The 46,656-nt window shown below is 40.0% G+C and carries 40 protein-coding genes and 1 pseudogene; 5 read left to right on the forward strand and 36 right to left on the reverse strand.

The window, feature by feature from the left end:
* Positions 1 to 226 precede the first annotated feature (226 nt).
* The 4 genes from HT719_RS05945 (at position 227) to tpx (ending at position 3,668) form a co-directional block, all read left to right on the forward strand.
* Complete coding sequence (locus HT719_RS05945) at positions 227 to 949, forward strand: metal ABC transporter ATP-binding protein (RefSeq protein WP_172928546.1); 723 nt, start codon at positions 227 to 229, stop codon at positions 947 to 949.
* Positions 946 to 1,794 (forward strand): metal ABC transporter permease, encoded by an 849-nt coding sequence (locus HT719_RS05950; RefSeq protein ID WP_172928547.1) that lies wholly within the window; start codon positions 946 to 948, stop codon positions 1,792 to 1,794. The genes HT719_RS05945 and HT719_RS05950 overlap by 4 nt, the downstream gene beginning before the upstream one ends.
* A 31-nt stretch (positions 1,795 to 1,825) precedes the next feature.
* Complete coding sequence (gene psaA / locus HT719_RS05955) at positions 1,826 to 2,755, forward strand: metal ABC transporter substrate-binding lipoprotein/adhesin PsaA (protein ID WP_172928549.1); 930 nt, start codon at positions 1,826 to 1,828, stop codon at positions 2,753 to 2,755.
* A gap of 421 nt (positions 2,756 to 3,176) precedes the next feature.
* The gene (gene tpx / locus HT719_RS05960; RefSeq protein WP_033686889.1) at positions 3,177 to 3,668 is read left to right on the forward strand and encodes a thiol peroxidase; all 492 of its coding nucleotides are present in this window, start codon (positions 3,177 to 3,179) and stop codon (positions 3,666 to 3,668) included.
* 95 nt (positions 3,669 to 3,763) lie between these two features.
* On the opposite strand, the gene HT719_RS05965 is transcribed toward tpx, so the two are convergent.
* From HT719_RS05965 to pbp2b, 16 genes are all read right to left on the reverse strand, one after another.
* Positions 3,764 to 6,472 (reverse strand): FtsX-like permease family protein, encoded by a 2,709-nt coding sequence (locus HT719_RS05965; RefSeq protein WP_172928551.1) that lies wholly within the window; start codon positions 6,470 to 6,472, stop codon positions 3,764 to 3,766.
* 1 nt (position 6,473) lies between these two features.
* Positions 6,474 to 7,175: an ABC transporter ATP-binding protein gene (locus HT719_RS05970; RefSeq protein WP_119947765.1), complete on the reverse strand. Its 702-nt coding sequence runs from the start codon at positions 7,173 to 7,175 to the stop codon at positions 6,474 to 6,476.
* Positions 7,176 to 7,285: 110 nt separating this feature from the next.
* Entirely contained in the window at positions 7,286 to 7,978 is a 693-nt protein-coding gene (locus HT719_RS05975) for a phosphoglycerate mutase (RefSeq protein WP_000240129.1), read from the reverse strand.
* 145 nt (positions 7,979 to 8,123) lie between these two features.
* Positions 8,124 to 10,916, reverse strand: coding sequence for an isoleucine--tRNA ligase (gene ileS, locus HT719_RS05980; protein ID WP_172928553.1), 2,793 nt, complete (start codon positions 10,914 to 10,916; stop codon positions 8,124 to 8,126).
* A 253-nt stretch (positions 10,917 to 11,169) separates the two neighbouring features.
* The gene (locus HT719_RS05985) at positions 11,170 to 12,051 is read right to left on the reverse strand and encodes a DivIVA domain-containing protein (protein WP_345790028.1); all 882 of its coding nucleotides are present in this window, start codon (positions 12,049 to 12,051) and stop codon (positions 11,170 to 11,172) included.
* 8 nt (positions 12,052 to 12,059) lie between these two features.
* Positions 12,060 to 12,845: an RNA-binding protein gene (locus HT719_RS05990; protein WP_001032411.1), complete on the reverse strand. Its 786-nt coding sequence runs from the start codon at positions 12,843 to 12,845 to the stop codon at positions 12,060 to 12,062.
* Complete coding sequence (locus HT719_RS05995) at positions 12,842 to 13,105, reverse strand: YggT family protein (protein WP_000576513.1); 264 nt, start codon at positions 13,103 to 13,105, stop codon at positions 12,842 to 12,844. The genes HT719_RS05990 and HT719_RS05995 overlap by 4 nt, the downstream gene beginning before the upstream one ends.
* A complete protein-coding gene (locus HT719_RS06000; protein ID WP_000053381.1) occupies positions 13,105 to 13,644 on the reverse strand; it encodes a cell division protein SepF in 540 nt (179 codons plus the stop codon). The genes HT719_RS05995 and HT719_RS06000 overlap by 1 nt, the downstream gene beginning before the upstream one ends.
* A 9-nt stretch (positions 13,645 to 13,653) precedes the next feature.
* On the reverse strand, positions 13,654 to 14,325 hold the full coding sequence (locus tag HT719_RS06005; RefSeq protein WP_172928555.1) for a YggS family pyridoxal phosphate-dependent enzyme: 672 nt from the start codon (positions 14,323 to 14,325) through the stop codon (positions 13,654 to 13,656).
* Between the two features lie 4 nt (positions 14,326 to 14,329).
* The gene (gene ftsZ / locus HT719_RS06010) at positions 14,330 to 15,589 is read right to left on the reverse strand and encodes a cell division protein FtsZ (protein ID WP_172928557.1); all 1,260 of its coding nucleotides are present in this window, start codon (positions 15,587 to 15,589) and stop codon (positions 14,330 to 14,332) included.
* A gap of 16 nt (positions 15,590 to 15,605) precedes the next feature.
* Positions 15,606 to 16,979, reverse strand: coding sequence for a cell division protein FtsA (gene ftsA, locus HT719_RS06015; RefSeq protein ID WP_000090402.1), 1,374 nt, complete (start codon positions 16,977 to 16,979; stop codon positions 15,606 to 15,608).
* A gap of 218 nt (positions 16,980 to 17,197) precedes the next feature.
* Positions 17,198 to 17,902 (reverse strand): TIGR02206 family membrane protein, encoded by a 705-nt coding sequence (locus HT719_RS06020; RefSeq protein WP_172928559.1) that lies wholly within the window; start codon positions 17,900 to 17,902, stop codon positions 17,198 to 17,200.
* A 94-nt stretch (positions 17,903 to 17,996) separates the two neighbouring features.
* Positions 17,997 to 19,370, reverse strand: a complete 1,374-nt coding sequence (gene murF, locus HT719_RS06025; protein ID WP_172928560.1) for a UDP-N-acetylmuramoyl-tripeptide--D-alanyl-D-alanine ligase — start codon at positions 19,368 to 19,370, stop codon at positions 17,997 to 17,999.
* A gap of 85 nt (positions 19,371 to 19,455) precedes the next feature.
* Entirely contained in the window at positions 19,456 to 20,499 is a 1,044-nt protein-coding gene (locus HT719_RS06030) for a D-alanine--D-alanine ligase (RefSeq protein WP_172928561.1), read from the reverse strand.
* Between the two features lie 176 nt (positions 20,500 to 20,675).
* Positions 20,676 to 21,272, reverse strand: coding sequence for a recombination mediator RecR (gene recR / locus HT719_RS06035; protein ID WP_000966762.1), 597 nt, complete (start codon positions 21,270 to 21,272; stop codon positions 20,676 to 20,678).
* A gap of 10 nt (positions 21,273 to 21,282) precedes the next feature.
* Positions 21,283 to 23,340, reverse strand: coding sequence for a penicillin-binding protein 2B (gene pbp2b, locus HT719_RS06040; RefSeq protein WP_172928562.1), 2,058 nt, complete (start codon positions 23,338 to 23,340; stop codon positions 21,283 to 21,285).
* 303 nt (positions 23,341 to 23,643) lie between these two features.
* Between pbp2b and HT719_RS06045 the strand changes: the two genes are divergently transcribed.
* Positions 23,644 to 24,495 (forward strand): MurR/RpiR family transcriptional regulator, encoded by an 852-nt coding sequence (locus tag HT719_RS06045; protein WP_000360337.1) that lies wholly within the window; start codon positions 23,644 to 23,646, stop codon positions 24,493 to 24,495.
* Between the two features lie 61 nt (positions 24,496 to 24,556).
* Here HT719_RS06045 and HT719_RS06050 read toward each other — a convergent pair whose 3' ends face one another.
* The 20 genes and pseudogenes from HT719_RS06050 to HT719_RS06140 all read right to left on the reverse strand — a co-directional run bounded on the left by HT719_RS06050 (position 24,557) and on the right by HT719_RS06140 (position 46,518).
* A complete protein-coding gene (locus HT719_RS06050; protein ID WP_000384968.1) occupies positions 24,557 to 24,907 on the reverse strand; it encodes a type II toxin-antitoxin system RelE/ParE family toxin in 351 nt (116 codons plus the stop codon).
* Positions 24,897 to 25,184, reverse strand: coding sequence for a hypothetical protein (locus tag HT719_RS06055; RefSeq protein ID WP_172928563.1), 288 nt, complete (start codon positions 25,182 to 25,184; stop codon positions 24,897 to 24,899). The genes HT719_RS06050 and HT719_RS06055 overlap by 11 nt, the downstream gene beginning before the upstream one ends.
* Before the next feature lie 96 nt (positions 25,185 to 25,280).
* Complete coding sequence (locus HT719_RS06060; RefSeq protein ID WP_000150277.1) at positions 25,281 to 26,165, reverse strand: ROK family protein; 885 nt, start codon at positions 26,163 to 26,165, stop codon at positions 25,281 to 25,283.
* 17 nt (positions 26,166 to 26,182) lie between these two features.
* Positions 26,183 to 27,100 (reverse strand): dihydrodipicolinate synthase family protein, encoded by a 918-nt coding sequence (locus HT719_RS06065; protein ID WP_001281495.1) that lies wholly within the window; start codon positions 27,098 to 27,100, stop codon positions 26,183 to 26,185.
* A gap of 169 nt (positions 27,101 to 27,269) precedes the next feature.
* A complete protein-coding gene (locus tag HT719_RS06070; protein WP_000057480.1) occupies positions 27,270 to 27,914 on the reverse strand; it encodes a YesL family protein in 645 nt (214 codons plus the stop codon).
* A gap of 82 nt (positions 27,915 to 27,996) precedes the next feature.
* Positions 27,997 to 28,191: a hypothetical protein gene (locus HT719_RS11605; RefSeq protein ID WP_001810112.1), complete on the reverse strand. Its 195-nt coding sequence runs from the start codon at positions 28,189 to 28,191 to the stop codon at positions 27,997 to 27,999.
* Positions 28,192 to 28,224: 33 nt separating this feature from the next.
* A complete protein-coding gene (locus HT719_RS06075) occupies positions 28,225 to 28,569 on the reverse strand; it encodes a hypothetical protein (RefSeq protein WP_025170608.1) in 345 nt (114 codons plus the stop codon).
* 326 nt (positions 28,570 to 28,895) lie between these two features.
* Positions 28,896 to 29,348, reverse strand: a complete 453-nt coding sequence (locus HT719_RS06080; RefSeq protein WP_138701056.1) for a YhcH/YjgK/YiaL family protein — start codon at positions 29,346 to 29,348, stop codon at positions 28,896 to 28,898.
* Positions 29,349 to 29,575: 227 nt separating this feature from the next.
* The gene (locus HT719_RS06085; protein WP_001192006.1) at positions 29,576 to 30,415 is read right to left on the reverse strand and encodes a carbohydrate ABC transporter permease; all 840 of its coding nucleotides are present in this window, start codon (positions 30,413 to 30,415) and stop codon (positions 29,576 to 29,578) included.
* A 15-nt stretch (positions 30,416 to 30,430) separates the two neighbouring features.
* Entirely contained in the window at positions 30,431 to 31,297 is an 867-nt protein-coding gene (locus HT719_RS06090) for a sugar ABC transporter permease (RefSeq protein WP_161802645.1), read from the reverse strand.
* Between the two features lie 250 nt (positions 31,298 to 31,547).
* On the reverse strand, positions 31,548 to 32,876 hold the full coding sequence (locus HT719_RS06095; RefSeq protein ID WP_000672129.1) for an ABC transporter substrate-binding protein: 1,329 nt from the start codon (positions 32,874 to 32,876) through the stop codon (positions 31,548 to 31,550).
* Between the two features lie 123 nt (positions 32,877 to 32,999).
* Positions 33,000 to 34,517 carry a PTS transporter subunit EIIC gene (locus tag HT719_RS06100; protein WP_044012217.1) on the reverse strand — a complete coding sequence of 506 codons (1,518 nt, stop codon included), beginning with the start codon at positions 34,515 to 34,517 and terminating at the stop codon, positions 33,000 to 33,002.
* Positions 34,518 to 34,536: 19 nt separating this feature from the next.
* Positions 34,537 to 35,235, reverse strand: coding sequence for an N-acetylmannosamine-6-phosphate 2-epimerase (locus HT719_RS06105; protein WP_172928564.1), 699 nt, complete (start codon positions 35,233 to 35,235; stop codon positions 34,537 to 34,539).
* Positions 35,236 to 35,414: 179 nt separating this feature from the next.
* Positions 35,415 to 36,518, reverse strand: coding sequence for a Gfo/Idh/MocA family oxidoreductase (locus HT719_RS06110; protein ID WP_172928565.1), 1,104 nt, complete (start codon positions 36,516 to 36,518; stop codon positions 35,415 to 35,417).
* 231 nt (positions 36,519 to 36,749) lie between these two features.
* The gene (locus HT719_RS06115; protein WP_000730466.1) at positions 36,750 to 37,583 is read right to left on the reverse strand and encodes a carbohydrate ABC transporter permease; all 834 of its coding nucleotides are present in this window, start codon (positions 37,581 to 37,583) and stop codon (positions 36,750 to 36,752) included.
* Positions 37,583 to 38,467 (reverse strand): sugar ABC transporter permease, encoded by an 885-nt coding sequence (locus HT719_RS06120; RefSeq protein WP_000237984.1) that lies wholly within the window; start codon positions 38,465 to 38,467, stop codon positions 37,583 to 37,585. Before HT719_RS06120 ends, HT719_RS06115 begins: the two co-directional genes overlap by 1 nt.
* Positions 38,468 to 38,545: 78 nt before the next feature.
* On the reverse strand, positions 38,546 to 39,883 hold the full coding sequence (locus HT719_RS06125; protein WP_119919381.1) for a sugar ABC transporter substrate-binding protein: 1,338 nt from the start codon (positions 39,881 to 39,883) through the stop codon (positions 38,546 to 38,548).
* An 18-nt stretch (positions 39,884 to 39,901) separates the two neighbouring features.
* Positions 39,902 to 40,354, reverse strand: a complete 453-nt coding sequence (locus HT719_RS06130; RefSeq protein WP_172928566.1) for a YhcH/YjgK/YiaL family protein — start codon at positions 40,352 to 40,354, stop codon at positions 39,902 to 39,904.
* 1,289 nt (positions 40,355 to 41,643) lie between these two features.
* Positions 41,644 to 42,618, reverse strand: a pseudogene (locus tag HT719_RS06135) (Rpn family recombination-promoting nuclease/putative transposase).
* Between the two features lie 288 nt (positions 42,619 to 42,906).
* Positions 42,907 to 46,518 (reverse strand): trypsin-like peptidase domain-containing protein, encoded by a 3,612-nt coding sequence (locus HT719_RS06140; RefSeq protein WP_172928568.1) that lies wholly within the window; start codon positions 46,516 to 46,518, stop codon positions 42,907 to 42,909.
* Positions 46,519 to 46,656 lie beyond the last annotated feature (138 nt).

Below are 46,656 nucleotides of genomic sequence, written 5' to 3' on the forward strand. Positions count from 1 at the left end.
TTAGCCTTGGCTTGTCAGCTTAACAGCTCCAAGCCTCTTATCAAATGAAATCGAGGGCTAACTATCAGCTAGTTAAAACATCTATTTTTTAGGAGGCCTGGGTGGCTAACTTCATTATAGAACTTTCAGTAAAGATTTTTTAATGACTTATTTTAATTTTTTTAAAAATTAACTTGACTTAATTTTTTTTTTAAGGTATATTAAGAGACAGGAGGAATACAAGTTTATGATACATATCGAAAACCTCAGTGTCTCCTACAAAGAAACGTTGGCACTTAAGGATATTTCACTAGTGCTCCATGGACCAACAATTACCGGTATCATTGGCCCAAACGGCGCTGGGAAATCAACACTATTAAAAGGTATGCTGGGAATTATCCCACATCAAGGTCAGGCATTTCTCGATGACAAGGAAGTTAAAAAATCCTTACACCGAATTGCCTATGTCGAACAAAAAATCAATATCGACTACAACTTTCCCATCAAGGTCAAGGAATGCGTCTCGTTAGGACTCTTTCCCTCTATCCCTCTCTTTCGAAGTTTAAAGGCTAAACATTGGAAGAAAGTGAAAGAAGCCCTTGAAATCGTCGGTCTAGCTGACTACGCTGAACGGCAAATCAGTCAACTGTCTGGAGGTCAATTCCAGCGGGTCTTGATTGCCAGATGTTTGGTACAGGAAGCCGACTATATCCTCTTGGATGAACCCTTTGTTGGGATTGACTCTGTCAGTGAGGAAATCATCATGAATACGCTGAGAGATCTGAAAAAAGCTGGGAAGACGGTTCTCATCGTCCACCACGACCTCAGCAAGGTTCCCCACTACTTCGATCAAGTCTTGCTTGTCAATCGAGAAGTGATTGCCTTTGGTCCAACCAAAGAAACCTTTACCGAAACCAATCTCAAAGAAGCTTACGGTAATCGACTCTTTTTAAATGGAGGTGACCTATGATTGCAGAATTTATCGATGGATTGCAAAAATTCCATTTCCTACAAAATGCCTTGATAACAGCTATTGTCGTCGGGGTCGTAGCTGGAGCTGTAGGATGTTTCATCATTCTACGCGGGATGTCACTCATGGGAGATGCCATTTCACATGCTGTCTTACCAGGTGTAGCCCTCTCCTTCATCTTGGGCCTTGACTTCTTTATCGGAGCCATTGTCTTTGGACTGCTAGCTGCCATCATCATTACCTACATCAAGGGAAACTCGATTATCAAAAGCGATACCGCCATCGGCATTACCTTTTCTTCTTTCTTAGCCCTCGGTATCATCTTGATTAGTGTCGCTAAAAGTTCAACTGACCTTTTCCATATCCTTTTTGGTAATATCCTAGCCGTCCAAGATACGGATATGTTTATTACTATGGGTGTTGGGGCAGTCATTCTCTTGTTAATCTGGATTTTCTTCAAGCAACTCTTGATAACTTCCTTTGATGAACTCTTGGCTAAAGCCATGGGAATGCCTGTCAATTTCTATCACTACCTTCTCATGGCACTCTTGACTCTCGTGTCTGTGACAGCCATGCAAAGTGTCGGAACTATCCTGATTGTAGCCATGCTGATTACCCCAGCTGCAACTGCTTATCTGTATGCTAATAGCCTGAAAAGCATGATTTTCCTTTCCTCAACCTTTGGAGCGATAGCTTCAGTTTTGGGGCTCTTTATCGGCTATAGCTTTAACGTTGCGGCAGGTTCTAGTATCGTGCTCACAGCTGCTAGTTTCTTTCTCATTAGTTTCTTTATCGCTCCAAAACAACGATATTTGAAACTAAAAAATAAACATTTGTTAAAATAAGGGGCAAAGCCCTAATAAATTGGAGGATCTAATGAAAAAATTAGGTACATTACTCGTTCTCTTTCTTTCCGTTATTGCTCTTGTAGCATGTGCTAGCGGAAAAAAAGATACAGCTTCTGGTCAAAAACTAAAAGTTGTTGCTACAAACTCAATCATCGCTGATATTACTAAAAATATTGCTGGTGACAAGATTGATCTTCACAGTATCGTTCCTGTCGGTCAAGACCCACATGAGTACGAACCACTTCCTGAAGACGTGCAGAAAACTTCTGAAGCAGACCTCATTTTCTATAACGGTATCAACCTTGAAACAGGTGGCAATGCTTGGTTTACCAAATTGGTAGAAAATGCCAAGAAAACTGAAAACAAAGACTACTTTGCAGTCAGCGAAGGGGTTGAAGTCATCTACCTTGAAGGTCAAAACGAAAAAGGGAAAGAAGACCCACACGCTTGGCTTAACCTTGAAAACGGTATGATCTTTGCTAAAAATATCGCAAAACAATTGAGTGCTAAAGACCCTAGCAACAAGGAATTTTACGAAAAAAATCTCAAAGAATATACTGATAAGCTTGATAAACTTGATAAAGAAGCCAAAGAGAAATTTAACAACATCCCTGCTGAGAAAAAACTGATCGTGACCAGCGAAGGGTGCTTCAAGTACTTCTCTAAAGCCTACGGTGTCCCAAGTGCTTATATCTGGGAAATCAATACTGAAGAAGAAGGAACTCCTGACCAAATCAAGACCTTGGTTGAAAAACTACGCCAAACAAAGGTCCCATCTCTCTTTGTAGAATCAAGTGTGGATGACCGTCCAATGAAAACTGTATCTCAAGACACTAATATCCCTATCTATGCTCAAATCTTTACTGACTCTATCGCTGAAGAAGGTAAAGAAGGAGATAGCTACTACAATATGATGAAATACAACCTTGATAAGATTGCTGAAGGATTGGCAAAATAATCTAGATATTAGTTTATCTATTACTAGGTTCTTGTCTCTCTTTACATTACTTCTAATATTAGCTTTGTTAGTTCTATCTCTAGCTACAAAACAGCGTTTATAAGAATAAAGATTTCTTAAATCAGTACGAACGAAGTGAGTTTTTACCAGATATTTCTCACTGTAGTGGTATCCTAGATAAGAACTTTGATCTTATCTAGGACGGAATTTTTGAGCCCTAGGGCTCAAAAATTAGGGATGAAGTTCCGAAGGAAGTTGCTCCCGTCCGCACTACCTTCGAGAAATATCAAATAGATAAAAAATCTGAAAAACGTCATTCTCACATGAGCTGGCGTTTTTTCTATGCCCACATTTCCGGTCAAATCATTGGAAAATTCCGACTGTTTCAGCTAAAATGGAAGAAAAAAGATTGGAGTATCTTATGGTAACTTTTCTCGGAAATCCTGTGAGCTTTACAGGTAAACAACTACAAGTCGGCGACAAGGCGCTTGATTTTTCTCTCACTACAACAGACCTTTCTAAAAAATCTCTGGCTGATTTTGATGGCAAGAAAAAAGTCTTGAGTGTCGTGCCTTCTATCGATACAGGCATCTGCTCAACTCAAACGCGTCGTTTCAACCAAGAACTGGCTGGACTGGATAATACGGTTGTCTTGACTGTTTCAATGGACCTGCCTTTTGCCCAAAAACGTTGGTGCGGTGCTGAAGGCATTGAAAATGCCATCATGCTCTCAGACTATTTCGACCATTCCTTTGGACGTGACTATGCCCTCTTGATCAACGAATGGCACCTATTAGCACGCGCGGTCTTTGTCCTCGATACTGACAATACGATTCGCTACGTTGAATACGTGGATAATATCAACTCTGAACCAAACTTCGAAGCCGCAATTGCAGCTGCTAAAGCCCTATAGAAAAAATCCTCTGTCACAAAGAGTTTCCTGCTCTTTGAAACGGAGGATTTTTATTTACGAGTAAATACAAGTTCAATCAGCTAAAAACAACTACCTTACTCTACAGATTTCAAGGCTTCAAGCATATCAACCTTTCTCAGATGATAATTGACAAAGAAACCAAGCAAGGCCAAAATGATGCTTACTGCTGCCACTGGAATTACATAGACTTCCCAGCCTACCTGCGGATAAAAGAGAATAGTCGCAGGCGAAATCATTTGAATCAAAAATTGGTGTAAATAGAAACCAGATACCAAACCAAGTACGATTCCCACAAGGGACAGCACAATCGTCTCACGATAAATGTAGAGGGTAACTTCATTATTATGAAAACCGAGAACCTTGATAGTGGAGAGTTCACGGATTCTCTCAGCCACGTTGATATTGGTCAGATTGTAGAGGATAACAATAGCCAACAGAACCGATACGATGACCAAGATGGTCATGGTCTGATTGAGTGAGCTGGCGACGGAGTCAAAGAGGCGAATGGCTGAAGCATTTTGAACAACACTGGACACCGCAGCTTGATTCATAAGTAAGCCTGCCTGACTTTCGATACTAGACGCACTGGTATCCCTTAGCGAGACCAGATAAGTATTGGCTTGGGGTAGCTGTCCGTAAATTTGCTCATAGCTAGCCTGACTCATATAAATAAAGTGACCAACGTAGTTCTCAGTAATAGCAGCGACCTTTAGTTCCTTACCTTCAATTTCTAGAGTCTGCCCAACCTTGACATCTGCCAGCTGGGCAAGTTTAGCTGTAATAACGACGCCATCTTTTAATGTCAGCTCCTGCTGATGATTTTGCAGATAAATAAAGGGAGTCAAATCTTCCTTATCAGTCATCATAAGGGTAATAGTTTGAAGACCAGCCTTGCCTTTGAAATCCTTGTCTAGCGTTTTAGAATAGTTTTTCTGGTAGGCTTGAATATCCTGCCCTTTCAACACTTCTTCTAGATTTGCCTTGTCCTGATTGGTCGCACTAGGATTTTCAGAAACAATCATCTGATACTGTTGGATTTGTTGAAACTGTCTGGACGGAACTCCTGCTACAGAGGATTGGATTCCCAAACCTGCAAAGAGCAGGGCTACAGAACCTGCCACACCAAAGATCGTCATCAACATCCGTTGCTTATAACGGAAGATATTGCGGGCTGTTACCTTATGGGTAAAACTGAGATGGCGCCAGATAAAACCGATGCGCTCTAGTAAGATTTTAGCTCCTTTGACAGGAGGTTTAGGTAGTAAAAGCTGGGCTGCTTCGGCATGAAGTTCCCTCCAAGCCACCAGATAGGCTGGTAACACACTCGCCAACCAACTCAAGACAAGAGCTAGTAAGCTATAGGTCCAATAGAACTGAATCTGGGTTTCTCCCACCACCATGCCTTTTGTAATGACACTTGAAATCACACTAGCTAGTAAATAATGGCCAAGTATACTACCTAGAGCTGTTCCGACAGTCCCAGCTACTAGACCATAGAGGAGAAATTTAGCGATAATATCCTTGCTGCGATAGCCCAAGGCCTTAAAAATCCCAGCATGAGTTCGTTCTTCATCCACAAAACGAGTCATGGTTGTAAAGGTCACCATGGCTGCTACGGCATAAAGCACTACAGGAAAGATATTGCCCACTGCCCGAATACTGGCTGAAGCATTGCTGTACATGAGGTAGCCTTGACCGCCAGGCATGGTTTGCCGATTATAGACTTGATACTTGGGCTCAGCTAAATCATCCAAGACTTGCTGATGTTTTTCTAATTTTTCCTTTTCTTGGGCTAGATTTTGTTCGGCCTGCTTTAGCCTATCCTCTTCCTTGCTCAATTCCTGCTTGGCTTGGGTAAATTGAGCACTAGCCTGGTCTCTTTGAACTTGAGGAAGCAAGGCTAGTTGACTTTCCTGAGTCTGTAAACGAGCTTGAGCAGCTGCTAAACGACGCTTACCTTCCTGCAAATTAGTCTCAGCCTTATTAAGGGTCTCTTGCCCCTTATCGAGAGACTCTTGTCCTTCTTTTTTCAAGAGTTGCAGACGTGCCTTACCATTATCTGACAAAGCTTGTTCAAGGTCTTCCTGATGTTGCTTGGATTTTTCTTCATAAGCTGCTGAAAAAGCATTTAAACCTGACAAATCTTGATATTTTAAGCGTGCTATATTGTAGACTTTCTGATCAAACTGACTAGGTAAAATGACCCCATAGGCTGTCAGAGTCCCACTTCCACTTCCTGCGTAGCCCATATCTCGCTGGGAGAGGATTTCAGCCGAATCCACAAAACCAGTAATGGTATAAGTATGGTCTTTTAAAGAGGAATGACCCTCTTCTTTTTCTTTAAAACTAATCTCCTGTCCCACGCTGTATTGGCCTTGCAAATGAGTGGCCAAAGCGATTTCCTTGTCTGACTGAGGAAGTCGTCCCTTTCTTAGCTGAAAGGTTGAAATTCGCTCTGGTTTGGAGTACAGCCGAATGGCATCCTGCCCATTATCCATAGTCACATCTGTCAAATAGCCAAACTCGACCTCTGCGCCCTCCGTCTGTTTTAGTTCTTCTTGGTCTGCTTGATCCAAGCCATAGTTAGACATGACTGCCAAATCCAAGATTTGAGCAGTTGTTAAATAAGCATTAGCTGTCGCCTCCATGTTGGGACTGGTTACTTTGAGGCCTACTAAGGCTAGAGATCCCAACATCATCAGGATCAAGATGGATAAAAAACGCCCCTTGGAGCCTGTAAAGGACTGAATTAAGTCCTTCCAATAGGTTTTTCGATTAATCATGCTAGTACTCCAAACTGTCAATATCCTGAGGATGCTGGTTGAGCACCACATCCTTGACACTGGCATCGTGCATATGAATCACGCGATCAGCAATGGGCGCCAAAGCTCCATTGTGAGTCACGATAATCACCGTCGCCCCCTTTTGACGAGACATGTCTTGGAGAATCTTCAAGACTTGCTTGCCCGTCTGATAATCCAAGGCGCCTGTTGGTTCGTCACAAAGGAGAATTTTAGGATTTTTGGCTACCGCGCGTGCAATGGAGACTCGCTGTTGCTCCCCTCCAGACAGCTGAGCTGGGAAATTATTGAGACGATGAGCCAGACCTACATCTGTCAAGACCTGCTCAGGATTCAAAGCATCTGTCACGATTTCAGAAGCCAACTCCACATTTTCCTTAGCAGTCAAATTGGAAACTAGATTATAAAACTGAAAAACAAAACCAACATCATTTCTACGATAATTGGTCCTCTGGTGGGAACTATAGTCTGCAATATTAACACCATCTATCCAGATTTCCCCATCATCATTGGTATCCATTCCCCCAAGAAGGTTAAGAACCGTTGACTTTCCTGCACCAGATGCACCTAGAATAATAACCAATTCACCCTTTTCAATCTCAAAATTCACATCGCGATTAGCCACAATCTCCGTGTCCCCAACCTGATAACGCTTGTAACAGTGTTTCATCTCAATATAAGCCATATCTGTTTCTCTTTCTTTCATATTTACTATCATTATATCGCTTTTTCAAGCCATTGGAAACTGGGAACAAAAACAAAAAGCCTAGAAATCAATTCTAGACTTACATTTTTTTATTTTCCAAGGTAGTATTCAGAAACTACGTTCAATTTTTCGTCGAATTCGAATACCAATGGTGGGAAGTTAGGGATTTCCACGTCCATGATCTCGTCATCTGACAAACCTTTGATGTGTTTTACAAGGGCACGGATTGAGTTACCGTGAGCTCCTACGAATACGTTTTTACCATCTTTAAGAGCTGGAGCGATTTTATCTTCCCAGAAAGGAAGGGCACGTTCCAAAGTCACTTTCAAGTTTTCAGCATCTGGGATTACTGAGTCGTCAAGTGAAGCGTAACGACGGTCTGTGTGAGCTGAGTGCTCATCATCACGGTCCATGTTTGGAGGCAATACATCGTATGAACGACGCCAGATGTGAACTTGCTCATCACCAAATTGCTCAGCAGCTTCAGCTTTGTTTTTACCAGTCAAACCACCGTAGTGACGTTCGTTCAGGCGCCATGATTTTTCAACTGGAACCCACAATTGGTCAGAAGCTTCAAGAGCCAAGTTCGTTGTTTTGATAGCACGTTTCAATACTGAAGTGTAAGCTTGGTCAAATTCGATACCAGCTTCTTTGATCAATTTACCAGCGTCAATCGCTTGTTGTGTACCTTTTTCAGACAAATCAACATCAGCCCAACCAGTGAAAAGGTTAGCTTTGTTCCATTCAGACTCACCGTGGCGAGCAAAAACCAATTTTACCATTAGATGGATTCTCCTTCAAATTTTCCGAGGTTTCCCCTCGTTTATCTATTCTATTCTACACAATTTTTCACAAAAAAGCTAGTCAAAACCAAAAAGGAAAGGACTGTTTGGCAATCCTTTTCCTTCTTAGTATCAGACAACAACCTTACTTCTCTTCAAATCCTTCTGCGACTGCGTCCGCAAAGTTTTCTTCTACGATGCTTGCACAGTGGTCACAGATGACTGCCTGGTAGGTGCGTTCTGCTGTTGTTGGGTCGGTGCGACGGCAACGGTCACATACTTGGCCTGCAGCACGTTCAACTGTGAAGGCGACATCTTCAAAGCTAAGGGCAGCTTCTGGAGCTGGTCCTTCTGCGATGGTCAACTCAGACACGATCAAAAGTTGTGCTACATTGCTGTTTACTGCTTCGAGTAGAGTTTTCACAACTTCATTTGGATAAACTGTCAAGTGTGCTTCAAGTGATTTACCGATAACTTTTGCATTACGAGCTTCTTCCAAGGCTTTTTGAGCTTGTCCACGGAAGTCCATGAAGGCTGCCCATGTATCCAAGATTTCTTCTTGATTAGCAAAAGTTTCCGCTTCTGGCAATTCTGACAATTGAACGAAGTCTTCTGCTTCAAACTCAAGGTATGACCAGATTTCTTCCGCAGTGTGAGGAAGGATTGGTGTCAAGAGTTTGGTGATTTTCACAAGAATGTCATAGAAAACAGTCTGCATTTGACGGCGTTCGAGTGATTTGGCACCTTCGATATAAACAACATCTTTGGCAAAATCAAGGTAGAAAGCTGATAAATCAACGTTGATAAAGTTCACCAAGGCCTTGTAGATTGTCAAGAATTCAAAGTCTGCATAGGCATCACGAATCGTTTTCACAAGCTGGTTAAAGCGAATCGTCATGTACTTATCAACTGAACGTAGTTCTTCATAAGCTACTGAATCTTGAGTTGGGTTAAAGTCAGATGTATTGGCAATCAAGAAACGAAGGGTGTTACGAATCTTACGGTAAGTTTCAGAGACTTGGCTCAAGATATCCATAGAAATACGCACGTCATTGCTTGAGTCAACACTTGTTACCCAGAGACGCAAGATTTCAGCACCAAATTGTTTTTCAACATCGCTTGGAGCAATGGTATTTCCAAGAGATTTAGACATCTTCTCACCTTTACCATCAAGGGCAAAACCTTGTGACAAGATTTGTTTGTAAGGTGCTACGCCATGGTTGGCAACAGATGTGATGAGTGAAGAGTTGAACCAACCACGGTATTGGTCAGAACCTTCTAGGTAAAGGTCTGCTGGGTAAGTCAACTCAGGACGGTTTACAACCACTCCATTCCATGATGAACCTGAGTCAAACCAAACGTCCATGATGTCAGTTTCTTTTTTGAACTCTCCGTTTGGTGAACCTGGATGAGTAAATCCTTCTGGCAAGAGGTCTTTGGCATCACGTTCCCACCAAATGCTTGAACCGTGTACTTCAAAGAGTTGAGCTACATGCTCAATCGTTTCAGCAGTCATGATCGCTGTACCATCTTCAGCGTAGAAAATTGGAAGTGGAACACCCCAAGCACGTTGACGAGAGATAACCCAGTCGCCACGGTCACGAATCATATTGTAAAGACGGACTTTACCCCATTCTGAGTGGAATTTCACTTTTTCAATTTCATCCAAGATTTCTTGGCGGAATTTAGAAACTGAGGCAAACCATTGTGGTACTGCACGCCAGATGATTGGTTTCTTAGTACGCCAGTCAAATGGGTATGAGTGAGAGATTTCTTCTTGGGCAAGAAGGAGGCTGCCGAGTTTTTCAATAACAGTTGGTACAACCTTGTCGTAGAACTGGCCTTCAAACTCAGGACCAGCATTCCCCATCATGATACCGCGTTCATCAACAGTCACTGCGACTTCAAGACCATTAGCAATACCAACATTGTAGTCGTCCTCACCAAAACCAGGGGCTGTATGGACAATACCAGTACCAGAGTCAGTGGTAACGTGGTCACCAAGAATAACCAATTCATCTACAGCTGTATCCCATGGGTGTTCTGTTACGATGTGGTTGAGTTCTTGACCACGGTAAGTTGCCAACACTTGAACATCAGCCCAACCAAATTTCTCAGACAAGCTATTCAATAATTCTGCAGCAACGACAAACTTACGAGTTTCACCAGCAGGTTGAACTAAAACGTAATCAATATCTGCTCCAACCGTCAAACCACGAGAAGCTGTGATGGTGAATGGAGTAGTTGTCCAAACAACGATGTAAGTATCTGTATCTAGAACACCTTTGCCATCTTTTACCTTATTGGCATAGTAAAGGGAAGTTGAAACCAAATCATGGTATTCAATTTCCGCTTCGGCAAGGGCTGACTCAGATGACCATGACCAGTAAACTGGTTTTGCACCACGGTAGATATAGCCTTTATTAGCCATCTCACCAAATACACGGATTTGAGCTGCTTCATAATCAGGAGTCAAAGTCACATATGGATTTTCCCAGTCACCAGAAACACCCAAACGTTTAAAGTCTTCACGTTGTTTATCTACTTGAGAAAGAGCGTATTCACGGCAAAGTTTCAAGTACTCAACCAAGTCCATTTCTTTACGTTTGACACCTTGTTTTGCCAAAACTTGCTCGATTGGCAGACCATGAGTATCCCAACCTGGGATAAATGGTGCGTAAAAACCTGACATAGATTTTGAGCGAACAATGATATCTTTTGAAATCTTGTTCATAGCGTGTCCAACGTGGATATTTCCGTTCGCGTATGGAGGGCCATCATGCAAGGTGAAATGAGGTTTTCCTTGGTTCAATTCTTGACGACGTTGGTAAAGTTTTGCATCTTCCCATTCCTTTTGCCAAACTGGCTCTTTGGTAGGAAGGCCTGCACGCATTGGGAAAGCTGTTTTCCCAAGGTTAAGGGTATCTTTGAGTTTCATGGTATCTCCTTTATAAATAATAACAAATTAAAAACCACGACTGCCAAAAAGGACGAAAATCGCGGTACCACCTTTATTCGGAAAAAGATCTAGTCTTTCTCCCTCTTATCCCGTAACGTGGGGAACGTCAAATCCTACTAACTTCAGACTTGAGTTTTTTGAGAGGATAATCTTATCAATAGGGATTACAGGACTCACACCATCTCCTGCTCGCTGAAAATATAAAGATAAGATATTGTTCTCAGAATATTTCTTATAAAATTGTAACGGATTCTTGCGGTGCTTCAAATCCTGGTGCTGAATCAAACATTTCTGTAGCTGGTGTTGGAGCCGAAGGATGTACTGGAGCTACTTCTGGTTCTTCGTACATTGGACCAACTGGATGAGCAGGCTCTTCTTCCATTTGAGGACTCACTACGGGAGTTGGATTTTCTACTTCCTGTTTAGCCTGAGCTTCAAATTCAGCCAATTCTTTATTGGCTGCCTCAATACGAGCCTGTAACTCTGCCATTTCTGCTTGAGAGAACTGACGTGTCATATCAATTGGTTCTTCTTCAATTGGAGCTGGAATCGGTTCTCCAAGCACTTCACTAACCACTTCTTTAAAAGCTTCATCACTGGTTTGAAGATAAGTAGCTGTTGGACGAAGAATATCTTCCCAGTCTGAAGACTCAACAATAGCCAACTGACTCTCAATTGTAGATTTGAGACGTTGGTGGAAGACACGGCTCTTGTTCTTCAACTCTTCGGTTTCAACAGCAACTTTCTTAGCATTATCCGTTGCTTGACGAAGAATCTCATTTGCCTTATATTTAGCTTCTTCCAACAAGCGTTGCGCATCCTGCTCTGCTTGATGAATGATATTGTTTGAACGTTCATGTGCTGCTTGTTTCACTCGCTCAGCTGTGTCTTGGGCAATCAATACAGACTGGCTCAATGAATCTTTCATTTCGTCAAAGTAAGACAAACGCTCTTCTAAACTCTTAATACGCAAATCTTTATCATGATTCGCACGAACAAGATCTTCGTAATCACGAACCACAATATCTAAAAATTCATCGACTTCTTCTGGATCAAAGCCTCTGAATCGAGTTCCAAAGGTCTTGTCCTTTATTTCTAATGATGTAATTGGCATTCTATTCCTCACTTACTTAATAATAACTGGACGGTTATTTTTTTCTTCTCTTTTTTCGTTTGTCCCTTATCTTGAAGTAATCTCAAGCGACCAAATTTTCTCACACTAATCAAATCTCCAACTTGAACAGTGTAATCTGATTTGTCTACCACATGATAATTTACTTGGACAAGTTTCTTTTCAATCAACTGGTTTGCTTGATTCCTAGATAGTTTCAAAACATTTGATAAAAGAACATCTAATCGAAAACTAGACACAGATAAATCCAGTTCTCGATACTGTTCTAGCTTATCTATTTTCTCGGCGAAAGGACGTTCCTCCAGCGAAACAGGTATACGACCAATTTTCTTTAATCCATCTTGAAAGAGAAGAAGAAACTGCTGATTAATCATAATCTGCGCCCGTTCTTCATCTACTAGGATATCTCCAAAAAGTTTCCGTTCAATCCCTAATTGATTGATGACTGTCCCTAAAATCTTAGCATGCGTTAAATGTTCAAATTTATTGGAATACACAATTTCCTGAAGAGATATTTCAAAATCTGAAAACTCTGGTTGGAAATAATCTGGGTATAATAAAACTCGAACATACTCACTCGAGACAAATTCCCCACTACTGCTACAAGCAAGACCATAGGTTTTGGCCAAAATCTTTAATAGCTTCTCCTGATGAGGATTGATAAAAGGAGTTAAAAAAGGAGCATAGCTATCTTCTACCTTCTTTATCCATTCCATTCCCTTGTCAAGAAAGGGACGATCTTCTATGGAGAAATGCTGATAAATCCCTTTATTCATCCTATCATCGCCAGAAAACGGACTAGGTTTTCTCCTAAAAATCGAACCAAAACAATCGCAACCCAAACAGATAAATCAAGGCCCGCTATCTGTAAAGGCAGGCGTTGCAAGGGAGCAAGCACTGGTTTTACCAACGCTACAATCCAACGACCTAAACTGGATTCGTAGGCACCTGGAAACCAAGACATGACAGCGAAGGCTACCAAAATCAGGGAGTAAATATCCACTGCATTATAAATCATACGAATTAAAAAAATCATTATCGTACTCTATTTCGTCTCATATCAAAATCAAACTCACCCTGTTGATCTTCATCTGGCAAACGAATATCTTCTACATTCACAATAACATTCACTGGTGTCAACAGATACATGGTAGAAGCTACTTTTTTCAGACTTCCAGCTAGAACATGGCAAGCCCCATCCAGGTAATCCAAACAACGACGAGCCTGCACTTCAGTCATATATTGAAAATCAATCAAGATACTTTCGTTTCCTGCCAATAAATCAACAATTTCTGTTGCATCTTCATATTTTCTAGGATAACGAACATCTATAATGACCTTATCCGTTGCACGCTGACTCTGATTTGCCAATTCCTGTTGTCTTGCATGAAGTCTGGTGATATTGTTCTCCTTTGTTCCAGCTGATTGTGGAGTTTGAGTGATTGGGAGAGCCGGTTCCTGTGAAGAATTTACTGGAGTAAACACAGGCTCATCTCTTTTTTCATAAGGGAGACTTGAATCCTCATCCTCCGTAAAATAATCTATAAATCTATCGAATCTATCTTTTAAAGACATGGTTCTCTCCTACTTAAAAAATGCTGTACCTATACGAACAAAGGTGGAACCGAATTGAATCGCTTCTTTATAATCACGACTCATTCCCATACTTAACTCGGTCATAGGCATATTTGGAATTTGTTTTTCTTGGATTTCTCTTTGTAAATCTTGGGTCGCCTTGAAAATTTCTTTCAACTGCTCACTTCTAGCCTCAAAAGGTGCCATCGTCATTAAACCAACATATTCAATCTTATCTAGTCTGGCTAACTCTGGCAAGATATCCAGCAGTTCCTCTCTCGAAAAACCGTGCTTGCTTTCTTCTTTAGAAATATTTACTTGAAGGAAACACTTGATGACTCGGTCACTTCTTTTTTGGATTTCCTCCGCTAACTTTACTGAATCCAAGGCATGGAAATAATCAACGTATTGAATGACATCTTTCACCTTACGTCTTTGCAAGGTACCAATCAAATGCCAAGTCACATCTCGATCTTTTAAAGCTTCATATTTTTCCAGAAACTTATCGACACGATTTTCACCGATATGATGAACACCTAGCAGAAGCAAGGCTTCCGCTGTCGGTACATCTACATACTTGGTAACTGCAATGACAGAGACTGAACCACTCTCTCGATGAGCACTCAGACTAGCCTCTGCGACTTCTCGAAAAACAAGTTCTGTATTTTCTTTTACATTCATTTACTTAACGATTTTTGAAAAATGGAGGTGTATCCAATTCATCTTCATCTTGTGATGTTGGGGCTTCAAAGCGTTCAACTGGAGAAACGACTGAATCTGTTGTACGAACAATCGATTCACGGCGAAGATCCCAATCACCAAAAGCAGATGCCTGAGTTGGTTCCAAACGACGTGGATTTTGTTTTGGCAATTCAGCTGTTTCTGCCATATCAAAATGACGATCAAAGCCATATGAATGAGCTGGTTTCACTGTCTCACGGTAGTTAGTAGTCGGTCTAGCTTGTGGAGCAACAGCCTTCTCTACGCGGTCTTGACGAACACCCGTTGCGACAACTGTTACACGAATTTCATCACGCATACTTTCATCAATTGAAGTACCGAGCCAGATGTTCACTCCTTGACCTGCTGCCTGGTTCACAATTTGTGAAGCCTCCTCAGCTTCAATCAAGGTTAAATCGAGACCACCAGTTACGTTGACAATCACATCTTCTGCTCCATCAATTGTTGTTTCAAGAAGTGGAGAGTAAATTGCCTTACGCGCCGCTTCCACCACACGTTCTTCTCCACTACCGATACCAATACCCATGAGAGCATTCCCTTTATTTGCCATAACTGTTTTCACATCGGCAAAGTCAAGGTTAATCAATCCTGGATTGGTAATCAAATCGGTAATCCCTTGAACACCTTGACGAAGAACGTTATCCGCTTCGCTAAGAGCCTCCAAGAGCGGTGTTTTCTTATCAACAATTTCAAGCAAGTTGTTGTTTGAAATAATCAATAGAGTATCTACATGCTCACGAAGTTGGTTGATTCCTTCAACGGCAAATTGTCCACGTTTGCTTCCTTCAAAACCAAAGGGACGTGTCACAACACCAACTGTAAGAGCACCTAAATCTTTGGCGATACGAGCAATAACAGGAGCAGCTCCAGTTCCAGAGCCTCCTCCCATACCAGCAGTGATGAAGACCATATCTGCGCCACTGATAGCTTCCGTCAGTGTTTCTTCGCTTTCTTCAGCAGCTTTACGACCAACCTCAGGTTGACCTCCTGCACCCAAACCACGAGTCAATTTAGGTCCCAACTGAATAACAGTCTCAGCTTTTGTACTACTCAATGCTTGTACATCTGTGTTTGCTGCGATAAATTCTACGCCTGTAACACCTTCGTCGACCATACGGTTGATGGCATTGCCACCACCTCCACCGACACCAATTACTTTAATCACTGCACCTTGAGCAGCAGCTGTATCAAATGAAAATGTCATAATTTATTTTTCCTCTTTATTCGTCAAACATGCTTCCGATCAAGCCACGGAAACGATCTGCTAATTTCGGTTTATTTTGTGAAGCTTGTTGGAAATCCGCCATTGGTTCTGTAGGCGCCACCGGCTCTACTTCTGGAGCAGGAGCTGGTTGAACAGGCGTTGATTGTACAAACTGAGCTGTCTTTTGCAGCATCCCACCAAAGCTAATCGGCTGATGACTTAAGTCATTCTCACCTTTTATCGCTCTCTGAGCCAAAAGATTAACTTCTGTTAATTGACCCGCAAATTCTGATAAACTAATCACATGCGCAAAGGCTGGATTACGGATACCAACTTGATTTGGAACATAAAGCTTGACACGGACGCCAAAGACTTCCTGAGCAAGTTCAACCATACCTGGTAAAATGGCATTCCCACCGATTAAGACAATACCACCAGGGAGCTCCAATAGACGTCTTCTATCTAATTCTTGCTTGATTTGCTCAAGGATGTGCTTAATTCGTGCAGAAATAATTTCTGACAAGTAGGCTTCCGTCACTTCGACTGCTTCTACTTCTCCAATAACTTCTACTTGGAAGGTTTCTTTGCTTGCAAGAGGCGGATAGGCTTCCCCATAATTCAGTTTCAAGCCTTCCGCTAATTTGCGAGAAGTTTTCAAGACTTTAGAGATATCCTTAGTTACATAATCTCCGCCTTCTTGGAGAATATTGGTAAACTGGAGTTCTTGGTTACGGATTGTAGCGACAGTCGTTTGACCTGCCCCCATATCAATCACTGTAGCACCAAATTCACGTTCCCCTTCGTTCAAAACTGATTGAACCATTGCTAGTGGTGAAATGATAACATTTTCAACCTGGACACCTGCACGTTCAACTGTCTTACGCAAATTGTGCAAGATAGTACGAGGTCCTGTATAAAGCAAGCCACGCATTTCAAGACGAACCCCCATCATGCCACGTGGGTCACGAATCCCTTGGAAACCATCCACAATAAATTCTTCAGGAATAAAGGTAATGACTTCACGGTCAGGTGTCATACTCTTTGTCAAAGCTGATTTGACAACATTTTCAACATCTTGATCCGTAATTTCCTTGGTATCAGATGTTACTGGAATCATCCCTTGAGTTGGTTCTACCTGCAAAAGATTACCAGGCAAGCCGACATTCACTGATTTAATCGAAATGCCTGCCTTTTCTTCTGCTTGGGAAATGGCTGACTTGATAGCAGTTGCTGCTGCATCAATATCAACAATAATTCCATCCTTTACACCTTTACTTTTGGCATTACTCACGCCAATTACATTTAATTCACCATTTCTCTGCTCGGCTACAAGCACCTTGACAGAGCTTGTTCCAATATCTAGACCTGTAAAAAAGCCTTCTCTAGCCATTACATCGCATCCTCTCTATCTTCCAAGTTTCGCACTTCGTATTATTCCACAGCTAAACTTAGGCATAGCTATTCACAGAATATTATAACACAAAAAATTTAATCATGCTTGCTTTTTTCCTAAATTTCCCAGCCAATTTTTGAGTTTCTATGTTCAGAAATTCTTATTTTATAAGCTGCTTGTAAAAACTCTCTAAGACAAAAAAAGAAAGCTCTGTGTTAAGCTTTCTTTGCAATCATTTTTTCTGCTTCTTGAGCTAAAAAGAATTCTAAGATTTTCTTAGTCAACGTAATCGCTGCTGACAGGGCCAGAGAAACGATTAAATAATTAGCCACTAAGCCGTGATCCCCAACCAATGGCGGTTTTGTCAAGAATCCGTAATCTCCGCCTGTTACTAAATTGACCACAAAAATTAAGGCATTTAATGCAAAGGTCATGAGAAAAATTCTTTTCACATCTAGCATTCTCGCATCGTACTGTCTCAAGAGATAAACCAGTGAGTTCCCCAAGAGAGCTAAGTGCCCAAAGATAAAGGATAAAATGGTGATATGTGGAAAAGGGTAAGCATCTGGCACTGGATAAACAAAGGCTGCTAATGTCCCAAATGTTCCCAATAATGCAAAGTATTGTTTATATTTGGACTGACCAGGAAGCAAGAGTACCACAAACATAGCCATACGGCAATGGTAAAAGGGTAGGCTTTCTGACAATGGCATATGATTGACCCAGTACCAACCATAAAGAAGGATCAACTGAACGGCCTGTAAAATCTGGAAAAATCGTTGGTAAACCTTCTTTTCACGATAGCGATAGGCTGTATAAAAGGTCAAGGCTAAGAGCGTAAATAGGCTAACATACCAAAAAAGGTCAAATTTAGGTGGTTCTGTTGGCTGAGTTGTAAAAAAAATATCCCATAAATTCATCTAGTCTTCCTCATAATTCAAAATTTTCCTGCATATTATTATACCATGCTATTTGTCAAAAATGGATTTAGAAATACGTAAATGTTTGACAAAATCACTTGGCTTCAGTTGCTAAACTTTCTACCAACATAGCTAGGTTCATAGAGTTAGAGCCCTTGAGCAAGATTTGATCATTGGCACTGAGGCTTTCCTTGACCTGCTTGACTAGGTCTTCAAATTGGTCTTGGTCTTCTGTTTTCTTGAAATAGTAAACGTGGCCAATTGGGAACATTTGACTGGCCAATTGGGCTAATTCAGCAATGTCTTCTCCATAGAAAATCACGGTATCCAGCACATCTGGAGAAAGGCTCAAAATCATCTGATTATGGAGTTGAACTGACTGGTTACCCAGTTCCTTCATGTCCGCTAAAACCGCAATTTTCTTGCCCCCTTCATTGGCTGGAATGGCAGAGAAGGTCTCTAAAATCAGCTTCATAGCAGTTGGATTGGCGTTGTAAACGTCAGACAAAATATCTGCTCCATTGGCTGCTTTCTTCCATTCGGTACGGTTACGCGTCAATTCAAGACCTTGGAAGGCCTGACGAATCTGCTCCTCTGAAACTTCTTCTTGTAGGGCAACATAGGACGCAATCATAGCATTTGTCGCATTGTACTTACCAGTCACTGGCAAATCGAGGGCTTGTTCCAAGAAATTAACCTTAAAGGTCAGACTGTCCTTACGCTCAACCAAGTCTGTGATTTCCAACTCAGCTCCTTGCCCAAAACGGACCACCTTTTTATCAGCTGGCAAGTAGGCCTCTACAATGGAGTCAGCTGGTGCCAAAAGCAAAGAACCTTCAGCCATGCCATCTGCAATTTGCATTTTTCCTTTAGCAATCTCTGAACGGTCTTTGAAAAAGGCCAAATGTGCTTCTCCAACCAAGGTCACGATGGCTGTTTTTGGACGAGCCAATTCTGACAAGAGATGAATATCTCCCAAGTGATCCTGCCCCATCTCCAAGACTAACTTTTCTGTTCCTTCAGGCATGTGGAGAACTGTGTAAGGAAGACCAATCTCGTTATTGTAGTTTCCTTGAGTTTTGTAGGTTTTGTAGATTGTTGACAGCAAATGTGCCAACATATCCTTGGTCGTCGTCTTACCATTTGAACCTGTGACAGCAAAGACATCTACAGCCATTTTCTCAAGATAGTAGGCAGCTAGGGTTTGAAAGGCAGTCAATACATCATCTACTAGAATATAGGGATGATTTACAAGCTCTTTCTCAGACAAGGTTGCTGTCGCACCATTTTCAAAGGCTGTTTCGATAAAGTCGTGACCATCACGCACACCTTTGAGTGGCACAAATAAATCTCCAGTCCCAATCAATCGACTGTCAAACTCAGCTTTCTCTAACCGGGTATCCTCAAAGATGCTGATATCATTTTTAGCTCCGACAACTTGAGCCACTTCATGGATTGTTAATTTCATTTCTACTCCTTTAAAAAGGGCTGAAGTCCGAGAACTCTGATCACCTTGCAGTGATGGTTCTGTCTTCTACCCTCTCTTTCATTTTTTATAGCAAATGCGCTTCGCGCTTGTCAAAACTTTCCTTGGCAAGGTCAACCAAACGCTCGATTAAGTCTGGATAGCTGATTCCCATATTGTCCCAAAGAAGTGGATACATTGACCACTGGGTGAAACCTGGCATGGTATTGAGCTCGTTTAGGAAAATCTCACCCTTATCTGTATAGAAGAAATCGCAACGAGATAGACCGAGACCACCAATGGCACGGAAAGCAGTTTCTGCATTTTGACGCATGACAGCTACCACATCATCACTGATTTTGGCTGGGATGTCCATAGTAATCTTGTTATCAATATACTTGGCATCATAGTCATAGAAGGCTACATCCTTGACTACTTCTCCTGGTAGCGTACTCTTGACATCGTAGTTGCCCAAGAGACCAACCTCGATTTCACGAGCATTCACCCCTTGTTCAACCAAGACACGGCTGTCATATTGGAAGGCAAGTTTCAAGGCTTGACGGAGTTCCTCTTGATTTTCAGACTTAGAAATACCGACACTTGAACCCATGTTTGATGGTTTTGTGAAGACTGGATAAGCCAATTTTTCTTCCACTTCAGCGATTTTAGAAGTCACATCATCCCCTTCAACGATAGCCACATAAGGAACTTGGGCAATACCAGCAGATTCCAGAACACGCTTAGTCGTGATTTTATCCATGGCAAGACTCGATGACAAGATATTGCAACCGACATAAGGCATTTTCAAAACTTCCAAGAATCCTTGGACAGAGCCATCTTCTCCCATCGGACCGTGAAGAACTGGAAAGACAACTGCCCCTTCTTCGTATATAGCACTTGGAGCAACTTTCTTATCCCAATCAATAGTTTCATTGGTCATGAGACGGTCTTCTTGCCCCGGAGTCTGGCTAAATTCTTGCGTTTTGATAAAGTCTCCTGACTGACTGATAAAGAAAGTCTTAACTGTGAAACGGTCGTAATTGACCGCACGCATGACACTTTCAGCTGACAGGACAGAGACTTCGCGTTCCGCACTCCGTCCACCATATAAAAGAATAATCGTTTGTTTCATATTACTTGTCCTAATTCTACTAGAATACTCGCTCTTTAGTATATCATATTTGCTTGGTTTTTTAAAACTTGAACCTGATCCTACTCATCACACTATACAAAAAGAGGCTGATAGGAACGATTTTCAGCCTCCGTGATTTTTGTATAAATGAATTGAGTGTCTTAATTTGTCTACACTTACAACTCTGTTCGATTTTCAATGGCTCGTAAGAGGGTCACTTCGTCCGCATACTCAATGTCCGCTCCGACAGCGAGACCTCGTGCTAGACGCGTAACCTTGATCCCAGCTGGCTTTAGTAAGCGGGAAAGATACATGGAAGTCGCTTCCCCATCTGCTGTGGCATTGGTTGCTACGATTACTTCTGAAACCTCACTATCCATCAGACGAGTCATGAGACTCTTGAGATTGATATCGTCTGGACTGATACCATTCATAGGGGAAATGAGTCCATGTAGGACATGATAGAGTCCATGATATTCTTGGATATTTTCCATGGCTGCCACATCCCGACTATCCTCTAGCACCAAAATCGTTGTCTGGTCACGAGTTGGATCGGTACAGATGGAGCAGGGATCATCATCTGTCAAACGTCCACAAACGGAACAGTAGGTCAATTCTCTCTTAGCAGAAAGGAGATTTTTGGCAAATTCATTGACATCGTCATCAGACATCCCAATCGTATAAAAGGCCAGACGCGTAGCCGTCTTAATCCCGATACCTGGTAACTTGGAATAACTGTCAATCAGCTTAGCAATAGGTGTTGGATAAAGCATAATTTCCTTTCTAGTTCATTGGATGGTATTTTTGATACAGATTGATAATGTCACGCGCAATGGAAGGTCCTACACCATTTGTTAGATTGGTATTATGAGGAAAGACCACTGCAACAGCGATTTGAGGATTATCTGATGGTGCATAGGCCACAGCATTAGTATTATTAGCTTCTTGACCTCCCGCAACATAACTTTCGGCAGTACCTGTTTTCCCACTAATGGATACAGCTGCGCCATTTGAAAAGGCACGACCGGTTGTCAATCCGCTAGTCCCATGAGCAACCTGATAAAAACCTTGGTGCAAGATACTCATATCGGAGTCGGATATATTGACCTTATTCATCTCTGTCGGTTGCAGTTGCTGAATCAAGTCGCCCAGTCCTCCCTTATCATTATTGCCATAAATGCCTTCAACAATACGAGGAGCCACACGAACACCATCATTTGCAATCGTTGCCACATACTGAGCTAATTGCATTGGGGTATAGTTATCAAACTGCCCAAAGGCATTAGTAATGTAATTAGCAAAGCTATAGTCTTTGGGAACAAATCCAGTAGATTCATCTGGTAGGTCAATCCCAGTCGCAGAACCCAAACCATATTCACCAAAGGTTGAACGCAATTTCCCCATAGCAGACTCTAGATTGCTGGTGCCGACAAACATATTGGGTTGATAGGTTTGCCCCATAAGACCTAAGGCTGTTTGGACCATATAAGCATTGGATGAATACTCCAGAGCTTGAACCGCCGTAATCGGCATTGGAACAGAAAAGGCAGTATACCAAGAATTAATTGGAGCTGAACCTTGGAAGACAATGGACTGGTCTGTCAAGGTCTGATTTCCCGACAAGACTCCATTTTCCCAACCTGAGCTGATGGTCGCCGCCTTGACAACCGAACCTGGAACAAAGACATTGGTCACAGTTCCCAAGGAATCCGGCTTCAATTCCCCTGTCTTCAAGTCATGTTTGATCCCTGACATGGATAACACAGCACCTGTTTTTGGGTTAAGGGCGACTGCATACACACCTTCAGAATACTTAGCTCCACCATTCCCCAACTCTGAATTGAAATAACTTTTCAGCAGAGAATCCACGCTATCTTGGAAGGCCAAATCAATGGTCAGCTTAATATTGTTTCCCTTACTACCTTCCTCAATTGTATCCACGCTTTCCATATTGCCATATTTATCCAGATGGATTTCTTTTACCGAGCGTTTTCCTTGTAAGGTCTCTTCATATTGCTTTTCCAAATAGGAGGTTCCAACACGGTCATTTAGAGAATAGCCTTTTTTAAGATAGGCTTCTGCTTCTTCCGCTGGGAGACCAGCTTTTTCACTGGATACACTCCCTACTATAGAAGAAAGGGAAGTTTCCAAAATCTTTCGATCCCAAGAAGTAGAAATACTAATGCCAGGCATATCCTTTGAAATAGAGGCAATAACAGCTACCTGAGAATCATTTAGAGGATCTGTCACAATGGTTCCTGTCGCAAAGTTTCCAACAGCATTTAACTGACTAAAAAGATAGATTTCTTTCTTTTCATCCTCTGTATAGTTTAGTTGACTTGTTGGGACACTATCGACCGCATTGTTATACAGTTCTGATTCGGATAGGCGATTGCCATCTGAATCCAAGCGTTTCTCACTCGGAAGGGCTTCCACCGTCTTTTTATAGATTTCAGGATCAGCCAAATAGTAATCAGCCAGCTGGCGTTCTGTCAAATTTAGAGAGCTGATGCTCACATAAGTCAGTAACTTTTTAGCTGTTTCTTTTAAGTCTGTAGCCGTCATTTTATTGCTACGCGTAAAGGAAACAACCTGTTTTAACGTATTTTCTACCAAAGGTTTTCCACTAGCATCATAGATTTCCCCACGGGCAGAACTGGTTGTGACCTTGGTCTGACTAGCTGAGGCTAGCTTTTTTTCGTAAAAATCCTTGTTCAAAACCTGCATATACAACAAACGACCAATAATGGTCATAAAGAGTAAAATGACGATTGAAAACAATAAATTAAGCCGAATCGGAATCGAATGGCTGTTAAATTTTCTCATACAAATCAGTCTCATTTCTAATACTCAATGAAAATCAAAGAGCAAACTAGGAAGCTAGCTGCAGGCTGTACTTGAGTACGGCAAGGCAACGATGACGTAGTTTGAAGAGATTTTCGAAGAGTATAATTAAAATCTTACTCTTAATTGTACCACAATTTGAGTAGAAAATTATGGAAAAGTAAGAAGCTTTTTCGACTTTTTCGTTTTTAAAACAGAGATGCGTTTTTATTTATCTATCCTTATATTATGTGTTATAATGAAGTGTGACTATTCCCTGATCTAGTCTTCCAGTATGACTCATGTAAAGGAGCTTTCCCTATGGACAAACCAGATATCGCAACTATCATTGATTCACATTTTGAAGAAATGACAGACCTAGAGCAAGAAATCGCTCGCTATTTTTTGCAAGCTGAAACGATTACAGATGATTTATCTTCTCAACAAGTCACCCAAAAATTACATATTTCTCAAGCTGCTTTGACCCGCTTTGCTAAAAAGTGTGGCTTTACTGGCTACCGAGAATTTATTTTCCAATACCAACATCAGGCAGAAAATCAAGCCAACCAAGTCTCCAAGCACAGTCCACTGACCAAACGAGTCCTCAGAAGTTATAGCAATATGAGGGAACAAACACAAGACTTGATTGACGAAATCCAACTAGAACGAATTGCCCAGCTAATCGAAGATGCTGAGCGTGTCTACTTCTTCGGAACAGGGAGTTCTGGCCTCGTCGCCCGTGAAATGAAATTGCGGTTCATGCGTCTGGGTGTGGTCTGCGAAGCCTTGACCGATCAAGATGGCTTTGCATGGACAACCAGCATTATGGAGGAAAATTGTCTCGTACTGGGCTTCTCACTTTCTGGTACAACACCTTCTATTTTAGATAGTCTATTAGATGCCAAGGAGATGGGGGCAAAGACTGTACTCTTTTCAAGTGTTCCCAATAAAGATAGCCAGGCCTACACAGAGACTGTTCTTGTAGCCACCCACAGCCAGCCTTCCTATATCCAACGAATATCCGCTCAACTTCCTATGCTCTTCTTTATCGATTTGATTTATGCCTACTTTTTGGAAATCAATCGCGAAAGCAAGGAAAAAATCTTTAATAGCTACTGGGAAAATAAGAAACTCAACGGCTATCGTAGACAAAAACGTGTCAGAAAATCCTAGTTTGGCTAAGCCAAACTAGGATTTTTATTCATCACCAAACATACCTCTTCAAGATTATGAATTAGTCATATCTTGACTTAGTCTTGAATAATTTCATGTAATCACTTTTTGAAGGGAGTAAATAAGCAAGTCTGACGGTATCCTCAACAATTGTATACAATACAATGTAATCCTTACTCAAGGTCAATCCTCGCGTTTGGTAGCGAGGGTCTAATTTCTTACCAAATTTTTCATCAGCATCAAATCCAGCTTGGGGGAAAATTTCTAGCCGATTAATATCTTTTCTAATATTGGCTACTTTTCGTCTCGCAGCCTCTACAGAACCGATTTCCTCCGCTATATACTGATATATTTTATCCAGACTATCAATCACTCTAGGAGAATACAAAATCCTATATCTTTTATAATCCATAGCGTGTCACGACATCCTCATCTGTCAAGTAATTTCCAGCCTCAATCTTGGCATAACTTTCTTGAACTTCTGCTTGTAATTGTCTAAACAAATACTCCTTCTCTAATTCCTCTTCACTCAGTAAATCTACTTCATTTGTTACGGCAACATTCTTTAAAAATAATCTGAGTGCTGATGAAAGAGAGAGATTTTTTTCTTGTAACACTTCCATGGCATCATTTACTAATTCTCTATTAGCTTGGAAGGTCACAATCTTACTTGAATTCGCTATAGTCATTTTATATAATTCCTTTATATATTTTATTTATTATCTCACAATTATAAAGAAAGTCAAGGGAATTTGATTAGAAAATCCTAGTTTGGCTGAGCCAAACTAGGATTGTTTTGTCTTAAAATGATAATATGCACCAAGCATACCTGCTGTATTCTGGTGATGGGCAAATTCTAATCGTGTTTTTTCTGCTAAACTTGGTACCAAAGCCTCTTTCAAGGCTGTGCGGATCTTAGGTTTAAGGATAGCCTCTTGCCCCATGATACCACCACCAAGAATAACCACTTCTGGATTGGCAACGTAGCAAATATTTGCCAGACCTTTTCCTAGATAGTCTACCATGCGGTCAATACCTTCCATGCAGAGTTTATTGCCTTCAGTGGCTTCCTTGAAAATGCGTCGGCCATTCCACTGATCAACATCTTCTCCATGAGATGTTGCTACATACTCCACCAAGGCTGTGGTAGAAGCGAGATCCTGAAAAGCTCCATCTTGCATATGCATATACCCGACTTCACAGGCCGAATTGCTAAAACCATGGAAGACTTTCCCATCCATAATCAAGCAACCACCGATACCTGTTCCAATGGTCAAGCAAAGGGTGACACTTGCTCCCTTACCTGAACCAGATACTGCCTCAGCCAGACCTGCACAGTTGACATCATTTTCAATCTCACAAGGAATAGCAAAGCTTTCTTCGATTTCCTTCTTGAACTGGGTTCCTGCATAATTTGGAATCTGAGGTCCAGCGTAGAAAATTTCCCCCTTATCAGGATCCACCATTCCTGCAGAAGAAATGGCAACACCTGCTACTGGGCCTTTTTCTAAATAGCTGGCTACAATATCTTTGGTTTTTTGTAAGATATGAGATCCACCCTTATACGCTTCAGTTGGCATTTCATGCGATTCAAGAAGTTGCCCCTCTTGATCAACCAAACCATACTTGATGTTGGTTCCACCTATATCAATTGCAACGTAGTGTGTCATAAATACCTCCTTATGGATTAGAGGAAGCGCTCCTTGGTTTCACGAATCAAGGCTGCAGCTGCTTCTACAACTGGACGATCTTCTTCCGTTACTGGCGTCAATGGTGAACGAACAGAACCAATATTCAATCCTTCATTGATCTTCAAGACTTCTTTAATGACACCGTACATATTTCCATGTGCAGCAGTCAATTTACCAATGATAGCGTTGATAGCATACTGTAACTCACGCGCTGTTTCTAAATCTTTATCCGCAATCAATTGGTTGAGTTTCAAGAAGAGTTCTGGCATAGCACCATAAGTACCACCGATACCAGCTTTGGCACCCATGAGGCGACCACCTAGGAACTGTTCATCTGGACCGTTAAAGACGATATGGTCTTCCCCACCAAGGCTGACAAAGGTTTGGATATCTTGAACTGGCATAGAAGAGTTCTTCACACCGATAACACGAGGATTCTTCAACATTTCGGTATAAAGACTTGGAGTCAAAGCAACCCCTGCCAATTGAGGAATGTTGTAGATCACGTAGTCTGTGTTTGGAGCTGCAGAACTGATATCGTTCCAATATTTAGCAACTGAGTATTCTGGCAAGCGGAAGTAAATTGGTGGAATTGTTGCAATGGCATCTACTCCCAAGCTTTCAGCGTGGCGAGCCAGTTCCATACTATCTTTGGTATTGTTGCAAGCAACATGGGCAATAATAGTTAATTTACCTTTAGCAACTGCCATGACTTCTTCCAAAATCAACTTGCGGTCTTCTACACTTTGGTAGATACATTCACCAGAAGAACCATTGACATAAAGACCTTGAACACCTTTATCAATGAAGTATTGAACCAAGGCACGTGTACGCTCTGGACTTACTTCTCCTTGATCATCATAACATGCGTAGAAGGCTGGAATGACACCTTCGTATTTTTTCAAATCTGACATAGATTTTCTCCTATTATTTTTATTTTCTGCTAAAGCAGATTCTTTCTTTACTTCTTTAGTATACACTTTACCGAAAAGGCTTTCAATATCTTATAGACACTTAGATTTTAGTTTCTAGCTTATAGAATAGCGTTTGAAGCCTTTGAAAGTAGTTTCAGAAATAAGACTCCTATTGATATTTTGCGAAAATTTTCTCCATCAATCCAGTCTGGATAAAGACCAATAGTCCAAACCCAAAAAGTAGGAAGACTGAGCCACCTAAGAGTAGACTGAAGGCGGACAGATAAAGAACCATCACAATGAGGACAAGAATGGCTAACATGAGGAAGAACCAAGGAAAGTTAAAACTAGCCAACATCAATCCTTTTTGAAGAATTTCTTTCCAAGATAGGTCATAGCGCGCAGCGATAGGATAGCTAGCCAACATCACGATAGTAAGAAACATCAGAATACCTAAACAAATGGCTTTCAGCAATTGGAAGGGCAGAGCTGTTTGACTCCAGAAAAGATAGAGATCTGAAAGGGTAAGAAACACAATTCCTAACTCCATTAAACCCAGCTGAAGACCTAGTTTCAGATTTTGCTTGAAAGATCTTAGATAGATTTTAAAAACAGGCACCCGTCTGCTCTTCTTAATCTCAAACATGGTCTCGTAGAGGCTGATTTTAGCCACTCCAATCGTCACGATTGGCAAACAAGAGACGACAAAAAGAAGATTGGCTGTCACGATGTCCAAGACTTTCTCACTGAAACGCATGAGAAAGTTGTCTGTATCAAATGCTGCCTTGATAAGGCTTACTCCTTTTTGTGCCATGTTTGCTCCTCCATCATTTTTCTTTGTAAACTGTTTTCTTTTTTGTCAGTAAAGCTTTCATAAGTCCCTACCATGAACAAATCTATTTTTTCTTTTTTCTTTTGGACTTTTTTCTACTTTTATCTATGGACATATAATCTATATATATCCCGGACAGCGAAGCAATTAAAATAGTACTCCAAGTATGCTCATTAAATCCATCTAGCCCTCCACGGATTATCATTGCAAGCACTGTCCAAGCTAACATATTCAATAAAAAAATACAAAGTGCTTTCAATAAAAAAATACAAAGTGCTTTCATTCTCACATTTTAAAAGTTTATACGACCATTGTTAGGGATTTTATCATGTGCATCCCAAGCTGCAGCAATATTGTAGGCAAAATTACCATATACATCAGCTACATTCACAGCTATTTGTAAAATCCATCCAGAAATCTTGGTCAATAATCCTACTCTTGCTGCTGCAGTTGCAGCTGCCCTACTTAAGATCGAGCGCGCCATACTAATACCATACTTAGCCGCATAAGTACCTAATTTTATGTATTTACCAATCAATCCAGTCACAATGCCCTTAATTATCCAAGCCATCTCATTAACTGTAATTCCCTTTCCATCTAAGAAACTAGCTCTTGCAGCATACTTAGAAGATACCATTTCTAGCAATTCAATTTTACGTTCATCTGATATGTCTGGATAGACTCCTTTGCTATCTTCCACCAAATCCTTAATTTCTTGTTCAGTTAGCAAGTAATTTTGAGATAATTTTGCATCTATTCGATCCATTTCTGACTGTATAGTTTGGATATGCGAGACTTCATTCGCATACACAATTGAAGGTAAAATATTACTCATTAGCAATAAACAGACTGACAAGAAGATACCAATTTTTAAATATTTTATTCTCATTTCTCTACCTCACAAAGATCAATTTCATGGTAGAGTATTATCAAAGCTTTACAAAAAAACAATTCATCCTATTTTTAATCAATCAAAATTTTAAAGAGATATTTTCGAACCTTTTCTTCCATGCCTGCATAGCCAGTTGGCTGATGTGGCTCACCTGGGAAGAAAATCGCAAAATTGTGATAACCCAATAAGAGTGGGTAGTGTTCATGACAATGAACAAAGCCAATGTCAGTCGCTTCGTCGAATGCTACTGCTTCATCTTTGATACGTGAACCGTAGCTCGAATATTCATGCCCTTCTACCAACAAATGCAAGTCTGCATAGTTCTTATGGTGTTCAAATTGATCATTTTCAGCTTGATTGAGGACATTTTCTTGAACAACTAGAAAGACTTTATCCCCATCAATATCATACTTTCCTAATTCGAAAGAATCTTTACGGTGTTGGTAGAGATAGTCGATAGCCTTGTCTAAATTAGGATGAATCCCTTTGTAAAAGGTGATGTTTTTCAAATCGTCAAAAATCATACTCTTTCCTTCGTTTCTGATAGTTAACTAAAACCATTCTTAAGTTGATAAGTGTCTGACAAAATCTCTAAGGTAAGCAAATACCCAACATTTTGTAGACACTTATAACCTCTATATTCTCTTATACTCAATGAAAATTGAAGAACAAACTAGGAAGCTAACCGCAGGCAATACTTAAGTATGGCAAGGTGACGCTGACCTAGTTTGCATTCGATTTTCGCAGAGTATTATCCTTTGACCGCTCCCATAGTAATCCCTTGTGTGAAGGATTTCTGGAAGACTAGGAAGACTGTTACAATTGGCACGGCAGCAAGGGCAGCTCCTGCCATGATCAAACCATAGTTGGTTGCCATTTCAGCCTGCATGGTCGCAACCCCAAGTGAAATAGTCAAATTGTTACGTGAAGTCAACATTACCAACTGCATGAAGTAGTCATTCCAAGTATTGATGAAGGTAAAGATTGCAAGAGCCGCAAACCCTGGTTTTACAATTGGGAAGGCTACGCTCCAAAAAGTACGAATCTCACCACAACCGTCAATCTTAGCTGATTCGAGCAATTCTGTAGGGATATTTTCACTGAACTGTTTCATGAGGAAGACCCCAAATGGCCATCCAATCAAAGGCAAAATAACTGCCCAAAGAGTGTCATGAATTCCCATGAAGTTGACGATACGTACCAATGGTACAAGGACAACTTGTTTTGGAAGCGCCATAGCAGCTATAAAGATAGCAAATAGAATGCGTTGACCATAGAAACGTTTTTTAGCCAATACATAACCTGCTAGAGATGAGGTTGCACAGACTAAGAACATGGTTACCAATGAGATAAATACTGAGTTCCACATCCATTGCAAGGCAGGGTTCTGCACCATAAGTTGTTGGAAGTTTTCCATGGTTGGCATTTTAGGGAACCATTGTGGCGGAATCATAATGGTATCAGGCTGTGACTTGAATGCCCCTGTCAAAATCCAGTAGAATGGAAAGATGAACAGCACAGTCAACAAGAGCAAAATGATTGTTGAAATAACAGTAAAGGCTGTTAATGGTTTTTTTTCTGTAGATTGCATAACTGTCTCCTTTCTTTAGTATTCTACGTCGTTTCCAAGTACTTTAAATTGAACAAAGCTTACGATAGCAATCATGACTGCCAAGAAGACACCAATGGTGTTGGCATAGCCGTACTCTGTCAATTGGAAGGCTTTTTCGTACAGGTAGTACATCAAGGTACTTGTTGAGTAGTTTGGACCACCAGATGTCAAAAGCTGAATCAAGGCGAAACACTGGAAGGAGTTAATTGTTGTGATGATTGCAATATAAAGAGTTGTTGGAAGAAGGCTTGGCCATTTAATCTTCCAGAAAACTTGAAACTCAGTTGCACCATCAACACGCGCCGCTTCAACCAGTGAATTATCAATATTCCCCATAGCAGCGATATAAAGGATGATGGGCTGACCAACTGAAGTGGTCAAGAGAATAATCATAATCGCCATCAATGCCCAGTGCTTATCACCAAGCCATGAAATGTTTTGAGTAATGATATGACTTGATTTAAGCACAAAGTTCAAGATACCTGATAGTGGATCATAGATCCATTTCCATACAACCGTTACGGCAACACTACCTGTTACAACAGGAAGGAAGAAGACAAAACGGTAGAAGGATCTGGCAATAGCATTTTGGTGATAGGTTTGCGATGCTACAAAGAGTGAGAATAGAACAACAACTGGCACGGATCCAATAACCAAAATAACTGTGTTAATCAGAGATTTTGCAAAGACAGGATCTTTAAACATACGGACATAGTTATCTAAGCCCACAAATTGGAAACTAGTCATAGAATAGTTAAAGAAACTTGTGATGAAGCCCATAATCATTGGTGCTAAAACAAAGATAATAAAGAAGAACAACACTGGTGCTAGGAAAGCATAGGAAATCACTGTTTCCCGCATACGAATTTTATTGACTTTCACAGTCGGCACCTCTCTTTCAAATAGAATAATTTTTTGACTTTCTTGAACTGTTTTAAAATCAAAATGAAATTTTTCATGATTCGCTTATGTAAGAACTTCATTTTAATTTCGTGACAGTTTCTTACATTTTAAACAAACCCCCCCTTTTCTTACACTATCTGTGTAGAGGGAAAAGGGGGTATACACTCTTAGCTTCTTTAAAAACTACTTTTTATAGAATAACTAAGGACTATTGTTTCATAGCTTTTTTGATTGTTTCGTTCGCTTTTTCAGTGAAGGCTTTCAAAGCGTCCGCTGGTTTTTCGTCACCATTTGATACAGATTGCAACATTGGGAACCAAAGTGTTCTCATTTCAGCAAATCCATCAATAGTGTTGTAGTATGGTGAGTAGTATTGAGTCCAGCCGCTGATTGTTTCCATGCGTTTGTCTTCATAAAGTTTTCCAAATGAAGTACGGACTGGGAAAGCACCTGTACGAACTACGTCTTTAGGTCCCCACTCTTTGTCATCTGCGATAAACTGGATGAATTTCTTAGATGCAGCGACTTTCTTGTCGTCTTTATTGTTGAATACTGCAAATCCGTTTACAAGGTATTCAAGAGCTGGTTTACCTTCGTCTGATGGGAATGGTACTTCTACTACTTCTACCTTACTTGCTTCTAACAGTTTAGCTTGGATACCATTTTGAGCTGGTGCCCAAAGGGTTGTGTAAGATGTTTGACCGTTGGCAAAGTTTTGGATATCTGCCCCACCGTCAAATTGTGAACCATTATTGAGCAAATTGTCTTTAATCCAGCCAGTTGCTTTTTCAAGACCTTTGACGAATTTAGGATCATCAGTTGTATATTTGCTAACTTTTTCATCTGTTACAGAACCGCTATAAAGGTTAGAGATAAAGGCACGTGTTCCTTGGTCTCCCCCTTGACCAGAACTGAACAATGAACCTGGTGTGTAGCCCTTGTCTTTGAGTGCTTTCAATACTTTTTCAAAATCATCAGTTGTCCAACCTTCTTTTACAAGGTTTGCCACTCCAGCATCTTCTAGCATTTTCTTGTTCATTGCCATGTAGAATGGGGCAGAACTAATTGGATACATGTAAGCCTTGTCTCCAGCTTTACTTGCTTGTATGATGTTTTCGTTATTGACATCTTTAACAAATTCATCTGTGAAAAGGTCGTTCAACTCAGCCAATTTACCATTTTTACCGTATTGGATGATACGTCCTGGTGCGTCAAAGAGTACGTCCGGAGCTGTTCCTGCTTCGATGGCTGTTGTGATTTTTTCAGGGCCTGACTTGAAGTCGATGGTTTCCAATTTCACTTTTACATCTGGATTTGCTTTTTCAAACGCTTCGATGATTGATTTTTCATAAGTTCCAACACCGTCACCAGCTTTTTCTTGGGTAAATACTGGGAATGCCCACCAAGTGATTTCTGTTTTGGCACCGTCACCACCTGATTTACCAGCATCTTTACTTCCGCCAGAATTGCCACAAGCAGCAAGACCAAGAACCGCAGCACCCGCAAGTACTGTACAAGCTAATTTTCTAAATTTCATTTGTATTCTCCTATTTTATAAGCGTATCCAACTTGGATAATGAGTTCTTTGCATTTATATACGTTTTCATTTTTTCCTACTCATCAATCACTCTCCTCTATTTTTTATTAAGTCAGTAAGTACTTAATCATCTACACCTAAAATTTCATTAATACTATTTTTATATAAGATTGCTTTTGCTCCATAGATTGCTTGAATGCCACCCTTCACTTCTAAGACATCAACTGCACCAATTTGTTTTAAAAGTGCTTTATCAACTTGATTAACTTCTTTTACAGCTACACGTAAACGTGTCACACAAGCATCTACATCTTCTATATTATTTGATCCACCCAAGGCTCTGATAATTTGTAGGCTATCCTGTTTTAAATGATCCGCAGTATTTGAAGTTGAATCTGCGGATTCAGAAATTTCTTTAGAATCTACTTCTTCTCCTCTTCCTGGCGTTAGAACGTTGAATTGAGTAATGAACCATCTAAAAATAATATAATACAAAACACTCCAAATAAGTCCAAATGGAATCTGAAGAACCCAATTCGTCTTAGCGTTCCCCTGCAAAATTCCAAATAAAGTGAAATCGATTACACCTCCTGAAAATGTGTTTCCTATTGAAATATTTAAGATGTCTGCAATAAAGAAGCTGACACCATCAAGGAATGCGTGAACAACATATAGAACCGGACTGACGAATAGAAACATAAATTCAATTGGTTCTGTAATACCGGTAATAAAAGATGTTAAAGCAACTCCAAAAAACAAACCCGCGTATTTTTTACGACGATTCTTAGGAACACTATGGTACATCGCTAAACAGGCAGCCGGTAAACCGAACATCATTGTTGAGAAACGACCTGCAAAAAACCTTGTTCCTTCTGTAAATAATCCAGAATGAGCCGGATCGGCTAATTGAGCAAAAAATATTTTTTGAGCCCCAACCACTGTTTGTCCTGCAACAGTTTCAACACCACCAAGTTCAGTATACCAAAACATAGGATAAATCATATGATGTAAGCCTACTGCTCCAGAAAGTCTCATTAAAAATCCATATAGAAAAGTTCCAATTGGACCTGCCTGAGAAATATATCCACCTGTAGAAACAAGAAGTTGTTGGAAAGGTGGCCAAATAACAAAGAAGACAAAGCCAATTAAGATAGAAGAGAACGATGTAACAATAGGAACGAAGCGTGAACCTCCAAAGAATCCTAAAGCGGAAGGTAATTGAATATTGCTATATCGGTTGTGCAAATATACGGCAACTATTCCGACAACTAATGCTCCAATAACTCCAGTATCAATTGCAGATCCTTCTGCCATAAAAAGTTTTACCAGAGCTTTGATCGTTGCAGTCATAACTAAGTAACCAGTTACTCCTGCTAACGCAGCGGTTCCTTTATCTCGTTTCGCTAAGCCAATACATAATCCCACACAGAGAAGTAGTGACAAGTTACTGAATACAACCTCTCCTGCAGAGCTCATTACTTGGAATATCGATTGAAAAATACTATTGTCTAGTATTGGATAAGTTGCTATCGTGGTTGGGTTTGAAAGTGCACCACCAATCCCCAAAAGTAGACCTGCTGCAGGAAGTATAGCTATAGGTAACATAAAAGCTTTTCCAACTTTTTGTAAAACTTTAAATATAAAACTCCCCCCTCACATCTTATTTAAGACCAGCAACGAAGCGTTCTGTAATCTCTTTTGGTCTAGTAATAGCGCCACCAACAACGATGCCTCGCACTCCGTATTCAAGGATTTGTTTGGCTTGTTCTGGTGTATGAATTTTTCCTTCTGCAATGACATCTACACCGGCATCACAGAGTTTTTTGATGAGTTCAAAATCTGGACCATCCACTTTTGGACTGTAGGATGTGTAGCCTGATAAGGTTGTTCCGATAAAGTCAATTCCTGCTTCGACCGCTGCCAATCCTTCTTCAAAAGTACTGGTGTCCGCCATCAAGAGCTGGTTAGGATATTTCTCCTTGACCTGACGAATGAACTCTTGAATTTCCAAACCATCGTAGCGTTCACGCTTGGTACAATCCAGAGCAATCACCTCGATGTCCAGTTCTGCCAATTCATCAACTTCTTTCATAGTAGCCGTGATGAAGGGTTCTTGTGGCGGATAATCTCGTTTGATTATCCCAATAATCGGAAGTTTGGTGACTTCCTTAATTTCCTTGATATCGCGAACACTATTGGCTCGGATACCGACTGCTCCACCTTGCTCAGCCGCTTTGACCAGCAAGGGAATCACCCCTCCCGCTTCTGTATAAAGCGGTTCATGAGGAAGAGCCTGACAAGAAACGATGATTCCATCTTTGATTTGTTCAATCAAGGCTTCTTTACTAATCTGTGGCATCTTCTTTCCTCCCTTTCTTTTTTCTTTATTTCTATGAGATTATTATACCTTAAAATTAAAACGCTTTCAAGAGTTTGTAGTATAATAGATTTCAGTTTCAAAAACTAGCCAAGTCAAACAGCTCCTCTAAAAGTACTTTCAGAGGAGCAAGTCGACCTATAATAGGAGAATACCAAAATTTAGTTTACAATTTCTGACAATTTTACTTTGCGATCTTCAAACATAGACTGGGTACAAGCATCTGCAGTAGCAATTGCTTCTAGGGCAGCTTCACCTGTCAAAAGTTTTGCAAATTCTTCTGATACTGGAGCTCCTTGCATAATCTCATGCAGATAGCGCATTTCTTTATCAATGACAGATGATAGCCATAATGGAGTACGTTTACCTGGTTTACCATAAGCAATTGCTCCATCCATCTCTGTACTATGATAGATACGAGTCCGATCATCATCTTCTTCTTGCGATTCGTGAATCAAGAAATAACTTTCTTGTCCATCTAGCTTAAGAGTTCCTTTACAGTTGAATAAGTCTAAGCGAATGGCACCTTTGGTTCCTTGGATTAAGATATAATGTTCACCCCAACGATAAGCTGAACCCCATTCTAACAAGGCAAAACGCTTACTAGAAAATTCCATATTGACAAAAATCATATCATCTTCATCACCGAAATGTTCACCTTCATGGGCTACATTTCCACCTGTCATAGTTACAGTTTCAGGCATGCCACCCATAAGGAATTGAACACAATCCAACTCATGGATGTGGTGATACAAGTGACCACCTGATTTTTCACGAATTTTTTTCCATGATACGGACGGTTGTTGTTCTTCCCAACCATTACGAGTAGTGTGACAATATAGAACGTCTCCGATAACTCCTTGATTAATGAGTTCTTTTGCATGATGAACACCATTAAAGAAATTCATAATATGTCCTGCCATAAAGGTTACATTGTTTTCTTTACATGCATCGACCATCTCGCGACAATCTTGATAAGAAAGCGCAATTGGTTTTTCACAGAAAACATTTTTACCATGTTGTGCAGCCTTAATAACTGGTTCCTTATGAAGATTATTTGGAGTTGCGACGATAACACAATCTACTTCATCGCTAGAAACCAACTCATCTAAGGAACTTGCTACTTTCGCTCCCAATTCTTCTGCAATTGCCTCTGCATTATCTGGATCATAGAGAAGAGTAATCTCTGCTCCATCATTCTTTTGCATATAGCGAGCTAACTCAGCTCCAAAATACCCTGTTCCAACAACACCGTATTTAACCATGTTTTTTCTCCTTTATTATTGAATAAACTTTCTAATTTTAACTTATACTCTTCAAAAATCTCTTCAAACCGAGTCAACGTCGCCTTACTGTGCGTATGGTTACTGACTTCGTCAGCTTCATCTACAACCTCAAAAACGTGTTCTGAGCTGACTTCGTCAGTTTTATTTGCAACCTCAAAGCTGTACTTTGAGCAGCCTGCGGCTAGTTTGCTCTTTGATTTTCATTGAGTATTACTTCACAGATCCTTCTGATAATCCACTTGCAATCTTATTTTGGATGATAGAGAAGAAAATAATTGATGGAAGAACTACAATAACAGACGCTGCCATCATATCTCCCCAGTCTAGTATTTCTGAACCATTAAGTGAACGAAGGGCTACTGCTACTGTCATCTTTCCTGTATTGTTAATCAAAATCAAGGCATACAGGAATTCATTCCAAGCATTGATAAATGTATAAATAGCTGTTGCTACAATACCTGGTGCTACAATCGGTAGCACAACTTTATAAAACGTTACAAATTTATTTGCACCATCAATTCGAGCTGCTTCTTCAATTCCAATTGGAACTGTTTGGAAAAATCCAACTAAGAGCCAAACTGCATATGGAACACTAAAAGATAGATAAACCATCATCAAGCCAAATAAACTATTTGTTAACCCAACTTTAGCAATGGCAATTGAATAGGGAATTGCTAACAAAATTGGTGGGAAAATATAGGTAATGACGAGTAGTCTCGACATGATTGCTCCCAATTTAGGGAAGAATCGAACAATACCGTAGGCTGCCATAGCAGAAATAATAATCGCAATAAGGGTTGTAGCTAAGGCAATGATTAAACTATTTCGAATGTTATCAATAAAGTGCAAATCGTTGATAACATGTATAAAATAATCTAATGTAAACTGTTCAGGCCAAAATCGTGTTGGATACTGAGTCAATTCCCCTTTCCCCTTGACAGACGATATGATAATCCATACCAATGGGAAAATTGCAACAATAGTCGCACCAATCAAGAGTGCATGTGAGAGAATATCTAAATAAATACTGGATTTCTTCTTCATTATTTTCTACCCTCCTTTTCCCACTTACTGATGATAGCAAAGTAGATAAAGCAAATCGCCATCAAGAAGATAAAGAGCAACACTGTAACTGCTGAAGCACGACCCAACAATTTAGTTCCCCAACCTAGATTGTAAGCAAAAATTGGAAGCGTCGTTGTAGCATTAGCCGGTCCACCACCCGTAATAAGGTAGATAATGTCAAAGTTATTAAAGATCCATACAGTTCTCAAAACAACTAGAAGCCCTACAACTACTTTAATATGTGGAAAGACGATAAACTTGAACACCTGCCAACTTGAAGCACCATCTATCTTAGCAGCCTCAAATTGTTCTTCTGGTACTGTTTGCAAAGCTGAAAGCACATTAACCATAATCATCGGCGCTCCAAACCAAATGTTGATAAACACCAAACATAGGAATGCCCATGTACTATCTGTCAAAAATGCAGGTGTATGTTCCATTAAACCTAATTTTACGATTAGATTAGGTAAATAGCCATAAACCCCGTTTAGAATCCATTGCCAAGAGAAGGCAATAACGATTGTAGGAAATGCCCAAGGAACAATCAATAAGGTCCTATATAATTTCTTAAAGTGGCGTACTCTATGAAGAGCTAAAGCCAATACAAACCCTACTAAAACTTGACCAACTAATGAGAAAATGGTCCACTTAATTGAATTAAAGAACGCATTAAAGAAGTTGGGATCTGATAGCACAGCTTTATAGTTAGCTAAACCAACAAATTTATAATTGGGCATAATCAAATGCTTATTGGTAAAGCTATAAAAAATACTCGAGAAAAACGGATAAACAAAGAGTAATCCTACGATAATCATAGCTGGCAAAACAAATATCCAGCGAGTTAAATTACGTTCTTTAACCATTCTCCTTCTCCCTTCTTTTACAAGATTGGGCTAGGGCTTTTCAGCTCACTAGCCCACCTATTTTCTAGTCTTTTACATCTACTGAACAGCCTCAAATAAATCGTTTAATTGTTTTTCTGCTTCTTTTGCAGCTTTCATAGGATCTGTTCCATTTGTAATGATATCTTGGAACATTTGTTCAATAATGTGTTGGTTAGTCAACATACCAGCTTGTACACTTGGTCCATTTTCATAACCAATAGCAGTACCTTTTTTAACAGCTTCAGTAATCACTTCTTCAGCATGTTTAAATTTCTTACGAGTTTCATTTTCTTTATAGGCTGCAGAATCGCTAATCCCCTTAATAGTTGGCAACATACCTACTGGAGTTGAATCAAGGAATTTAACGTAGTCTTCTTCATTATAAAGTGATTCTAAGAATGCTTTAGCAACTTCTGGGTGTTTTGAATTTTTCCAAACAACCATTGGAATGTTTGAGGTTTCAATTCCTTGGTCTTTATCAGATTCTTTGATTTTTGGAATAGGATAAGCATCAATCGAATCAATCAATTGAGGACTGTTGGCATTGATTCCTCCAATATGGAAGCCAGAGTTAAAGTCAAATGCTGTTTTTCCTTGATAGAACAAGGTAGCTTGTTGAAGGACATTAAAGTTCAAAGAATCTTGAGGTGAAATTTCTTTATACATTTTAACCCAGTATTTAATACCATCTTGAGCAAGTTGACTTGTCAAATCCGCTTTAAGATCTTTTGTCAAGAGACTTCCACCACCACTACGTACGTAGAAGTTCAAGAAACGTGTTGCCATTAAGTCATTTGTTCCAAACGGAACAGACAAGCCATAAACTCCAGCTTCTTTCAATTTTTTAGAAGCTTCATAGAGTTGATTCCAAGTTTTAGGAACCTCAATATTATACTCTTTTAACAAATCTGTTCTAACCCACATGACTTGTGCATGTGAATAAAGAGGAACAGAGTAGTAATCATCTCCGATTTTTGCTTCATTTAAGGCAGTTTCGTTAAATTTATCTTGTCCAATACGCTTGATAGAATCATTTAGCGGAACCAAAGCATCTGAGTTGACCATTTCCATTACTTGGTTAGGAAGAGCTGTACTGATATCTGGCACATTCCCATTTGCTAAACCTGTAGTCCATTTAGTATAGAAGTCATTCCAAGAGAATGTTTCAATCTTGATTTTCGTTTTTGGATGCTTTTGCATGAAAGCATCTGCTGATTTTTGAATACTTTCTAAACGTGGTCCTTGAGTAAAGGAGTGCCACATTGTAATTTCACCAGATAATTCTGTTGGTGGTTCAGTACTAGTTGTACTTTCTTTCTTTCCTGAACAAGCTACCAAGGCAACGGCTGCTAGCGCAACTCCAGCTAGACATAAAAACTTTCTCATTTTTTTCATCGTTCTTCCCTTTCTACATTAAGAAATCGCAACTTTAAAGACAATTTTTTTCACAGGTTCATCATTTATACGAACCTTGGATTGATGTAAATCTTCTGGAAAAGTGATGAGGCATTCGCCAGCTCTCAAATGAACCAACTGTTCCACTTTCCCTGTGTATAATTCAATATCCTTCTCTTCATCATACTCTTGGGTAACGCTTACATTTTTCGGCGACGTAACAGCCATGGCTTCTTCGTTTTCCAAAACTAAATGAATATCCAAATATTTTTGGTGAGTTTCAAAGAAGGCTCCTGCTTGACCGTCTGCTAGATAAGTAAAGCAATTCCCAAACAATCGATCACCATCGATAGCAATCGAACCTTCTGTTAAATTTTCTAGTCCTGTTTTTTCTAGAAAATCTATTAATGTTGCAAAATGTGGATTTACTCCCACATAAGTTCCTAAACGGCTAATTTTTGTAATAATCATCTCTTCTAACCTCCTTTCTCAATCTATTTTTCCTATCCAAGTTCCCCATTCTTCTGTCTAGCATTTTCTACTAGAAGGACATAAAAACACTACACTCTCTAACCTATACTCTTTGAAAATCTCTTCAAACCACAGTCGCTTCACCTTGGATTATATAGGTCAGTCTTATCTACAACCTCAAAGCGGTGTTTTGGGCAATCTACTGCTAGCTTGCTAGTTTCTTCTTTGATTTTCATTCAGTATCTCCTCAATCTTCACAAGGAGGTCTGATTTTTCTAGCGACAAACAGAATAAATAAGTTAGTTCAATGAGCTACCTTCCTTATAGATGAAATTGATATTCATGAAGGAAGTCCGCCCTTTATTTTTTGCAAAAGATACTAGTATGAATCTATTTGGGAAATTGAATTTATAAGCTGCTCACTTATACTCTTCGAAAATCAAATTCAAACTGCGTCAACGTCGCCTTGTCGTACTCAAGTACAGCCTGCGGCTAGTTTCCTAGTTTGCTCTTTGATTTTCATTGAGTATTAGTTTTTCTAAAATAATTCTAATCTATTATTCTAGCACTAGTAGACTCTTTGGCTAAATCTCCTTTCTACATCTCGTTTCACCAAAAACTTTTAAGAGAGAAATACTCTATATTTCATTCTCTAAATTAGTTTTGTTACCGTTTCCAATTAGAGTATACTTTTTTTTTAGTATTTCAAGTCTTTTTCTAATTTGGAATTTAGTTTCAAATCTTTTTTAACTATATCAAATATATTAAAAGTACTTTCAAAAATAATCAAATTCTTACAATACTTGTTTCGAGTGGACAAGATAAGAAACAGAAGAAAGTGGAAAGTGGAAAAAACTCAATTTTAGGAGAAAGTGAAGTAAATATAGCAGATTGAAATAAGATGAGAATAAATCGATTAGGAAAGTCAAATCAAATTTATAACAAGGATTTAGAAGCTGCGGTATACTATTCTGTTTTCAATCAACTATAGTGTACTAATGTAGATTCAATGCACTATAAAACGCATAATATCAAGTTTTTTTAATTACCTGATACTATGCGTGTTTGTAATTTTTAAGATTTTATGCCTAGAGTCTCTATATGAGGACTTAAAAAAACTGACTCGTAGATGATTTCCTAAAGTCAATCCTCTTACCTAAAAAAACGACTTCTAAAAAAGTTGCCTTCATCGAGAGGTGAAGCAATGATTGTCCTAAAAAATAGTTGGATCGCAAATCTCTCTGAAAATTTCTTCTCTCTGCCTAACTTGAATTTGAGATTCAACATTCTTATTTATGATGGTCTTTCAATAATACTTCAAACTCAGCAACGGTCATGCCCAACTGCTGACTGGCAACCTCGGAAGTCAGAAGTCCTTGGTGGACTAGATTTAGTAGCATAGACAAACTTCCTTCAACTTTCCCACGTTCAAGTCCTTGTTCAATACCTTTTTCGATGCCTTGTTCAATCCCCTCTGCGCGACCACGTTCAAGACCTCTCTCTAAACCTTTTTCCTCAGCTTGCTCCAAAGCATAGTCCTGTGCTAATAAGGCTTGTTCTTCACGCCTGCGTTGTTCACTAAACATTCTCCTGTCCTCCTCGGACCAGCTCTTGTAGTCCAGCAGTTGGTCTGCTTGGCTGATGGCTCGCTCGGGCTGCTGGGTAAAGGGTTTATTCCCAAAAAACTCCAACCACGGTTTGCGAATGCTATCTTTGCTGGTTTCTCTGTATTTTCTTAATTCCAAGAACGCCATCTTGACTAGATGGTTTTCCTGTCCATTGTTTGTAATTGTTAAAACCTCACCTGTCGAATCCTCTCGCATGCTAAAACTATGAAAAGCCAAGTCATCTGAGAACTAGTTACTATCCACAATTGCGATAGCGTATACTGGTGAGATGTGTTTATAACTCTGATGAGTATCACCTTCTCGTTGACGAATTTTTTCAAGATTTTGATTGACCTGACTGCACAAGTAAGCCCATAAACGATTGATGAAAAAATTCTGATGATGAACCTGAATTTCGATGATAACTTGCGTACCATTATCCAACTCCGCCAAAACATCTATACTGGTATAGAAATCTTGCGCCGAATAGGGCATGGAAGGCAAGACATGAATATTGCTTCCCTCCAAAATGGTCACATTTTTTGCTGGTAAATCCAGCATATCGCGGATAAATTGACAAGTGATTTCTGGATTGCTGAAAATTTTCTTAGCAACCAAATCATTGGTCGGGCTAATGCCCGGATGTCTTAGAATCATATTTCCTCTCCTTTCATTATAGCACATTTTTAAATCTAGGTTTACTAGATTCACTGCTACTACCTATTTATTCGGAAAAGAAAGACAAAAGGAGCGAGAAAGTTAAAAATTATTAATCCTAATCACTTGTAAAGAGATAAATCTTGCTCATATTATTTATTAAAGACTCTATTTTACAAAAAAGATTACAAAATCAGCCGTTTTAGAGAACTCTTACCACTTCCTAGACTATTAATTCTAATGTTTTTTATACTACTCGCTTGCTCATCAATAGGTCATAAAGCAAAATCAGTTGATCCATTCCCCGTACTCGTTCACTCTATAGCCGTCTGGTGTTAGCGAATTGAAAAGTAGTTTCCCAAAAGCATCGATATAGTACCACTTTCCTTTATAATAAATCCATGTATTGGATTCCATGGAACCAGATGATCCTAAGTAGTACCACGCGCCACTTGAATCTTGGAACCAGCCTACCTCCATCATGCCATTATCCTTGAGATAATACCAATTACCGTCTGTATCCTGTATCCAACCGGTTTGCATGATTCCATTCGCATCAAAATAATACCATGCATCATTTTCTTTCATCCAGCCTGTCCGTTCTTTCCCATCGGAATTTCTAAAATACCACTGATTATTTATCTTATGCCATCCTCTTTGTTGATTATATGTAATAACAGAATGTTCAACAGTAGAAAGTGACATGTTATCCGCTTCAACGCCAAAAACAGCTGTTAACGATGACGAACCTGTCCCGTTCGTTGTGAATTGAGCAGTGGTTTCTGGGCTAGATAATCTTTCCTGTTTTGATGGAGTCTTTATTTTTCTCTCATCTCGGTGCCCTTCTACTGTCAATTTTTCTCCACCTGTAACTTTAGCCACAAAGTCTGGAACTTCCACTCTTTCAGGGACTAGTTCTTTTGAAGATACTATAGACTTCCCAAGGTCTCCTGGTATTTTTTCTCCCGATACTAAAACCTCTGACTCTGAAAATTCCTCACTAGACGCAGGCAGTTCTTCTCTGATCGGCGCATCTTTTGGAACTAGAAACTCTACTTTATCTGGAGATACCACTTCCTCTTTGAGATTACTTGAGTTTTCTTCCGTCGATGACACCACTTCCTTCACACCCTTAAGAACCACACGTTCTCTCATAGGTGTAACCTCGACTGTACGAGAATTTTCAACAATCTTTCCATCAGCTAAGACCTTATAAGTCACCTTAGTAACTTCTTTACCTACATACCCCTCCGAAACAACCTCCGTTTTCCCTTTCTCTAACTCTTCAGAGTCCTCAAAACGCTCTGTAATCGGAAGTTCTTTTATGACACTGTTGGGTTTAATACCTAAAGTAATCACCTTGGATTGAGGAGCTATTTTCTTCTCAGAAACTTGAGAAGATACCGCTCCTGTATACTTATCTACTTGATAAGTAGTAGTTCGAGTAACCACCCCTCCTTTACCCTCTACAACTGAACGGAAACCAAGCTCTTTTGTTTCATCTCCTTGGTAAAGAGTATCAAAAGCAATCGATTCTTTTTCTACTTTCGGCTTAGTACCTTTATACACTACTCGGTAAATAAGTGGAACACCTTCTTTTTCACCCTTAGTATCCTCTGTACGCTCTTTTCCAACCTCAAGGGTACTATCACCTTCGTAAGTGGTAATAACCTCTGTTTCCGGCTCCTTTTGCGGTTTGAGAGGAGGTTCTACTTTATCTTTATCAGACTCTATTTTAGGTGTACTTTGTTTTTCGTCTTTTGGAGTTGAAGGAAGTTTATACTTATCCTTCTCATCCACCAAAACTTCATCTCTTACATAGACAGGCTCTTTTGGTTTACCTTCAATATAAGAACGAACCCAATCCAGTTGCTCTTTTGATAAAACCAAACCACCACTGCGGCTTCCTACAACACCATTTTGGTGAACTCCAATTAAAGTACCTTTGTCATTATAAAGACCACCACCAGACGCTCCGGGTTTTGTGCCTTCATAGCTGATACCCTCAATACCTGAACCGAAATCAGTAGTATCTACTACTTTGCTATCTAAAACTGGACTTAGCTTGTTATCTGGAAAACCATAGACCGAAACTGAATCCCCCTCTGCAACTTTCGAAGATTGTTTTACAACCTCTACAGGAGTTACCGCTTTGAAATCTTCTTTTAGTCGAACCAAGGCTAAGTCATTTTTAAATCCAAATACGGAATCTTTTTTATTCCAATAAACAATATCATCATCTGAAAAATGCACAGACTGACCATTCGGTAAGGTTGCTTTATACACTGTATTGGTACGACCAGATTTCGTAACGACCTCAGAACCTTTAACTGTTAAAAAATTATGAGCGACTGTTAATACTAGATTTTGTGCAATTAAGGTACCAGACCCTGACCCATCTGGCGTTTGAATATGCGTTGTAGCATAAAAATTTTCTGAACCATTCGGAGCTTGTAACACCTCTTTACTAGGCACAGGTAAGTTCGATTTGCCACTCAAGTCAACCTTACCAACCTCCGTTCTTGCGAAATCAGAAGACGAAGTAGATGAAGGATTTACTGAGTCAACAACAGCTTTTATAATGGTATTACCTAAAGCTAACTTACTGATATATTCATCAGACCAACTTGTATCATTAGCCAACTTGTTTATAGACACTCCATTGTAAGAAACCACTTTGGCTTTAGGAGAACTTGCTACCAACTGCTTAAAATCAGGGTTTTGTCTCAAATGAAACTCTAAACCACTTCCAACAGGACCTTCCTGAACAACCTTATCTGAAATCAAAGGATTGCCTTTAGTATCTTCTACACGTAATACTACTCGACCTTTTTCTTCACCTTTTACTAAAGTAGCTCGACCTTTTTCATCAAAACGATACAAAGCGCCGTCAATCTCAGACTCTACATCTTTTAAAGCTATATGATTTTCATCATAGTAGTAACGGTTTACACCATCTATATACCAACCCTTTATACCATATTTATCAATCATAGAACGAATCCAAGTTCTGTGCTTTTCCGTAAAGATAGTACCACCGCCAATACGCTCACTCTCAGGAGCGTTTGAAGTATTTGTTCCGTGCTGGTGGATACCGACTACCTCTCCCTTATCATTAAACAAAGGAGCACCTGAAAAACCTCCCAAAGCTGAGGAATGATAAGTGACTGCACCGCTCTCTTTATTGACACTGCTTACAGTTGTTGAGACTGAATAAGCCTTACCATCTTTCAACCTCTTCTTGTTTTCTTCACTTAAATTCGGAGTCGAAAAATCATTGGGATAACCTACCATAGTGATTTTATCACCAGTAGAAACCTCTTTATGGCTCAACTCTCTTGGAGAGTCCTCACCACCCGTCATAGCTTCTACAGGCTTTTTAGTTACCACTACTGCTAAGTCGTTGCTATAGTCTTTACCAAAGTCGTTGCCGTTATATAAGTGAATAGAGTCTTTTTCAAGAGCTTCTGATACACCAGAAGTAGGTACTTTATTGTTCTTTTCCGTCTCTGAGTTCATCACAACATAACTACGAGCAGACTCCCCACCACGCAAGACCGCGGACTTGTTTTCTTGGTTTTTATCATAGTAATTATGAGCTACGGTTACCATGACATTCGGCGCTACAAAGACACCACTGCCAGACGCGGTTTGTTTTCCACTCGTACCACTATCATAAGTGGTATAAGTCATAGCAACACCCTCAGCGGACTTCTCATGAACGCTCACATCTTTTATATCATCGCCACCTTGAATGACGTCAGCATACACTGTTCTTCCTCCAACAACTGGTAAATCAGGAATCGACAATCCAATCATACTCACCAATGCCAGACATCCCACCAATCCATAAGCTTTTGACTTACGAAATTTTCCTAAACCCTTTAAATATAAAAACATCTTTTTCCTCACTTTAGTTTCTAATACTTATTTATCCAGATATAATAGCTTACAATCTTTTAAAATCTTCAAATAAGTTATGATTGTTCCATACTCTTCAAACCATGTCAGCCTTGTCGTGCCGTATGTATATGTTAC

It is taken from the genome of Streptococcus sp. k-378 (assembly GCF_013277505.1).
In the GTDB taxonomy this organism is placed as follows: domain Bacteria; phylum Bacillota; class Bacilli; order Lactobacillales; family Streptococcaceae; genus Streptococcus; species Streptococcus pseudopneumoniae.

Bases quoted from the DNA above. Each gene is read 5' to 3' on its own strand.
- psaA (WP_172928549.1), top strand. From the start codon at position 1,826: ATGAAAAAATTAGGTACATTACTCGTTCTCTTTCTTTCCGTTATTGCT.
- murF (WP_172928560.1), bottom strand. From the start codon at position 19,370: ATGAAATTAACAATCCATGAAGTGGCTCAAGTTGTCGGAGCTAAAAAT.
- HT719_RS06000 (WP_000053381.1), bottom strand. From the start codon at position 13,644: ATGTCTTTAAAAGATAGATTCGATAGATTTATAGATTATTTTACGGAG.
- HT719_RS06140 (WP_172928568.1), bottom strand. From the start codon at position 46,518: ATGTTTTTATATTTAAAGGGTTTAGGAAAATTTCGTAAGTCAAAAGCT.
- HT719_RS05975 (WP_000240129.1), bottom strand. From the start codon at position 7,978: ATGGTAAAATTGGTTTTTGCTCGCCACGGTGAGTCTGAATGGAACAAA.
- HT719_RS06110 (WP_172928565.1), bottom strand. From the start codon at position 36,518: ATGGTTAAATACGGTGTTGTTGGAACAGGGTATTTTGGAGCTGAGTTA.
- HT719_RS05970 (WP_119947765.1), bottom strand. From the start codon at position 7,175: ATGGCTTATATTGAGATGAAACACTGTTACAAGCGTTATCAGGTTGGG.
- HT719_RS06065 (WP_001281495.1), bottom strand. From the start codon at position 27,100: ATGTCAGATTTGAAAAAATACGAAGGTGTCATTCCAGCCTTCTACGCA.
- ftsA (WP_000090402.1), bottom strand. From the start codon at position 16,979: ATGGCTAGAGAAGGCTTTTTTACAGGTCTAGATATTGGAACAAGCTCT.
- HT719_RS05965 (WP_172928551.1), bottom strand. From the start codon at position 6,472: ATGATTAATCGAAAAACCTATTGGAAGGACTTAATTCAGTCCTTTACA.
- tpx (WP_033686889.1), top strand. From the start codon at position 3,177: ATGGTAACTTTTCTCGGAAATCCTGTGAGCTTTACAGGTAAACAACTA.
- HT719_RS06050 (WP_000384968.1), bottom strand. From the start codon at position 24,907: ATGGATTATAAAAGATATAGGATTTTGTATTCTCCTAGAGTGATTGAT.
- HT719_RS06095 (WP_000672129.1), bottom strand. From the start codon at position 32,876: ATGAAATTTAGAAAATTAGCTTGTACAGTACTTGCGGGTGCTGCGGTT.
- HT719_RS06060 (WP_000150277.1), bottom strand. From the start codon at position 26,165: ATGACACACTACGTTGCAATTGATATAGGTGGAACCAACATCAAGTAT.
- HT719_RS06005 (WP_172928555.1), bottom strand. From the start codon at position 14,325: ATGAATGTAAAAGAAAATACAGAACTTGTTTTTCGAGAAGTCGCAGAG.
- HT719_RS06075 (WP_025170608.1), bottom strand. From the start codon at position 28,569: ATGGTATCTTCTAAGTATGCTGCAAGAGCTAGTTTCTTAGATGGAAAG.
- pbp2b (WP_172928562.1), bottom strand. From the start codon at position 23,340: ATGAGACTGATTTGTATGAGAAAATTTAACAGCCATTCGATTCCGATT.
- HT719_RS06120 (WP_000237984.1), bottom strand. From the start codon at position 38,467: ATGGTTAAAGAACGTAATTTAACTCGCTGGATATTTGTTTTGCCAGCT.
- HT719_RS06080 (WP_138701056.1), bottom strand. From the start codon at position 29,348: ATGATTTTTGACGATTTGAAAAACATCACCTTTTACAAAGGGATTCAT.
- HT719_RS06070 (WP_000057480.1), bottom strand. From the start codon at position 27,914: ATGGCACAAAAAGGAGTAAGCCTTATCAAGGCAGCATTTGATACAGAC.
- HT719_RS06085 (WP_001192006.1), bottom strand. From the start codon at position 30,415: ATGCAATCTACAGAAAAAAAACCATTAACAGCCTTTACTGTTATTTCA.
- HT719_RS05990 (WP_001032411.1), bottom strand. From the start codon at position 12,845: ATGAATAAAGGGATTTATCAGCATTTCTCCATAGAAGATCGTCCCTTT.
- HT719_RS06055 (WP_172928563.1), bottom strand. From the start codon at position 25,184: ATGACTATAGCGAATTCAAGTAAGATTGTGACCTTCCAAGCTAATAGA.
- HT719_RS06125 (WP_119919381.1), bottom strand. From the start codon at position 39,883: ATGAAAAAAATGAGAAAGTTTTTATGTCTAGCTGGAGTTGCGCTAGCA.
- recR (WP_000966762.1), bottom strand. From the start codon at position 21,272: ATGCTTTATCCAACACCTATTGCTAAGCTGATTGACAGTTATTCCAAG.
- HT719_RS06090 (WP_161802645.1), bottom strand. From the start codon at position 31,297: ATGCGGGAAACAGTGATTTCCTATGCTTTCCTAGCACCAGTGTTGTTC.
- HT719_RS05950 (WP_172928547.1), top strand. From the start codon at position 946: ATGATTGCAGAATTTATCGATGGATTGCAAAAATTCCATTTCCTACAA.
- HT719_RS06045 (WP_000360337.1), top strand. From the start codon at position 23,644: ATGGACAAACCAGATATCGCAACTATCATTGATTCACATTTTGAAGAA.
- HT719_RS06020 (WP_172928559.1), bottom strand. From the start codon at position 17,902: ATGAATTTATGGGATATTTTTTTTACAACTCAGCCAACAGAACCACCT.
- HT719_RS05985 (WP_345790028.1), bottom strand. From the start codon at position 12,051: ATGCCAATTACATCATTAGAAATAAAGGACAAGACCTTTGGAACTCGA.
- HT719_RS05995 (WP_000576513.1), bottom strand. From the start codon at position 13,105: ATGATTTTTTTAATTCGTATGATTTATAATGCAGTGGATATTTACTCC.
- HT719_RS05945 (WP_172928546.1), top strand. From the start codon at position 227: ATGATACATATCGAAAACCTCAGTGTCTCCTACAAAGAAACGTTGGCA.
- ileS (WP_172928553.1), bottom strand. From the start codon at position 10,916: ATGAAACTCAAAGATACCCTTAACCTTGGGAAAACAGCTTTCCCAATG.
- HT719_RS06030 (WP_172928561.1), bottom strand. From the start codon at position 20,499: ATGAAACAAACGATTATTCTTTTATATGGTGGACGGAGTGCGGAACGC.
- ftsZ (WP_172928557.1), bottom strand. From the start codon at position 15,589: ATGACATTTTCATTTGATACAGCTGCTGCTCAAGGTGCAGTGATTAAA.
- HT719_RS06115 (WP_000730466.1), bottom strand. From the start codon at position 37,583: ATGAAGAAGAAATCCAGTATTTATTTAGATATTCTCTCACATGCACTC.
- HT719_RS06130 (WP_172928566.1), bottom strand. From the start codon at position 40,354: ATGATTATTACAAAAATTAGCCGTTTAGGAACTTATGTGGGAGTAAAT.
- HT719_RS06105 (WP_172928564.1), bottom strand. From the start codon at position 35,235: ATGCCACAGATTAGTAAAGAAGCCTTGATTGAACAAATCAAAGATGGA.